At 62.4% G+C, this 56,181-nt stretch carries 52 protein-coding genes and 3 pseudogenes (2 of these 55 running past the window's edge); 31 read left to right on the top strand and 24 right to left on the bottom strand.

Translation table 11 applies throughout. The annotated features are described in order from the left end of the window. Positions 1-330, top strand: the 3' portion of a protein-coding gene (locus tag JET17_RS01075; protein ID WP_012312164.1) for a hypothetical protein. The gene continues 294 nt to the left of window position 1, outside the view; the window shows 330 of its 624 coding nt (coding positions 295-624); the start codon falls outside the window, past its left edge; the stop codon is at positions 328-330. Positions 331-509: 179 nt separating this feature from the next. After that, positions 510-668: pseudogene (locus JET17_RS27630) on the top strand (mechanosensitive ion channel protein MscS); the annotation flags it as partial. A 161-nt stretch (positions 669-829) separates the two neighbouring features. On the opposite strand, the gene JET17_RS01070 reads toward JET17_RS27630, so the two are convergent. Both JET17_RS01070 and JET17_RS01065 read right to left on the bottom strand, forming a co-directional pair. Beyond that, positions 830-2,116 (bottom strand): NAD(P)/FAD-dependent oxidoreductase, encoded by a 1,287-nt coding sequence (locus tag JET17_RS01070; protein WP_012312162.1) that lies wholly within the window; start codon positions 2,114-2,116, stop codon positions 830-832. Between the two features lie 140 nt (positions 2,117-2,256). Then, positions 2,257-3,747, bottom strand: coding sequence for an aldehyde dehydrogenase family protein (locus tag JET17_RS01065; protein ID WP_012312161.1), 1,491 nt, complete (start codon positions 3,745-3,747; stop codon positions 2,257-2,259). A gap of 135 nt (positions 3,748-3,882) precedes the next feature. On the opposite strand from JET17_RS01065, the gene JET17_RS01060 reads away from it, so the two are divergent. Both JET17_RS01060 and JET17_RS01055 read left to right on the top strand, forming a co-directional pair. Further along, positions 3,883-4,773 carry a LysR family transcriptional regulator gene (locus JET17_RS01060; protein WP_012312160.1) on the top strand — a complete coding sequence of 297 codons (891 nt, stop codon included), beginning with the start codon at positions 3,883-3,885 and terminating at the stop codon, positions 4,771-4,773. A 191-nt stretch (positions 4,774-4,964) separates the two neighbouring features. Continuing rightward, the gene (locus tag JET17_RS01055) at positions 4,965-6,359 is read left to right on the top strand and encodes a VOC family protein (RefSeq protein ID WP_012312159.1); all 1,395 of its coding nucleotides are present in this window, start codon (positions 4,965-4,967) and stop codon (positions 6,357-6,359) included. An 87-nt stretch (positions 6,360-6,446) separates the two neighbouring features. Here the strand turns inward: JET17_RS01055 and JET17_RS27625 are convergent, their stop codons facing one another. The 3 genes and pseudogenes from JET17_RS27625 to JET17_RS01045 all read right to left on the bottom strand — a co-directional run bounded on the left by JET17_RS27625 (position 6,447) and on the right by JET17_RS01045 (position 9,490). Beyond that, the gene (locus tag JET17_RS27625; RefSeq protein WP_420094562.1) at positions 6,447-7,169 is read right to left on the bottom strand and encodes a methyl-accepting chemotaxis protein; all 723 of its coding nucleotides are present in this window, start codon (positions 7,167-7,169) and stop codon (positions 6,447-6,449) included. 135 nt (positions 7,170-7,304) lie between these two features. Then, a pseudogene (locus tag JET17_RS27620) lies at positions 7,305-8,345 on the bottom strand (Cache 3/Cache 2 fusion domain-containing protein); the annotation flags it as partial. Between the two features lie 218 nt (positions 8,346-8,563). Then, positions 8,564-9,490: a LysR substrate-binding domain-containing protein gene (locus JET17_RS01045; protein WP_012312157.1), complete on the bottom strand. Its 927-nt coding sequence runs from the start codon at positions 9,488-9,490 to the stop codon at positions 8,564-8,566. 150 nt (positions 9,491-9,640) lie between these two features. Between JET17_RS01045 and JET17_RS01040 the strand changes: the two genes are divergently transcribed. Continuing rightward, positions 9,641-11,029: a NorM family multidrug efflux MATE transporter gene (locus JET17_RS01040; protein ID WP_012312156.1), complete on the top strand. Its 1,389-nt coding sequence runs from the start codon at positions 9,641-9,643 to the stop codon at positions 11,027-11,029. A gap of 76 nt (positions 11,030-11,105) precedes the next feature. Here JET17_RS01040 and JET17_RS01035 read toward each other — a convergent pair whose 3' ends face one another. After that, complete coding sequence (locus JET17_RS01035) at positions 11,106-12,770, bottom strand: putative bifunctional diguanylate cyclase/phosphodiesterase (RefSeq protein WP_012312155.1); 1,665 nt, start codon at positions 12,768-12,770, stop codon at positions 11,106-11,108. Positions 12,771-13,067: 297 nt separating this feature from the next. Here JET17_RS01035 and rep point away from each other — a divergent pair, with 297 nt between their 5' ends. Both rep and JET17_RS01025 read left to right on the top strand, forming a co-directional pair. Continuing rightward, positions 13,068-15,077 carry a DNA helicase Rep gene (gene rep, locus JET17_RS01030; RefSeq protein WP_012312154.1) on the top strand — a complete coding sequence of 670 codons (2,010 nt, stop codon included), beginning with the start codon at positions 13,068-13,070 and terminating at the stop codon, positions 15,075-15,077. Positions 15,078-15,140: 63 nt separating this feature from the next. Continuing rightward, a complete protein-coding gene (locus JET17_RS01025) occupies positions 15,141-15,713 on the top strand; it encodes a xanthine phosphoribosyltransferase (protein ID WP_012312153.1) in 573 nt (190 codons plus the stop codon). A 114-nt stretch (positions 15,714-15,827) separates the two neighbouring features. On the opposite strand, the gene JET17_RS01020 is transcribed toward JET17_RS01025, so the two are convergent. From JET17_RS01020 to dadA, 5 genes are all read right to left on the bottom strand, one after another. Beyond that, on the bottom strand, positions 15,828-17,687 hold the full coding sequence (locus JET17_RS01020; protein WP_012312152.1) for an acetyl-CoA hydrolase/transferase C-terminal domain-containing protein: 1,860 nt from the start codon (positions 17,685-17,687) through the stop codon (positions 15,828-15,830). Positions 17,688-17,805: 118 nt separating this feature from the next. Continuing rightward, positions 17,806-18,228 (bottom strand): c-type cytochrome, encoded by a 423-nt coding sequence (locus JET17_RS01015; protein ID WP_012312151.1) that lies wholly within the window; start codon positions 18,226-18,228, stop codon positions 17,806-17,808. 136 nt (positions 18,229-18,364) lie between these two features. Next, positions 18,365-18,913, bottom strand: a complete 549-nt coding sequence (locus JET17_RS01010; protein ID WP_012312150.1) for a cupin domain-containing protein — start codon at positions 18,911-18,913, stop codon at positions 18,365-18,367. 110 nt (positions 18,914-19,023) lie between these two features. Further along, the gene (alr, locus tag JET17_RS01005; protein ID WP_012312149.1) at positions 19,024-20,097 is read right to left on the bottom strand and encodes an alanine racemase; all 1,074 of its coding nucleotides are present in this window, start codon (positions 20,095-20,097) and stop codon (positions 19,024-19,026) included. A 121-nt stretch (positions 20,098-20,218) separates the two neighbouring features. Beyond that, positions 20,219-21,520, bottom strand: a complete 1,302-nt coding sequence (gene dadA / locus JET17_RS01000) for a D-amino acid dehydrogenase (protein ID WP_012312148.1) — start codon at positions 21,518-21,520, stop codon at positions 20,219-20,221. 153 nt (positions 21,521-21,673) lie between these two features. Between dadA and dadR the strand changes: the two genes are divergently transcribed. Continuing rightward, positions 21,674-22,162 (top strand): transcriptional regulator DadR, encoded by a 489-nt coding sequence (dadR, locus tag JET17_RS00995; RefSeq protein WP_003258963.1) that lies wholly within the window; start codon positions 21,674-21,676, stop codon positions 22,160-22,162. Positions 22,163-22,164: 2 nt separating this feature from the next. On the opposite strand, the gene JET17_RS00990 is transcribed toward dadR, so the two are convergent. Continuing rightward, positions 22,165-22,518, bottom strand: coding sequence for a YkgJ family cysteine cluster protein (locus tag JET17_RS00990; protein WP_012312147.1), 354 nt, complete (start codon positions 22,516-22,518; stop codon positions 22,165-22,167). 132 nt (positions 22,519-22,650) lie between these two features. Here JET17_RS00990 and JET17_RS00985 point away from each other — a divergent pair, with 132 nt between their 5' ends. Then, positions 22,651-23,943 carry an NAD(P)/FAD-dependent oxidoreductase gene (locus JET17_RS00985; RefSeq protein ID WP_012312146.1) on the top strand — a complete coding sequence of 431 codons (1,293 nt, stop codon included), beginning with the start codon at positions 22,651-22,653 and terminating at the stop codon, positions 23,941-23,943. A gap of 41 nt (positions 23,944-23,984) precedes the next feature. On the opposite strand, the gene JET17_RS00980 is transcribed toward JET17_RS00985, so the two are convergent. Next, positions 23,985-24,215 (bottom strand): DUF1127 domain-containing protein, encoded by a 231-nt coding sequence (locus JET17_RS00980; RefSeq protein WP_012312145.1) that lies wholly within the window; start codon positions 24,213-24,215, stop codon positions 23,985-23,987. A 178-nt stretch (positions 24,216-24,393) separates the two neighbouring features. Between JET17_RS00980 and JET17_RS00975 the strand changes: the two genes are divergently transcribed. Continuing rightward, positions 24,394-25,824 (top strand): PLP-dependent aminotransferase family protein, encoded by a 1,431-nt coding sequence (locus tag JET17_RS00975; RefSeq protein WP_012312144.1) that lies wholly within the window; start codon positions 24,394-24,396, stop codon positions 25,822-25,824. A gap of 60 nt (positions 25,825-25,884) precedes the next feature. Further along, on the top strand, positions 25,885-27,441 hold the full coding sequence (locus JET17_RS00970; RefSeq protein ID WP_012312143.1) for a phospholipase D family protein: 1,557 nt from the start codon (positions 25,885-25,887) through the stop codon (positions 27,439-27,441). 9 nt (positions 27,442-27,450) lie between these two features. On the opposite strand, the gene JET17_RS00965 is transcribed toward JET17_RS00970, so the two are convergent. Both JET17_RS00965 and JET17_RS00960 read right to left on the bottom strand, forming a co-directional pair. Further along, the gene (locus tag JET17_RS00965; protein WP_012312142.1) at positions 27,451-28,590 is read right to left on the bottom strand and encodes an MFS transporter; all 1,140 of its coding nucleotides are present in this window, start codon (positions 28,588-28,590) and stop codon (positions 27,451-27,453) included. A 102-nt stretch (positions 28,591-28,692) separates the two neighbouring features. Further along, complete coding sequence (locus tag JET17_RS00960) at positions 28,693-30,186, bottom strand: aldehyde dehydrogenase (RefSeq protein ID WP_012312141.1); 1,494 nt, start codon at positions 30,184-30,186, stop codon at positions 28,693-28,695. A gap of 196 nt (positions 30,187-30,382) precedes the next feature. Here JET17_RS00960 and JET17_RS00955 point away from each other — a divergent pair, with 196 nt between their 5' ends. Together JET17_RS00955 and JET17_RS00950 are read left to right on the top strand one after the other, a co-directional pair. Further along, entirely contained in the window at positions 30,383-30,742 is a 360-nt protein-coding gene (locus JET17_RS00955) for a cupin domain-containing protein (RefSeq protein ID WP_012312140.1), read from the top strand. A gap of 96 nt (positions 30,743-30,838) precedes the next feature. Further along, positions 30,839-31,039 (top strand): hypothetical protein, encoded by a 201-nt coding sequence (locus JET17_RS00950; protein WP_012312139.1) that lies wholly within the window; start codon positions 30,839-30,841, stop codon positions 31,037-31,039. Positions 31,040-31,161: 122 nt separating this feature from the next. Here the strand turns inward: JET17_RS00950 and rpmG are convergent, their stop codons facing one another. Both rpmG and rpmB read right to left on the bottom strand, forming a co-directional pair. After that, positions 31,162-31,317, bottom strand: a complete 156-nt coding sequence (gene rpmG, locus JET17_RS00945; RefSeq protein WP_003253507.1) for a 50S ribosomal protein L33 — start codon at positions 31,315-31,317, stop codon at positions 31,162-31,164. 10 nt (positions 31,318-31,327) lie between these two features. Beyond that, positions 31,328-31,564, bottom strand: a complete 237-nt coding sequence (gene rpmB, locus JET17_RS00940) for a 50S ribosomal protein L28 (protein ID WP_012312138.1) — start codon at positions 31,562-31,564, stop codon at positions 31,328-31,330. 360 nt (positions 31,565-31,924) lie between these two features. On the opposite strand from rpmB, the gene JET17_RS00935 reads away from it, so the two are divergent. Beyond that, the gene (locus JET17_RS00935) at positions 31,925-33,514 is read left to right on the top strand and encodes an ABC transporter substrate-binding protein (RefSeq protein ID WP_012312137.1); all 1,590 of its coding nucleotides are present in this window, start codon (positions 31,925-31,927) and stop codon (positions 33,512-33,514) included. A gap of 70 nt (positions 33,515-33,584) precedes the next feature. On the opposite strand, the gene radC is transcribed toward JET17_RS00935, so the two are convergent. After that, positions 33,585-34,265: a RadC family protein gene (gene radC / locus JET17_RS00930; protein ID WP_012312136.1), complete on the bottom strand. Its 681-nt coding sequence runs from the start codon at positions 34,263-34,265 to the stop codon at positions 33,585-33,587. Between the two features lie 130 nt (positions 34,266-34,395). Here radC and coaBC point away from each other — a divergent pair, with 130 nt between their 5' ends. From coaBC to argB, 4 genes and pseudogenes are all read left to right on the top strand, one after another. Next, positions 34,396-35,607, top strand: coding sequence for a bifunctional phosphopantothenoylcysteine decarboxylase/phosphopantothenate--cysteine ligase CoaBC (gene coaBC / locus JET17_RS00925; RefSeq protein ID WP_012312135.1), 1,212 nt, complete (start codon positions 34,396-34,398; stop codon positions 35,605-35,607). 5 nt (positions 35,608-35,612) lie between these two features. After that, positions 35,613-36,068 carry a dUTP diphosphatase gene (dut, locus tag JET17_RS00920; RefSeq protein WP_012312134.1) on the top strand — a complete coding sequence of 152 codons (456 nt, stop codon included), beginning with the start codon at positions 35,613-35,615 and terminating at the stop codon, positions 36,066-36,068. Positions 36,069-36,203: 135 nt separating this feature from the next. Continuing rightward, a pseudogene (locus tag JET17_RS00915) lies at positions 36,204-37,577 on the top strand (phosphomannomutase/phosphoglucomutase); the annotation flags it as partial. Positions 37,578-37,607: 30 nt separating this feature from the next. Further along, the gene (gene argB / locus JET17_RS00910) at positions 37,608-38,513 is read left to right on the top strand and encodes an acetylglutamate kinase (protein WP_012312132.1); all 906 of its coding nucleotides are present in this window, start codon (positions 37,608-37,610) and stop codon (positions 38,511-38,513) included. A gap of 80 nt (positions 38,514-38,593) precedes the next feature. Here the strand turns inward: argB and pyrE are convergent, their stop codons facing one another. Next, positions 38,594-39,235, bottom strand: a complete 642-nt coding sequence (pyrE, locus tag JET17_RS00905) for an orotate phosphoribosyltransferase (RefSeq protein ID WP_011536401.1) — start codon at positions 39,233-39,235, stop codon at positions 38,594-38,596. A gap of 80 nt (positions 39,236-39,315) precedes the next feature. Between pyrE and JET17_RS00900 the strand changes: the two genes are divergently transcribed. Beyond that, entirely contained in the window at positions 39,316-40,095 is a 780-nt protein-coding gene (locus tag JET17_RS00900; protein ID WP_012312131.1) for an exodeoxyribonuclease III, read from the top strand. Between the two features lie 61 nt (positions 40,096-40,156). Here the strand turns inward: JET17_RS00900 and rph are convergent, their stop codons facing one another. Next, positions 40,157-40,879, bottom strand: a complete 723-nt coding sequence (gene rph / locus JET17_RS00895; protein ID WP_012312130.1) for a ribonuclease PH — start codon at positions 40,877-40,879, stop codon at positions 40,157-40,159. A gap of 227 nt (positions 40,880-41,106) precedes the next feature. Between rph and JET17_RS00890 the strand changes: the two genes are divergently transcribed. Together JET17_RS00890 and gmk are read left to right on the top strand one after the other, a co-directional pair. Next, complete coding sequence (locus JET17_RS00890) at positions 41,107-41,970, top strand: YicC/YloC family endoribonuclease (RefSeq protein ID WP_012312129.1); 864 nt, start codon at positions 41,107-41,109, stop codon at positions 41,968-41,970. Between the two features lie 13 nt (positions 41,971-41,983). After that, the gene (gmk, locus tag JET17_RS00885) at positions 41,984-42,604 is read left to right on the top strand and encodes a guanylate kinase (RefSeq protein WP_012312128.1); all 621 of its coding nucleotides are present in this window, start codon (positions 41,984-41,986) and stop codon (positions 42,602-42,604) included. A gap of 90 nt (positions 42,605-42,694) precedes the next feature. Here gmk and JET17_RS00880 read toward each other — a convergent pair whose 3' ends face one another. The 3 genes from JET17_RS00880 to JET17_RS00870 all read right to left on the bottom strand — a co-directional run bounded on the left by JET17_RS00880 (position 42,695) and on the right by JET17_RS00870 (position 46,445). Further along, the gene (locus tag JET17_RS00880; RefSeq protein WP_012312127.1) at positions 42,695-44,233 is read right to left on the bottom strand and encodes an APC family permease; all 1,539 of its coding nucleotides are present in this window, start codon (positions 44,231-44,233) and stop codon (positions 42,695-42,697) included. Positions 44,234-44,347: 114 nt separating this feature from the next. Further along, positions 44,348-45,097, bottom strand: a complete 750-nt coding sequence (locus JET17_RS00875; protein WP_012312126.1) for a gamma-glutamyl-gamma-aminobutyrate hydrolase family protein — start codon at positions 45,095-45,097, stop codon at positions 44,348-44,350. A gap of 4 nt (positions 45,098-45,101) precedes the next feature. Beyond that, the gene (locus JET17_RS00870; protein WP_420094561.1) at positions 45,102-46,445 is read right to left on the bottom strand and encodes a glutamine synthetase family protein; all 1,344 of its coding nucleotides are present in this window, start codon (positions 46,443-46,445) and stop codon (positions 45,102-45,104) included. A gap of 244 nt (positions 46,446-46,689) precedes the next feature. On the opposite strand from JET17_RS00870, the gene JET17_RS00865 reads away from it, so the two are divergent. From JET17_RS00865 to JET17_RS00845, 5 genes are all read left to right on the top strand, one after another. Then, the gene (locus tag JET17_RS00865; protein ID WP_012312124.1) at positions 46,690-47,562 is read left to right on the top strand and encodes a LysR family transcriptional regulator; all 873 of its coding nucleotides are present in this window, start codon (positions 46,690-46,692) and stop codon (positions 47,560-47,562) included. Between the two features lie 203 nt (positions 47,563-47,765). Beyond that, entirely contained in the window at positions 47,766-48,029 is a 264-nt protein-coding gene (gene rpoZ / locus JET17_RS00860) for a DNA-directed RNA polymerase subunit omega (RefSeq protein WP_012312123.1), read from the top strand. 59 nt (positions 48,030-48,088) lie between these two features. After that, positions 48,089-50,197 carry a bifunctional GTP diphosphokinase/guanosine-3',5'-bis pyrophosphate 3'-pyrophosphohydrolase gene (gene spoT, locus JET17_RS00855; protein ID WP_012312122.1) on the top strand — a complete coding sequence of 703 codons (2,109 nt, stop codon included), beginning with the start codon at positions 48,089-48,091 and terminating at the stop codon, positions 50,195-50,197. Positions 50,198-50,220: 23 nt separating this feature from the next. Continuing rightward, positions 50,221-50,601: a RidA family protein gene (locus JET17_RS00850; protein ID WP_012312121.1), complete on the top strand. Its 381-nt coding sequence runs from the start codon at positions 50,221-50,223 to the stop codon at positions 50,599-50,601. Positions 50,602-50,656: 55 nt separating this feature from the next. Further along, positions 50,657-51,382, top strand: coding sequence for a hypothetical protein (locus JET17_RS00845; protein WP_012312120.1), 726 nt, complete (start codon positions 50,657-50,659; stop codon positions 51,380-51,382). A 74-nt stretch (positions 51,383-51,456) separates the two neighbouring features. Here the strand turns inward: JET17_RS00845 and JET17_RS00840 are convergent, their stop codons facing one another. Continuing rightward, a complete protein-coding gene (locus tag JET17_RS00840; protein WP_012312119.1) occupies positions 51,457-52,314 on the bottom strand; it encodes an SDR family oxidoreductase in 858 nt (285 codons plus the stop codon). Positions 52,315-52,505: 191 nt separating this feature from the next. On the opposite strand from JET17_RS00840, the gene exbB reads away from it, so the two are divergent. The 5 genes from exbB to recG form a co-directional block, all read left to right on the top strand. After that, on the top strand, positions 52,506-53,477 hold the full coding sequence (gene exbB / locus JET17_RS00835; RefSeq protein WP_012312118.1) for a tonB-system energizer ExbB: 972 nt from the start codon (positions 52,506-52,508) through the stop codon (positions 53,475-53,477). A 3-nt stretch (positions 53,478-53,480) separates the two neighbouring features. Further along, positions 53,481-53,909 carry a TonB system transport protein ExbD gene (exbD, locus tag JET17_RS00830; RefSeq protein WP_012312117.1) on the top strand — a complete coding sequence of 143 codons (429 nt, stop codon included), beginning with the start codon at positions 53,481-53,483 and terminating at the stop codon, positions 53,907-53,909. After that, on the top strand, positions 53,906-54,640 hold the full coding sequence (locus JET17_RS00825) for an energy transducer TonB (protein ID WP_012312116.1): 735 nt from the start codon (positions 53,906-53,908) through the stop codon (positions 54,638-54,640). Before exbD ends, JET17_RS00825 begins: the two co-directional genes overlap by 4 nt. Before the next feature lie 94 nt (positions 54,641-54,734). Continuing rightward, a complete protein-coding gene (locus JET17_RS00820) occupies positions 54,735-55,661 on the top strand; it encodes a hydrogen peroxide-inducible genes activator (RefSeq protein ID WP_012312115.1) in 927 nt (308 codons plus the stop codon). A 3-nt stretch (positions 55,662-55,664) separates the two neighbouring features. After that, on the top strand, positions 55,665-56,181 hold the beginning of the coding sequence (recG, locus tag JET17_RS00815) for an ATP-dependent DNA helicase RecG (protein WP_012312114.1). It continues 1,562 nt past the right edge of the window; only the first 517 of its 2,079 coding nucleotides appear in the window; the start codon lies at positions 55,665-55,667; the stop codon falls past the right edge of the window.

Genomic DNA, 56,181 nt, shown 5'->3' with positions numbered 1-56,181 from the left:
ATCACATTGATGTGGTGGCTCCCCAGCCTGGCAATAATGGGATGGGGGCTCTGGATTTCCGAGCTTTACATTGGCAGCCTCCCTCTGTCGGTCGCGTATTTGACGCCAATCATGCTCGTCTTCACTAACTTGCTCTTCTCCACCATTGCCTTGATACAAATTCAACAGGCGGCCAATGCTTGCGGGGGAGAACCTTTGGGCTTGCAAAACTCCACTATCACGTGGGCCAATGTTCTCTGGGTAATCATCAGCTGGGTGCCGATCGCCGCTATCTCCGGCTACGTCGTCGCTTTCGACCCGCTCATGTACTTCATGAAGTACCTATCTTGAAACCCAAGGGCCCTCTCAGTGGCGGTGCTCCGACCTGTGAAGCAGGGTAATGCCTGCCTTCCCCCATTGCCTGCCCGCTCAAGCCGAAGGTAACGGTGAAGCCTCCACGCTGGAGGCGGTGGAATAAGAAGCCAGCGGCTTTGTCGCCGACAGTGGTGGCAAGACCGAGGTGCGCAACCGGGCCGGGGGAAGTGCTGGGAATCGAGGGCATCATCGGCGAGGTGCAGACGGCGTTGACCAAATTGCAACGGTTCCGGCGGCAGAGCCGGGAGTCTTTGTTGCTGCAGAAGCCGACCTTGATCAAGAAAGGTGGCTTCCTCAGCTGGTTGCACAGATAAACTGATTTCCCGCACGGCCTTATTTGTAGGAGCGGCCTTGCGTCGCGAAAGGGCTGCATAGCAGCCCGGGCAATTGCTGCAGCGCCGCTGAATACCTGGGGCCGCTGCGCGCCCCTTTCGCGACGCAAGGCCGCTCCTACAGTCAGTGTCGTGGGACAACCTTACAGCACTACCCGCAAACACTGCCCCGCGTGGTACAGGGAGAACCCGGACTCGTAGAACGCCGTGCGCAACGACGGCGCACTCACCCCGGTCATCGGCGAGAACGGGATCGGCAGGCTGTCCGCCTCACCCTTGAGCAGAAACTCGGCGAACGCCCGACCAATCACGGTGCCCGTGGTATTGCCCCGCCCGTTGTAGCCCGTCACCGCGACCAACCCGGGCGCCGGCTCGAACAGGCGCATCAGGTGGTCGGGGGTGAAGTCGATGCAGCCGGTCCAGTGCATCTCCCACTCGACCTTGCCCAGCTCCGGGTAGTAATGGCTCTGTATACGGTCAGCCCAGCTGCGCACGAACCATGCAGGCTTGTTGTCGACCCGTCCAAGGCTGCCGAGCAGCAGGCGGCCTTGATCGTCGCGGCGGATGCTGCTGAGCACCGTGCGGGTGTCCCACGAACCCTGGCCATGGGGCAGGACCTTGTCGGCTGCAGCGCCGTGCAGCGGTTTGGAGGCCACCTGATAGTAGTAACCGCGGAAAAACTGCTTCTGCAGGTTGCTCCAGTCGCCCTCGGTGTACGCGCCGGTGGAGATCACTACCTTGTCGGCGCGCACCGAACCGCGTGCAGTCTTGACCCGCCAGGCATCGCCGTCGCGCTCCAGGCCTTCGACGGCCGATTGCTGGAACAGTTTGCCTCCCAGGCGCGCAACCGCAGCGGCCAGGCCCTGTGTGTAACCCATGGGGTTGATGGTGCCGGCGCGGCGGTCTAGCAGCGCGGCGGAAATCTTGTCAGTGCCGCAGTATTCCTGGCACTGGGCGCCGGTCAGCAACTCCACATCGGCACCGCGACGGCGCCACTGTTCATGGCGTGCTTCGAGGTCGGCGATACCTGTGGCGTTGTGCGCCATGTGCAGGGTGCCTTTGTGCTGTGCCTGGCAGTCGATGCCAAGGCGCTCGATCATGGCGAACACTTCGCGAGGGGCCTCACCGAGCACTTTGTTCAGGCGGCTGCCCTGCTTCTGGCCTAGAGTCGCCTCGACATCGTCGGGGCGGATCCAGGTGCCTGCGTTGACCAGGCCGACGTTGCGCCCGGAGCCGCCGTGGCCGATCTTCCAGGCCTCCAGCAGAATCACCGACTTGCCCTGTTCGAGCAGGTGGATGGCCGCCGAAAGGCCGGTAATGCCGCCGCCGATGACGCAGACGTCGGCCTTGTGTTCACCGGCCAGAGCCTGGGCGGCGACGGTCGGTTGGCTGACGTGTTCCCACAAGCATTGTTGACGCAGTTCGGACATGGCCGGCTCCAGCGATATTGTTCTTGTTGGGGCTGCTGCGCAGCCCTGTCGCCGGCAAGCCGGCTCACACAAGGATCGCACCGAGCCCTGTGGGAGCCGGCTTACCGGCGAACCGGGGGCAGAGCCCCCGCCTGTGCTCATCAGTCGAACACGATACCCTGCGCCAGCGGCAGCTCGCGCGAGTAGTTCACGGTGTTGGTCTGGCGACGCATGTAGCCTTTCCAGGCATCGGAACCCGACTCACGACCACCGCCGGTTTCCTTCTCGCCACCGAACGCACCGCCGATCTCGGCACCGCTGGTGCCGATGTTGACGTTGGCGATGCCGCAGTCGCTACCCGAGGCGCTCTGGAAGCGCTCGGCCTCACGGATGTCAGTGGTGAAGATGCACGACGACAGGCCTTGTGGCACTTCGTTATTCAAGCGCAGGGCCTCTTCGAAGTCATCGTAGGCCAGCACGTAAAGGATCGGCGCGAAGGTTTCATGGCGAACCACGTCGCTCTGCGCAGGCATCTCGGCGATGGCCGGCGAAACGTAGTAGGCGTTCGGGAACTGGTCGGCCAGCTGACGCTCACCACCGAATACCTGGCCACCCTCGTCGCGGGCCTTGGCCAGCGCGCCCTGCATGGCATCGAACGACAGCTTGTCGATCAGCGGGCCCACCAGGTTGTCTTTGCGTGGGTCACCGATGCGCACTTTGCCGTAAGCCGCTTTGATGCGGGCAACCACTTCGTCCTTGATCGAGCGGTGCACGATAAGGCGGCGCAGGGTGGTGCAGCGCTGGCCGGCGGTGCCAACAGCGGAGAACAAGATGCCACGCACGGCCAGGTCCAGGTCGGCGCTCGGCGCCAGGATCATGGCGTTATTGCCGCCCAGTTCCAGGATGCTGCGGCCGAAACGGGCAGCAACGCGCGGGCCGACTTCACGGCCCATGCGGGTGCTGCCAGTAGCGCTGACCAGCGGCACGCGCGGGTCATCCACCAGGGCTTCGCCGGCTTCGCGGCCACCGATGACCAGTTGCGCCAGGCCAGCCGGGGCATCGCCAAAGGCTTTCAGGGCTTTTTCGAACAGCGCCTGGCATGCCAGCGCGGTCAGCGGGGTCTTCTCGGAAGGCTTCCATACCACCGAGTTACCGGCCACCAGGGCCAGCGCGGTGTTCCAGGCCCATACGGCAACCGGGAAGTTGAAGGCGCTGATCACGCCGACCACGCCCAGCGGGTGCCAGCTTTCACGCATGTGGTGGCCAGGGCGCTCGGACGCGATGGTCAGGCCGTACAGCTGACGTGACAGGCCAACGGCGAAATCGCAGATGTCGATCATTTCCTGGACTTCACCCAGGCCTTCCTGAGTGATCTTGCCAGCTTCGATAGACACCAGTTCGCCCAGGTCGGCCTTGTGTTCACGCAGCACTTCACCGAACAGGCGCACCAGCTCGCCACGGCGCGGGGCCGGCACGCTGCGCCAGGCTTCGAAGGCACTCTGCGCCTGGTCGATGCAGGCGATGGTCTCGGCCTTGCCAAGCAGTTTCACCGAGGCGATCTGGCTACCGTCGATCGGGGTGTGAACAGGGTAGTCGCCCTGGGTGTAAGCCGTGGCGGCAACGCCAAGGCGCTCGAGCAATCCAGCAACCATTGTGCTTCTCCTACATCGGGTGATGGGGTGGAAAAATGATGTGGATCAGTATTAATCCGATCACACCAGTGCAACAAACGACCTTTATTCCGCATATCATTCCGTCAGGTAATGATTTGAGCCGCAGAGACCGCTATGTCCAAACGCCTGGTGCCTTCCATGACCGCCCTGCAGTGCTTCGAAGCTGCAGCCCGCCACCTGAGCTTCACCCGTGCCGCCGAAGAGCTGCACCTGACCCAGAGCGCGGTCAGCAAGCAGGTCGCACAGCTCGAAGAGATGCTGCGCCACCACCTGTTCCTGCGTATCCGCCGGCGCTTGCAATTGACCCCCGCCGGCAGCCTGTACCTGGCCGAGGTCAACAAGATTCTCACGCAGGTGGACATGTCCAGCCGCTATGTCCTGACCTATGGCGAGCAGACCGAGATATTGAAGGTAGCCACTCAACCGAGTTTTGGCGTGCGCTGGTTGATCCCGCACCTCAAGGGCTTCGGCAAGCGCCACACGAACATCCACCTGGACATCCGTAACGAGATGGAGCCGTTTGCCTTGCTGCAGGGCTCGGCGGATGTGGTGTTTTTCTATGGGCAAGGCACCTGGCCGGGGGCGACCTGCGTGGAGCTGTTCCGTGAGGAAGTGGTGCCGGTGTGTGCGCCGGAGCTGCTGGCCGGGCGCACGCTGGGCGATGCTGCAGAACTGGCCGACCTGGTGCTGCTGCAAAGCACGTCGCGGCCGGAGGCCTGGCATGAGTGGTTCTTGGAGCTGGGTTTGCAGAGCGTCAGCGCCTATCACGGGCCGCGCTTCGATACGTTCTATATGGCGTTGAGCGCAGCGCAGGCCGGGTGCGGGGTGGCGCTGGTGCCACGCTATCTGGCGGCGAAGGAATTGAGCGAGGGTAGCCTGGTCATTCCTTGGAATCATGCGATGAACAGTGCCGGGGCGCATTACCTGGCGTATGCCGAGCATGCGGCGGAGGTGCCCAAGGTGCGGGCATTGGTGGAATGGATTCATGAGCAGCTTCAGGCTTGAGATTGCCGGGGCCGCTTTGCGGCCCATTCGCGACACAAGGCCGCTCCTACAAACAGCAGGAGCGGCCTTGTGTCGCGAATGGCCCTGAAGATCGATCAAAAAAGGAATGACACAGCCACTTTTTTTCGCTTGTGGCCATAGTGCATTCCCAGCTTTCATGTAAGCGTCCGAACCCAACCAGGAAGCTAGCGATGCCCGCCCACGATTTCGTCAGCCCCGACAGCATCCGCGCGCAGTTCTCTGCCGCCATGTCGCTCATGTACAAACAGGAAGTGCCGCTGTATGGCACGCTGCTGGAGCTGGTGAGCGAAATCAACCAGCAGGTCATGGCCCAGCAGCCTGAGGTGGCCCAGGCCCTGCGCTGGACCGGCGAGGTCGAGCGCCTGGGCCAGGAGCGCCATGGCGCCATCCGCGTCGGCACAGCACAAGAGCTGGCCACCATCGCCCGGTTGTTCGCGGTCATGGGCATGCAGCCGGTCGGGTATTACGACCTCAGCAGCGCCGGCGTGCCTGTGCACTCCACTGCGTTTCGCGCAGTACACGAACAGGCCCTGCACATCAGCCCGTTCCGCGTATTCACCTCGCTGCTGCGCCTGGAACTGATCGACAATCCCGCACTGCGTGAGTTGGCAGAGACCCTCCTGGCCAAGCGCAAGATCTTCACCGCCCGTGCCCTTGAGCTGATCACCCAGTGCGAGCGCGATGGCGGCCTGAACGCGGCCGACGCCGAGGAATTCGTGCAGCAAGCCCTGCATACATTCCGCTGGCACCAGGATGCCACGGTCACCGCCGAGCAATACCAGCAGTTGCACGACCAGCACCGCCTGATCGCTGACGTGGTGGCATTCAAGGGCCCGCACATCAATCACCTGACCCCGCGCACCCTGGACATCGATGCGATCCAGTTGGGTATGCCGGCCAAGGGTATCCCGCCCAAAGCCGTTGTCGAAGGCCCGCCCACTCGCCGCCACCCGATCCTGCTGCGCCAGACCAGCTTCAAGGCACTGCAGGAAAAGGTTGCGTTCAGTGACCAGCACGGTAGCGAAGGCAGCCACACCGCACGTTTCGGCGAGATCGAGCAACGCGGTGCGGCACTCACGCCCAAAGGCCGGCAGCTGTATGACAAGCTGCTCGACGCTACCCGTGCAGCCTTGGGCGGTGCACCGGCGGAGGCCAATGCCGAGCGCTACATGGCACTGCTAAAAGAGCAGTTTGCCGAGTTCCCGGATGACCTGGCACAGATGCGTGAGCAAGGGCTGGCGTACTTCCGCTATTTCGCTACCGAAAAAGGCCTGGCCGCACGCGAGCAGGCTGACCGCCCGACCACTCTGGAGGGCTTGATCGAGGCGGGCCATGTGCACTTCGAGGCGCTGGTCTACGAGGACTTCTTGCCAGTTAGCGCGGCGGGGATCTTCCAGTCCAACCTGGGTGACGATGCCCAGGCGGAGTATGGCAGCAACGCCAACCGCGAGGCCTTCGAGGCGGCGTTGGGGCTGCCGGTGCAGGATGAGCTGGCGTTGTATGCGCAGAGTGAGAAACGCTCGTTGCAGGCTTGTGCGCAGGCTTTGAACCTGAGGCTGGGGTAAGGGTGAGGATTGTTGGGGGCGCTTTGCGCCCCTTTCGCGACACGAGGCCGCTCCTACGGGGGGGTTGTAGCAGCGGCCCCAGGGGTTTCAACGAAACCGATCGACTTCCTGGCGCAACTGCGCCGCCAGCCCTTCCAGCTCCTTGGCGGTAAAGGCCAGCTCATTGGCCACGTCACGCTGTTCGCTGTTGGCCTGGGCAATGCTCTGCAGGTTGCGGCTGAGCACGGTTGCCGTGCTGCTTTGTTCCTGGGTGGCAGTGCTGATCACGGTAAACTGCTCACCCGCGACGCGGCTTTGCTCGTCAATACGCGCAAGCGACTCGGCCACCTTGTCGTTGCGTGCCAGGCCTTCCTGCATCAACTGATTGCCCTGTTCCAGGGTGCTGATGGCATGGCCGGTCTGCTGCTGGATACTGGCGATCATCCCGGAGATTTCATCGGTCGCTTGACGCGTACGCGCTGCCAGGCCACGTACCTCGTCAGCCACTACGGCAAATCCACGGCCCTGCTCCCCCGCGCGCGCTGCTTCGATGGCCGCGTTGAGCGCCAGCAGGTTGGTCTGTTCGGCAATGGCGGTAATCACCCCGACAATGCCGCCGATTTCCTGCGAGCGTGCACCCAATGTGTCCATCACGGTTGCAGTGCCACCTAATGCCTCGGCGATCTGGCGCAACGAACTGGACGCTTCGTCCATCGCGCTGCGGCCAATCCGGGTTTGCTGGGCGTTGTCACGGGCCATACGCTCGGTGCCCGCCATGTTGTCGGCGATGTTCATCGACGTGGCGCTGAACTCCTCCACCGCGCCGGCCATGCTGGTGATTTCGCCGGACTGCTGGTCCATGCCTTCACAGGCACCGGCCGACAGGCCAGAGAGCGAGCGGGCGCGGCTACTGACCTGCTCAGAGGCCCCACGAATGTGTTCAACCATGGTCGCCAAGGCTTCGCCCATCTTGTTGAAGCTGCGTGCCAGCTGGCCGATCTCGTCATGGCTGGTGACGGCCAGGCGGGCGCTCAGGTCGCCTGCGCCCAGCGCCTCGGCCTGGCGCACCAGGTCATCTAGCGGGCGCAACTTGCGGCGCAGCAGCCACAGCGTGGCGGCCACTGCCAGCAACATCGCCAGCAAACTGCCGATGGCCAGGCGCAAGCCAACATCCCAGGTCACCGCGCGGATTTCTTCCAAGGGCATGCTGGCGACTACCGTCCAGGGGCCTTCGGCAAAGGGCGCAGAAGCGCTGTACAGCGGCTGGTCGGCATTGGCCGGGGGCACCAGCCATTTGCCCTGCTCGTCGCGCAAGGCCAGCGAACCGGTATCGCCAATACGGAAGCGCTTGAGGTTGGCGAACTGCGCGTTCTGCGCGTCGGTATAGTCGAAGCCAACGAACAGCACCGCGATCACCCGGCCGCTGCCATCGGTCACCGGCACATAACGGGTCATGTAATTGCGCTCGAACAGCAGGGCACGGCCAACGTAGGTCTGCCCAGCCATCAGTTTCGCGTAGGCCGGGTGCTGGCGGTCGAGCTGGGTGCCGATGGCCCGGCTGCCATCCTGCTTCTTCAGGTTGGTGCTGATGCGTACAAAGTCGTCGCCGCTGCGCACGAACAGGGTCGCTACACCTGCGGTCATCTGCTGAAATTCATCGACCTGCTGGAAGTCGTTGTTGAGCAGGTGATCACCCAGGTACAGCGCCGGCGTGGCCTGGCCGGCCACCTGGACGGTTTCGCCGGCATGCAGCGACAGCCCCGAAGCGAAGCGACGCTCGAACAGGCCGCTCAGGCGCTGGGTGTTGTCCTTGAGCGAACCGTGGAAGGTTTCAAGCTGATCGGCCAACAGTCGCGCTTCACTGGCCAAGTGTTCCTGGCGCGTGATGAGGTTGGCGTCGTCCAGGGAACGCAGGGCGAACAGAGTACTGCCGGTGATCACCAGCGCCAGCACGATGGCGAGGGCGATACCCAGCTGCGAGGCGATTCGGGCACGCGGTTGAGACATGGGAAGCTCCTGGCAGGCGGCCCGGATCATCCTGATCCCCCCGACCGACCGCTGTTGTCAACGGAGAATCGCGCCCTCTTCCGGGACGCTGGTGCAACTTAATCGGCGTCGCCAGCGAATACTTGAGTGTCGGACCGGGATATTCGCAAACGTTTTCTTCGCCTGCACCGCCACACCTGTAGGAGCCGGCTTGCCGGCGATAAGGCCAGTGCAGGCAATCAAATAGCCGGCAGGATCTGCACAGCCGGCAAATTCACCGCCGCCGCCTCTTCCTGCAGAAACACGCTCAACCGCCGCAACCGCTCACCACCCGGCCGGGTCCGCGGCCACACCAGGTAATAATCCATGCCGCTGGGCACCGCCGTCGGCCATGGCAGGCTCAAACGACCATGAGCGACATCCTCGGCGACCATCAGCAGGTCACCCATGGATATCCCGTAACCACGCGCCGCCGCAATCATCCCCAGTTCCAGCGTGTCGAACACCTGCCCACCCTTGAGTGAAACAGTGTCTGCCAGCCCCATGCGCTCCAGCCATTCGCGCCAGTCACGCTTGTCGGGGGTCGGGTGCAACAGTTCGATCCCGGCCAGCCGGCGTTCGTCCAAAGGGCCTTCATTGAGCAGCTCGGGTGCGCCCACCGGGATCAGTAGCTCGGAAAACAGCCGGCGTACCTCCCAGTCCGGCGGAAAAACGCCGTCACTGAGCAATACCGCGCAGTCGAAGGGTTCCTGGTTGAAGTCCACGTGGTCGACATCCATCCAGGCGCTGGTCAATTGCACTTCGTTGCCCGGCTGCAGGTGCCGGAACTGGCTCAGGCGCGCCAGCAGCCAGCGCATGGTCAGTGTCGACGGCGCCTTCATGCGCAGTATGTCGTCCTCACCGCGCAAGGTGTCGCATGCGCGCTCCAGCGCGGCAAAGCCCTCACGCACGCCGGGCAGCAGCACCCGTGCGGCCTCGGTCAATTGCAGGCTGCGGCCGCTGCGGATGAACAGGCGGCAGGCAAAGTGCTCTTCCAGGGTGCGGATGTGTCGGCTGACCGCACTCTGGGTGATCGACAGTTCCTGGCCGGCACGGGTGAACGAGCTGAGCCGCGCGGCGGCTTCGAATGCGCGCAGCGCATACAGCGCAGGCAGCTGACGGGACATATGGCACCTGCTTACGGGGGCAGAGAAGGAATGCGTAGAATCATATATGCATGAGTTCAACTCATGCCAATCATCGTTTTTATCCTTTTGTGCAAAGTTGACCGAAGCCTCAGAATCGTCCCTCGCTCACAGAGTCAGAAGGACCATCCCATGCACGTTGCGCCCACCACAGAACTCAAGGCTTTGCTGCGCCTGGCCGGGCCGCTGGTTGCCTCGCAGTTGGCGCACATGCTGATGGTGCTGACCGACACCTTGATGATGGCCCGCATCAGCCCTCAGGCGCTGGCCGGCGGTGGGCTGGGGGCGGCGAGCTATTCGTTCGTGTCGATCTTCTGCCTGGGAGTAATCGCAGCAGTTGGCACGCTGGTGGCGATCCGCAAGGGCGCCAATGACATCGAGGGCGCCACTCGGCTGGCGCAAAACGGTTTGTGGCTGGCCTGGGGGCTGGCGCTGGTGGCCGCACTAGCGCTGTGGAACCTGAAACCGGTGTTGCTGCTGTTCGGCCAACAGCCTGAAAACGTTGCTGCGGCCACCGAGTTCCTCACCCTGTTGCCACTGGCGTTACCGGGCTACCTGACTTTCATGGCCTTGCGCGGTTTCACCAGCGCCCTGGGCCGCTCGACCCCGGTGATGGTCATCAGCCTGGTCGGCACGGTGCTCAACTACCTGTTCAACGTCGCGCTGATCGAAGGCATGTTTGGCCTGCCCAAGCTTGGCCTGATGGGCATCGGCCTGGTCACCGCCGTGGTGTCGATGGGCATGGCCATCGCGCTGGCCTTATACATCCGCTGGCACCCGGCTTACGCCGCCTATCCGCTGCGCAAGGGCCTGTCGCGTCCTTCGCTGCCGGCCTTGCGCGAGCTGTGGCGCCTGGGCTTGCCGATCGGGGGCACCTACATGGTGGAGGTCGGCCTGTTCGCCTTTGCCGCCCTGTGCATGGGTGTGCTTGGCAGCACCGAGCTTGCGGCCCACCAGATTGCCCTGCAGATCGTTTCGACCGCGTTCATGGTGCCGACCGGGCTCTCGTATGCGGTGACCATGCGGGTAGGGCTGTATTACGGTGCCGGCAACCTGCTGGCGGCGCGCAGCGCCGGGCGGGTCGGTATCAGCTTTGGCGCGCTGATCATGTTCGCCTTCGCGGCACTGTTCTGGCTGCGCCCGGAGATGCTGGTGAGCCTGTTCATCGATGGCAATGATCCGGCGTTTGCAGCGATCTACCAGTTGGCAGTGAGCTTGCTGATGGTGGCGGCCTGGTTCGAGCTGTTCGATGGCGTGCAGACCATTGCCATGGGCTCGATCCGTGGGTTGAAGGATGCCAAGACCACCTTCCTGATAGGGCTTTGCTGCTACTGGCTGGTCGGAGCGCCGAGTGCGTGGTTGCTGACCTTCAACCTGGGTGGCGGCGCGGTCGGTGTGTGGTGGGGGCTGGCGTTGGGGCTGGCGTGTGCTTCGGTGGCGCTGACCCTGGCCTTTGAATGGCGGATGAAGCGGATGCTGGGGAAAGCAGGGGTGACTGCAAAAGCGGTGATACCTGCATGATTGCCGGGGCTGTCTTGCACTGCTTGCAGGAGCGGCCTTGCGTCGCGAAAGGAGGGCAAAGCCCTCCCCTACAGCCTCAAAGACTCACCACCTGAGGCGGGACGCTTCCCGACAGATATTCCACCAGCTCATCCACCGGCAGTGGCTTGCTGACCAGAAACCCCTGCACCTGGTCACAGCCAAACTCGCGTAGCAGGGCCATCTGCTCAGGGCTCTCAACGCCCTCGGCCACCACCTCGAGGTTGAGGTTGTGCGCCAGGTTGATCATCGCGTGCACCAGCTTGCGGTTTTCCTCGCGCATCTCCATTTCGGCGACAAAGCTGCGATCGACCTTCAGCAAGGTGATCGGCAGGCTGTTCAGGTGCACGAAGGATGAGAAGCCGGTTCCGAAGTCGTCGAGCGAGAAGCGCACGCCCAGGCGCCCCAGGGCATCCATGGTCTGGCGGACCAGCTCATTGCGGCGCATCACCGCCGTCTCGGTCAGCTCGAACTCCAGCCAGCGGGCATCGACGCCATGCTCGATGATCAGCCGGCTCAGGGTGGCCAGCAGCTGGCTGTCCTGGAACTGGCGAAAGCTCAGGTTGACCGCCATGTGCAGTGGTGCCAGGCCGCTCTCGCGCAAGGCCTGCATGTCACGCAGGGCACGGGATATAACCCAGTAGCCCAACGGTACGATCAGCCCGCTCTGCTCGGCCAGCGGCACGAACTCGCTCGGCGGCAACAGGCCGCGCTCGGCATGACGCCAGCGCACCAGCGCCTCAAGGCCGACGATGCTGCCATCGGCCAGGTTCAGTCGCGGCTGGTAGTGCAGCTCCAGTTCATCACGGCGCAGGGCCCTGCGCAGTTCGCCTTCCAGGTCGGCGAGGCTGCGGGCGTTGCGGTTGATCCGCTCATTGAACACATGAAAGGTACAGCCCTGGCTGCTCTTGGCCTGGCGCATGGCGATGTGCGCATGCCACATCAATGGGTCGGCGCCACTTTGCGCGCGGGCGTGGGCCAGGCCCAGGCTGCAGCCAAGCAACAGGCTTTCGCCGTCGATCCAATAAGGCTCGGCGAGGGCTTCGACGATGCGTTCGGCGATGCGCTCGGCGCGGCCGGTGTCGCGACGGGTGTCGATCAGCAGGGCAAATTCATCACTGCCCAGGCGCGCCAGCTGGTCGCCGGCCTCCAGTTGCTGCTTCAGGCGTGACACCACCTGCAGGATCAGCCGGTCGCCACCCTGGTGGCCGAGAGCATCGTTGACGTGACGAAAGTTGTCCAGGTCCAGGTGCCCAAGGGCCACCCCGCGCCCGTCGTTCTCCGCCAGCCGTGCCGTCAGCAGGGCCTGAAAACCCTGGCGGTTGGCGATGCCGGTCAGCGGGTCCTGCTCGGCCAGGCGCTGCAAGGTGGCCACCAGCACGCCACGTTCGCGCACGTGGCGCAACGAACGGCGAAGCGCATCGGCATTGAGCTGGCTGCGCACCAGCCAGTCGCTGACGCCTGTGGGTGGGGCCACCGGCTCATCGTCAAGCAACAGGATAGTTGGCAGCTCGCAGCGCCCCGGCGCGGGTTGCAGGGCCTGGGTCGCCAGGATGACGGCCTGGCGGTCTTGGCTGAAAAGGCTGTCGACTGCAGCCCAGTTGGGCGCAGTCAGCAGTACCGCTGCACCGTTCAGCGGCAGCAGGCATTCGCGCAACAAGGCGGCCCATTCCGGCTCATCAGCCAACAACAGCAAACGCAAAGGTTCGACAGGCGTGGACAAGCGGGCTCCTTAAAGCGGGGACGGTGGCACGAGGGAGGCCGGGTATGCTACTGGATAAATGAAAATGATTTTCACTTTTAGACATATCCTTGCCCACAGCGCGTCCCGACACATTTTGACGTGCATCCTGCTCGAAAGTGGATAAACCAGCAAATACGATTTTTTCCATGAATAGCATGAGCCTGACTAATGCTATGCGCGATACAAAGTCTGACTCAGACGTCAGACGGTCGCGCCACAATGGCCCCATGCCTGTTAGAATGCGCGGCTATTTTCTGGCGACCCCCGGTTTCTAGCATGTCCCGACTCAATCCCAGGCAACAGGAAGCCCGTGACTACGTCGGCGGCCCTCTTTTGGTGCTCGCCGGTGCAGGCTCCGGCAAGACCAGCGTGATTACGCGCAAGATTGCCCACCTGATCCAGAACTGCGGCATCCGTGCCCAGTACATCGTCGCGATGACCTTCACCAACAAGGCCGCGCGCGAGATGAAGGAACGGGTCGCCACCCTGCTGCGCCCGGGGGAAGGCCGGGGCCTGACGGTATGTACCTTCCACAACCTGGGCCTGAACATCATCCGCAAGGAGCACGACAAGCTGGGCTACAAGCCGGGCTTTTCGATCTTCGACGAATCCGACATCAAGGCGCTGCTGTCGGACATCATGCAGAAAGAATATTCCGGCGACGACGGCATCGACGAGATCAAGAACATGATCGGTGCCTGGAAGAACGACCTGATCCTGCCCGCCGAAGCCCTGGAAAAAGCGCGCAACCCGCGCGAGCAGACCGCCGCCATTGTCTATACCCACTACCAGCGCACGCTCAAGGCGTTCAACGCGGTGGACTTCGACGACCTGATCCTGCAGCCGGTCAAGCTGTTCCAGGAGCACCCCGAAGTGCTGGAGCGCTGGCAGAACCGCGTGCGCTACCTGCTGGTGGACGAATACCAGGACACCAACGCCAGCCAGTACCTGCTGGTGAAAATGCTGATCGGCATGCGCAACCAGTTCACAGTAGTGGGTGACGATGACCAGTCGATCTACGCCTGGCGTGGTGCGCGCCCCGAGAACCTGATGCTGCTCAAGGAAGATTACCCTTCCCTGAAAATCGTCATGCTCGAACAGAACTACCGCTCCACCAGCCGCATCCTGCGCTGCGCCAACGTGCTGATCGCCAACAATCCGCATGCGTTCGAGAAGCAGCTGTGGAGCGAGATGGGCGTGGGCGACGAAATCCGTGTGATCCGCTGCAAGAACGAGGAAGCCGAGGCCGAGCGTGTGGCCATGGAAATCCTCACCTTGCACCTGCGCACCAACCGCCCTTACAGCGACTTCGCCATCCTCTACCGCGGCAACTACCAGGCCAAGCTGATCGAGCTGAAACTGCAGCATCACCAGGTACCGTATCGCCTGTCGGGCGGCAACAGCTTCTTCGGCCGTCAGGAGGTCAAGGACCTGATGGCCTACCTGCGCTTGCTGGTGAACCCGGACGACGATAACGCCTACCTGCGGGTGATCAACGTACCGCGCCGCGAGATCGGCTCGACCACCCTGGAAAAGCTCGGCAACTACGCCACCGAACGGGGCGTCTCGATGTATGCCGCCAGCGAGGAGCTGGGCCTGGGCGAGCATCTGGACGCGCGTTATACCGAGCGTCTGCAGCGTTTCAAGCACTGGCTCGACGGCGTGCGCCACAAAGTCGCCCTGGAAGACCCGATTGCCGCGCTGCACGAGATGATCCGCGACATCGACTACGAAAACTGGATCCGCCAGCAGACGGCCAGCGACAAGGCTGCGGAATTTCGCATCAGCAACGTCTGGTTCCTGGTCGAAGCGCTGAAGAACACCCTCGAGAAGGACGAAGAGGGTGACATGACCATCGAGGACGCCATCGGCAAGCTGGTGCTGCGCGACATGCTCGAGCGCCAGCAGGAAGAGGAAGAAAACGCCGAGGGGGTGCAAATGATGACCCTGCACGCGTCCAAAGGCCTGGAATTCCCTTACGTGTTCATCATGGGCATGGAGGAGGAAATCCTCCCCCACCGCTCGAGCATCGAAGCCGACACCATCGAAGAGGAACGCCGCCTGGCCTACGTGGGCATTACCCGCGCCCGCCAGACCCTGGCCTTCACCTTCGCTGCCAAACGCAAGCAGTACGGCGAAATCATCGACTGCACGCCCAGCCGGTTCCTCGACGAACTGCCGCCGGACGACCTGGCCTGGGAAGGCCTGGACGATGCGCCAGTGGAAGTCAAAGCCGCGCGTGGCAACAACGCACTGGCCGATATCCGGGCAATGCTCAAACGCTGATCAACCATTACTCTTTAACTCTGCCGCTCTTTGCGGCCACCTTTGCTACATCGGAGATACACAGTGGAAGCACTGCAGCAGAAGATTCGCGACGAAGGCATCGTGCTTTCCGATCAGGTTCTCAAAGTCGATGCGTTTCTCAATCACCAGATCGACCCTGCGCTGATGCAGCTGATCGGTGACGAGTTCGCCCGCCTTTACGCCGATGCCGGTGTGACCAAGATCGTCACCATCGAAGCCTCGGGTATTGCGCCGGCGGTGATGACTGGCCTGAAGCTGGGCGTTCCGGTGATCTTCGCGCGCAAGCATCAGTCCCTGACCCTGACCGAGAACCTGCTGACTGCCTCGGTGTATTCCTTCACCAAGCAGACCGAGAACACCGTGGCGATCTCGCCGCGCCACCTCAACAGCAGCGATCGCGTACTGGTGATCGATGACTTCCTGGCCAACGGCAAAGCCTCGCAGGCACTGATCTCGATCATCAAGCAGGCCGGTGCCACCGTGGCCGGCCTGGGTATCGTCATCGAGAAGTCGTTCCAGGGTGGCCGTGCAGAGCTGGACGGCCAGGGTTATCGCGTAGAATCGCTGGCCCGGGTGAAGTCGCTGGAAGGTGGTGTGGTCAGCTTCATCGAGTGACGGCCATTGGGGCCGCTATGCGGCCCTTCGCGACGCAAGGCCGCTCCTACAGGACCGCCGAGCTTCTGTAGGAGCGGCCTTGTGTCGCGATGGGCTGCAAAGCAGCGCCGGCAATCACCGCGTCGCCGCCAATCCTGCCAATAGCAACCGCTGATACAGCTCTTCTTTGAGCCCTCGTGGCTCATCCAGTTGCATGCGCGCCAACTGCGCCGCATACCCCTCCGGCCCCGGTGCATCCAGCGCTGCCTTGCCCAGCTCCAGCACCTCGCTCAACCTGAACTTGCTTTTGAGCCAGCTCAAAGCCCGCAACAAGTCCCGTTCCTCGGCCGTGAAATCAGTCCCCAACGGATACTCCGGGAACAGCCGCGAATGCCGCGCCCTGATTTGCTCAAGTCGCTCAGGCGTGTTGTCGGTAAACCGCGCATCCAGCTGAAAGTCTTTTGCGAGCTTGCCGGCCTGCTTGGCCTGCTCGATCAGATCGCCCTGGAACCTCGAATCACTGATCGCCAGCAGCCGTGCGATCACTTCGCTGTCAGTCTGCCCACGCAAATCGGCGATGCCGTACTCGGTCACGACGATGTCGCGCAAGTGCCGGGGGATGGTGCAATGGCCGTAGGCCCAGAGCAGGTTTGAGCTGACCTCGCCGCCGGCCTCGCGCCAACTGCGCAGCAACAGGATGGATCGCCCGCCCTCCAGCGCGTGCCCCTGTGCGACGAAGTTGTATTGCCCGCCCACGCCGCTGAGCACGCGGCCATCCTCCAGCTGGTCGGCTACCCCCGCGCCGAGCAGCGTCATGGTGAACACTGTGTTTATGAAGCGGGCATCACGCCGCTGGCGGCGCTTCAGTTCTTCCTGGCCATACAGCTCGTTGATGAAGCTGATGCGCGTCATGGCAAACTGAGCGCGCTGCTCCAGCGGCATCTCCCGCAAGCGCTGATAGAACGCCTGCGGGCCGAGGAAGAAGCCGCCGTGAACCAGTACGCCTTGCTCGTCAGCAGGGCGCCGCACCACCCCGGCTTCGGCGAGAGCCAGCAGGCCGTTGACGAACATCTCACTGCAACCGTAGAGGCCTTGGCCGAAAGCATCGAGCCCCCCTTCCCGCTCGATCAGGGTTTGCCACGGCCCTACATCCAGCTCGCCCATCAGTGCTCGGTAACCAGAATTGTCGCCTTGGCGCGCCAGCAACGCAGCGGCCACGGCATCACCCATGGCGCCGATGCCGATCTGCAGGGTGCCGCCATCGCGCACCAGGGTACTGGCGTGCAGGCCGATGCAATGGTCCTGGGTGGTAACCGGCATGTTCGGGGTGGAGAACAGCCGACTTTGTTCCACCTGATCGATCAGCAGGTCGAACGCCTCCATGCCCAACTCCGAATCGCCGGGCATGTAGGGCAGCTCGGCATGCACCTGTCCGAGCATGAGGATGGTTTCACCGGCCTCACGGCGCTTGGCGATCATCGGCAGCAGGTCGAGGGTGATGTCGGGGTTGCAGGCCAGGCTCAAGTGCACTGGCCTTTCCGGTGTGGCGGCTACCAGTTGCGCGATCAGGTTGAGACCCTTGGCGTTGATGTCGCGGGCTGCATGGCTGTAGTTGCTGCTGACGTACTCCTGCTGCGCGCAATCACTGTGCAACAGGCCGCCGGGCTGCATGAAAAACTGCTCGACGCGGATGTTCGGCGGCAGTTGGTCATTGCGCAGGTCGGCGAGATAGGTGAGCTCCTGGTAGTCGGCGAACACACGTTCGATGAAGGGCTCGAGGAAGCGCCGTTGCAGGCCGTCGCCCAAAGGTGGGCGGCCAAGCGACAAGGCCGTGTAGATCGTCAAGCGGCGCTCTGGCAGGTCACGCACCCGGGCGTACAACGCATTGACGAAGGCATTGGGTTTGCCAAGACCCAGCGGCAGGCCCATGTGGATATGCGCGGGTAGGCGTGACAAGACCTGCTCGACTGCCTGGTCGATGGAGCATAGGTGCATCTTGGCCTCCTGAATCTTCCGTGGGTTCAGGGGTTGGACATGAACCGGCGCGGGTTCGTTGCCTGCGCAAAGACAAAGCCCGCCATGGAAGGCGGGCTATTGGCAATTCAACCCAGGCTCAAAGCCCGGACATTTTCTGGATGGCCGCTTTGAGGTCATCATCCGAGCAATCGGCGCAGGTGCCCTTGGGGGGCATGGCGTTGATCCCGGTGATGGCCTTGGCCAGGATGCCGTCAAGGCCGCCCTGGTGATCGGCGCGCTCTTTCCACGCAGCGGTGTCGCCAATTTTCGGCGCGCCGAGCAGGCCGCTGCCATGGCAGGCGTTGCAATGCTTGGCGATGATTTCATCCGGTGTCTTGGCACCGCCACCGCCAGCCGAAGCGGCCACCTCCATGCCCTTGCATTCCTGGCCCTGGACGCACACTTGGCCAACCGGCTCCAGGCGTTTGGCAATGTCATCGTTGGTCGCAGCGGTTGCGCTCATTGCCCAAAGGGCGAATACGGCTGCTGGTACGGCCAGCATCTTCTTGATTTGGTTCACGCGAACACCCTCATGGTGGCTAATCACGCCCGCGGCCACGGTAATGCGAGCGTTGAAAAGTATAGCGGGAACCCGGAAGCCGTGAAACGACCCTACTCGGGAAAGGGGTATTGCCGAATCAATGCACTGCGCTGGATCAAAAGTTCGACGGCGTTGCAGCGCTGATCAGCCGGGCCGGCTCATCGAAAGGGTTGCGGAAACGGTGCGGGCGGGTGCTCTCGAAATAGTAGCTGTCACCTTCTTCGAGGACGAAGGTCTCGGTGCCAACCACCAGTTCCAGGCGGCCTTCAAGGAGGATGCCGGTCTCTTCGCCATCGTGGGTGAGCATCTCCGCTCCGGTGTCGGCACCCGGCGGATAGACCTCGGTAAGGAAGGCAATGGCACGGTTGGGATGCGACTTGCCCACCAGCTTCATCGTCACTGCACCGTCGGAAATGTCGATCAGTTCATGGGCCTTGTACACAATCTGGGCGTGGCTTTCCGCTTCCAGTTCCACGGAGAAAAACTCGACCATGGACATTGGAATGCCGCTTAGCACCTTGCGCAGCGAGCTGATAGAGGGGCTCACACTGTTCTTCTCGATCATCGAGATGGTGCTGTTGGTCACGCCCGCACGCTTGGCGAGTTCACGCTGGGACAGGCCCTTGAGCTTGCGGATGGCTTGCAGTCGTTCGCCGACGTCCAAAGCTGGAGCCTCCTGAAACGGTGAGATGGCGGGGTGAATGTGAACGATATCATGGCAATGCCGTTCAGTATTTACAACACACCGCCCCTCAGGCTGTCCGCTTCAACGTGTCATTCGCCGAAATAGTCCAGCGGCACGCGTTTGAGGTTACAGAAGATCTGGTAGGGGATGGTCCCTGCGTGCATGGCGACTTCACTGGCCAACACGTGCTTGCCCCATAGCTCGACCGGGCTGCCGATGGTCGCTTCGGGCACGTCGGTCAGGTCGATGCACAGCATGTCCATGGAAACGCGGCCAATCAGCTGGCTGCGCTTGCCGGCGACCATCACCGGCGTGCCGGTGGGGGCTTGCCGGGGGTAGCCGTCGGCGTAGCCCATGGCAACCACGCCCACTCGGGTGGGGCGTGGGCTGATGAACTTGGCGCCATAGCCCACCGGCTCGCCAGCAGGCAACTCACGCACGCTGATCACCCGCGATTGCAGGGTCATCACCGGCTGCAGGCGCTCGGCCTGGGCTTGCGCTACCTCGAACGGTGTTGCGCCATACAGCATGATGCCAGGGCGCACCCAATCGCTCGGGGCATGAGGCCAGGCAAGCACGCCGGGCGAGTTACGCAGGCTGCATTCGGCAGCCAAGCCCTGGCGGGCAGCCTCGAATACGGCAATCTGTTGCTCAGTGGCATCGGCATCCAGCTCGTCGGCACGGGCGAAATGGCTCATCAGCACGATGCGCGCAACCTTGCCGCTGGCCAGCAGGCGCTGGTAAGCCTCGTGATAGTCCTTGGGGTGCAGGCCGACACGGTGCATGCCGCTGTCGAGCTTGAGCCAGAGGGTCAATGGCTTGTGCACGGGCGTCTTTTCGATGGCCTCCAGCTGCCACAACGAATGCACTACGCACCACAGGTCGTGCTCGGCGATCAGCGAAAGCTCGCTGGCTTCGAAGAAGCCTTCAAGCAGCAGCATCGGAGCCTTGATACCCGCCGCTCGCAACTCCAGCGCCTCTTCGATACACGCAACGGCAAAGCCATCGGCTTCGGCTTCCAGCGCAAGAGCGCAACGCACGGCACCGTGGCCGTAGGCGTCGGCCTTGATCACGGCGAGGGCCTTGGCGCCGGTCAGTTCCCGGGCAAGGCGGTAGTTGTGACGCAGGGCTTGGAGGTCGATCAGGGCACGGGCGGGACGCATGGCGGCAGCCTTATGGTGGTTCAGGTTGAAAACAGTGTTGGATTCATCGCCGGCAAGCCGGTTCCCACAGGGTCAGTGTAGGAGCCGGCGTGCCAGCGATGAGGCCGGTATAGCAGGCCGATTACTGATGCACGGGCGCTGTATGGCCTTGCTTGGCGACTTCCCGGGTTTTGCCATACCGTGAAATATCCAGCCCTTCAGCGCTGATTTGCGGCTTTTTGCGCGCAATCAGGTCAGCCAGCAGGCGCCCGGAACCACAGGCCATGGTCCAACCCAGAGTTCCGTGGCCGGTGTTGAGGAACAGGTTACGGAATGCGGTGGCACCCACAATCGGGGTTCCATCCGGGGTCGCCGGACGCAGACCGGTCCAGAAACTGGCCTGGCTCAGGTCACCGCCGCGAGGATAAAGGTCGTTGACGATCATCTCCAGTGTTTCGCGCCGGCGTGGGTTAAGCGACAGGTCAAAACCGGCTATCTCAGCCATTCCACCGACACGGATACGGTTGTCGAAGCGGGTGATGGCGACCTTGTAGGTCTCATCGAGAATGGTCGAGGTCGGCGCCATGTCGGCGTTGGTGATCGGCACGGTCAGCGAATAACCCTTGAGCGGGTACACCGGCGCCTTGATACCCAGCGGTTTGAGCATCTGCGGCGAGTAGCTGCCCAGCGCCAGCACGTAGCGGTCGGCGGTTTCCAGCTTGCCGTCGACCCATACGCCGTTGATTCGGTCACCGGCGAAGTCCAGGCGCTGGATGTCCTGGCCAAAGCGGAATTCGACACCCAGCTTGAGGGCCATTTCAGCAAGCTTGGTGGTGAACAGCTGGCAATCGCCGGTCTGGTCGTTGGGCAGGCGCAGGGCGCCGGCAAGAATGTCCTTGACCCCAGCCAAGGCAGGTTCGACGCGAGCAATGCCATCGCGGTCCAGCAGTTCATAGGGCACGCCCGACTGCTCGAGCACTGCGATGTCCTTGGCAGCAGCATCAAGCTGAGCCTGGGTACGGAACAGCTGAGTAGTGCCCAGAGTACGGCTTTCGTAGGCGATACCGGTTTCGGCGCGCAGTTCGTCGAGGCAATCGCGGCTGTACTCAGACAGGCGCACCATGCGCTCCTTGTTCACTGCATACCGGCTGGCGGTGCAGTTGCGCAGCATCTGTGCCATCCACAGGTACTGGTCGACGTCGCCGGTCAGCTTGATGGCCAATGGCGCGTGGCGCTCCAGCAGCCACTTGATGGCTTTGAGCGGCACGCCTGGAGCAGCCCACGGCGAGGCGTAGCCGGGCGAGATCTGGCCTGCGTTGGCGAAGCTGGTTTCCATCGCCACCGCCGGTTGGCGATCGACCACAGTCACTTCAAAACCTTGCCGGGCCAGGTAATAGGCACTGGCGGTTCCGATTACACCGCTACCAAGTACCAGAACTCGCATCGTTGATCCCTCGCACGCGGCGCACCGCATTTTTGTTGATATGGCATGGATGCGCGCAGTATAAAAATTACAGCCCAGTGCAATTCACTATATAAAAGCCTATATTTGGCGAGAATTCTCGGCAAAATCGCCTTTCACGGAGGGGCATCCCCTATGAGAACCCAGCACCAGAGCAAGCGTGAACTGGACAAGATCGACCGCAACATCCTGCGGATCCTGCAGAATGACGGGCGCATTTCCTTCACCGAACTGGGCGAGAAAGTTGGGCTTTCCACCACCCCTTGCACCGAGCGCGTGCGCCGCCTGGAGCGTGAGGGCATCATCATGGGCTACAACGCCCGGCTCAACCCTCAGCACCTGAAGGGCAGCCTGCTGGTGTTCGTGGAAATCAGCCTGGACTACAAGTCGGGCGACACGTTCGAGGAGTTCCGCCGCGCGGTGCTCAAGCTGCCACACGTGCTGGAATGCCACTTGGTGTCGGGCGATTTCGATTACCTGGTGAAAGCACGCATTTCAGAGATGGCCTCGTACCGCAAGCTGCTGGGCGACATCCTGCTCAAGCTGCCGCACGTGCGCGAGTCCAAGAGCTACATCGTGATGGAGGAGGTGAAGGAAAGCCTCTGCCTGCCGATCCCGGACTGACGCTACACGAGCACCTGCCGGGTGGTGGCGATGAACCGGTGGACGAGCTGCTCGGCTTGCGGCTCGATCATCTGTTCCGGGCCACGGCCGCGTGGGCAGGCCATGCGCGGGGTGGTGCCGAACAGGCGGCAGATCATCGGCCTTTCTTCGTATACGGTGCAGCCATTGGGCCCCAGGTGCACACAGTCCAGGCGCTGCAGCGCCGCATCCTGCTCAGCCTGCGACTTGCGCGGCAGGCGGGCCATCTCTTCGGCTGACGTGGTAACCGGGCCACAACAGTCGTGGCAACCAGGCTCGCATTCGAAGGAAGGGATGAGTTCACGCAGGAACTGGATCTTGTGGCGGTTGCAGGACATGGCGAGGAACACATTGAAGATTGAGACTGAATTATAGGCCTCATCGCCGGCTTGCCGGGAATGAGGCCGGTTGCCCGCCCCCGAAAACCCGGCTTATCCTCCCACTTCTGTCTCGATACCCAGGACCCGCCAATGATTCACAGCGCGCAGCACGCCGCCTCCTACTACGCCGCCAGCAGCGCGCCACACCCCGATCACCCGTTCCTGCAAGGCGAGCACAGCGCCGACGTGTGCATCGTTGGCGGCGGCTATTCGGGCCTGAACACCGCCATCGAGCTGGCCGAACGCGGCCTGTCGGTGATCCTGCTGGAAGCGCGCAAGCTCGGCTGGGGGGCCAGCGGGCGCAATGGCGGCCAGCTTATCCGGGGCGTCGGCCACGGCCTGGAGCAGTTCCGTGCGGTGATCGGTGAGGAAGGCGTCCGCAGCATGAAGCTGATGGGCCTGGAAGCCGTGGACATCGTCCGTGAACGGGTCGAGCGCCACGCCATCGCCTGCGACCTGACCTGGGGTTACTGCGACCTGGCCAACAAGCCCGGCGAGCTGCAAGGCTTCGCCGAAGATGCCGAAGAACTGCGCAGCCTTGGCTACCGTCACGAACTGCGCCTGGTGCACAAAGACGATATCCACAGCGTGGTCGGCTCCGACTGTTATGTCGGCGGCCTGATCGATATGGGCTCAGGGCACCTGCACCCACTCAACCTGGCGCTCGGCGAAGCGGCCGTGGCCAGCCGTCTCGGTGTGCAACTATACGAGCAATCGGAAGTCAGCCGCATCGAGTACGGCCCCGAAGTGAAGGTGCACACCGGCCAAGGCCGGGTGCGCGCCAAAACCCTGGTGCTGTGCTGCAACGCCTATCACAACGGCCTCAACCGCGAATTGGGCGGCAAAGTGCTGCCAGCAGGTAGCTACATCATCGCCACCGAACCGCTGGGTGAGGAACGCGCGCGCCAACTGCTGCCGCAGAACATGGCGGTGTGCGACCAGCGCGTGGCGCTGGACTACTACCGCCTGTCCGCCGACCACCGTCTGCTGTTCGGCGGTGCCTGCCATTACTCCGGCCGCGACCCACAGGACATTGCCGCCTATATGCGGCCGAAGATGCTCAAGGTGTTCCCGCAACTGGCCGATGTGCGCATCGATTACCAGTGGGGTGGGATGATCGGCATCGGCGCCAACCGCCTGCCACAGATCGGCCGCCTGGCCAGCCAGCCGAATGTTTACTACGCCCAGGCCTACTCTGGCCATGGGCTCAACGCCACCCACCTGGCAGCGCGCCTGCTGGGTGAAGCCATCAGCGGCCAGCAAAGCGGGCGCTTCGATCTGTTCGCCAAGGTGCCACACATCACCTTCCCTGGCGGCAAACACCTGCGCTCGCCGCTGCTGGCGTTGGGGATGTTGTGGCACAGGCTCAAAGAATTGACCTGAAACCTGAATGGTCCTGCATGGACCGCGCAGTGTCATGTAGATCAGTCTTTCCAGAAGGGTTTACGCCCCTCGATCAAGGCCTGCTCCCAGCTAAGCCCGACATCGCGCAACTGCTCATCAGTCAACTGCAGCAACGCCCTGCGGGTGTGCCAGCGATGCAGCATCAGGCCCCAACGCCCCATCCCTTGCGGGGCGTTGAACACCCTGGCCTGCTGCCCGGCTTCCATTTCCCTGGCCAACAGTTGCAAGCGCACATCGCTCATGCCACCCATCGCTGCGTTCTCCCATTCAGTGGTTACTGTGGAGAAAGCATGCGCGCTGCCAGTAGCGGCAATACAGATTCAATACAGGGTTATTATTCCCATACAGAATTGGAGATTATCCGGCTGAATGCTGTATTTTCTACGCAACTGTACTGGTCGTGCTTGCAATCTTGCACAGGAGTATGCCGTGACGCTCTACCTGAACCTCGCCGAGCTGCTCGGCACCCGTATCGAGCAGGGCCTGTACCGCCCCGGCCAGCGCCTGCCATCGGTGCGCGCCCTGAGCGTGGAGCATGGGGTCAGCCTGAGTACGGTGCAGCAGGCTTACCGCCTGCTGGAAGACAATGGCATGGTTTCGCCACGCCCCAAGTCCGGCTACTTCGTCAACGACCATCGCCGCCTCGCCGCACTGCCCGCCGTCAGCCGCCCTGCCCAGCGACCAGTGGACATTTCGCAGTGGGAACAGGTACTGGAGCTGGTACGCAGCACGCCTCGTCAAGACGTCATACAGCTTGGCCGCGGCATGCCCGACATCGACAGCCCGAGCCTGAAGCCCTTGCTGCGCAGCCTCGCCCAGCTTAGCCGGCGCCAGGACATGCCAGGGCTGTATTACGACAACATCCATGGCAACCTCGCTTTGCGTGAGCAGGTTGCCCGCCTGATGCTGGACTCTGGCTGCCGCCTTGGCCCGGCAGACCTGGTGGTGACAACCGGCTGCCACGAGGCGTTGTCGTGCAGCATCCGCGCGGTGTGCCAACCGGGCGACATTGTCGCGGTCGATTCGCCGAGTTTTCACGGTGCCATGCAAACCCTCAAAGGCCTGGGCATGAAGGCGCTGGAGATCCCCACCGACCCGATCACCGGCATCAGCCTGGAAGCCCTGGAACTGGCGCTTGAGCAGTGGCCGATCAAGCTCATCCAGATCACGCCAAGCTGTAATAACCCGCTTGGCTACATCATGCCCGAAGCACGCAAGAAGGCCCTGCTGAATCTGGCCCAGCGCTATGACGTGGCCATCCTCGAAGACGATGTGTATGGCGACCTGGCCTACACCTACCCCCGTCCGCGCACCCTCAAATCGTTCGACGATGACGGTCGCGTGCTGCTGTGCAGTTCGTTTTCCAAGACGCTCGCTCCGGGCCTGCGCATCGGCTGGGTGGCGCCAGGGCGCTATCTGGAGCGGGTGCTGCACATGAAGTACATCAGCACCGGCAGCACGGCCACCCAGCCGCAGCTGGCGATTGCCGATTTCATCGCCAGCGGCCACTACCACCCCCATGTGCGGCGCATGCGCAGCCAGTACCAGCGCGGCCGCGACCTGATGAGCGACTGGGTAAACCGTTACTTCCCGCCTGGCACGCGCGTCAGCCGGCCTCAGGGCGGCTTCATGCTGTGGGTGGAGCTGCCGGAACATTTCGACACGCTGCGGCTGAACCGCGCTTTACTGGAACAGGGCGTACAGGTTGCCGTGGGCAGCATCTTTTCGGCCTCAGGCAAGTTCCGCCACTGCCTGCGGATGAATTTCGCCGCGCGGCCAACCCCGCCAATCGAGGACGCGGTGCGCAAAGTGGGAGAAACCGCCCTTCGTCTACTGGATCAAAGTAACGCCGACGGGTAACTTTGCGCCGCCCTATACGGTCCAACCTCTCAAGCCTTTGCCGCACAGGACGATCCACTCTTGAGACTCCAGCGAGCTCTGCCCCTGCTGCTGGTGCTGGTGCTGCTAGGCCTTGCAGGCTGCGCCAGCGTCGGTACACCCCGCGAGATCAGCCAGGCACTGCCGGCCAAAGATTCAGCCTTCGGCCGCTCGGTAATGCGTCAGGCCGCACCCTATGAAGGACGGTCCGGTTTCCGTCTGCTGCCCAACAGCAACGAGGCCTTCCGTGCCCGCGCCGAACTGATCCGTAACGCCCAGGCCAGCATCGACTTGCAGTACTACATCGTTCACGACGGCCTGAGCACCCGGGCCCTGGTCCATGAACTGCTGCGCGCAGCCGATCGAGGCGTACGCGTGCGCATCCTGCTCGACGACACCACCAGCGATGGCCTGGACACCATCATGGGCACACTCGACGCCCATCCGAACATCCAGATCCGCGTATTCAACCCGCTGCATCTGGGCCGCAGCACAGGGGTAACGCGGGCGGTTGGGCGCCTGTTCAACTTGTCGCGCCAGCATCGGCGCATGCACAACAAGCTGTTCCTGGTGGACAACAGCATGGCCATCGTCGGCGGGCGCAACCTGGGCGATGAGTACTTCGATGCTGAGCCCAACCTGAATTTCACTGACATCGACATGCTCGGCGTGGGCCCGGTGGCCGAGCAGCTCGGGCACAGCTTCGACCAGTACTGGAACAGTGCCCTGAGCCGGCCCGTTACTGACTTCCTCTGGCAACTGCCGGATGCCGCCGACCTGCGCGCCAGCCGCCACCGCCTGGAGGTATCCCTGGCCGAGGCGCGGGTGCAGCGCAAGGCGCTGTATGACCGCCTGATGGCCTATCAGTCAGAGCCACGTCTGGATGTTTGGCGTAATGAGCTGATCTGGGCCCACAGCCAGGCCTTGTGGGATGCTCCGAGCAAGGTGCTGGCAGACGACGAGCCAGACCCGCACCTGCTGATGAGCCAGCAGTTGGCCCCTGACCTGGCAAACGTGCACCACGAGTTGATCCTGGTTTCGGCCTATTTCGTCCCTGGCGAGCCGGGGCTGCTGTACCTGACCGGCCGTGCGGACGCCGGAATGTCGGTAAAGCTGTTGACCAACTCGCTGGAGGCCACCGATGTACCGGCCGTGCATGGTGGGTATGCGCCCTACCGCCGGGCGCTGCTCGAACACGGCGTGCAGCTGTTCGAGTTACGCCGCCAGCCGGGCGACCCCAGTGCCGGGCGTCTGAGTTTCCATGGCGGTTCGGATTCCAGCCTGCACAGCAAGGCGATCGTGTTCGACCGGCGCAAGACTTTCATCGGCTCGTTCAATTTCGACCCGCGTTCGGTGTTGTGGAATACCGAGGTCGGGGTGCTGGTGGACAGCCCGGAGCTGGCCGAATACACCCGCGAGCTGGCCGTTCAGGGTATGGCGCCTGCGCTGAGTTATCAGGTCAGGCTAGAGAATGACAAGCTAGCCTGGGTGACCGAGGACAACGGCCAACTGCACACCTTGACGGCAGAGCCCGGTGGGCTCTGGCGGCGGTTCAATGCGTGGATCAGCAAAGCCGTCGGGCTGGAGAAAATGCTGTAGTGCAGGGCCTCAGGCGGCGGCAGGCTCGAAGGCACCGCGCCGCCGGGTCAACACCACCAACCCGGCCGCCCCAACTGCCATCAGCAGCGGCAACGCATGACCACTGAGCCACTGGCTACCCGCACCGGCCAGCAACGGCCCAAGCAGGCAGCCGATACCCCACAGCTGCGCCACATGGGCATTGGCCCGCACAAGCGCATCATCCCGATAACGCTCGCCGATCAGTATCAGCGACAAAGTGAACAGGCCACCGGCACTGGCCCCGAACAGCACCCACAATGGCCAGATCATCGGCGTGTGCAGAAGCAACGGAATCGCCAGGCTGGAACACAGCAAGGTCACGGCACAAGCGGTGAACAGTGCGCGCCGCGACATGTGGTCGGCCAAGGCGCCGATCGGCAACTGCAACACCGCGTCGCCAACCACCACAGTACTGACCATGAACAGCGCCAGCTCGGTGGAGAAGCCCTGCTGCAGGCAATACACCGGCAACAGGGTGAGGATCATCGCCTCGAAGGAAGCGAACAGCGCGATGGCCCAGGCGATCACCGGCAGCCGGCGACAGAAGGCGAACAGGTCGCTGAAGGTAACGCTGCAGGCCTCGGTACTCGGCGCGCCGCCACGACCCAACAGCAGCAAGGGCGATAGCAGCAGCAGGCCGGTCGCAGCCCAGAAGCCAAAGTCATCGTCGGAGCCGAGAAAACCCAGCACCAGCGGCCCGGCCAGCTGGCTCAACGCATAGCTGCTGCCATACAGCGCCACCAGGCGCCCACGCCACTGCTCGACCACCAACTGGTTGATCCAGCTCTCGCCAAGGATGAACACCACGGTCAGCGACATGCCGATCAGCAAGCGCAGCGCCAGCCACAGCGGGTAGCTCGGCAACACCGCCAGCAGGCCAATCGACAACGCCCCGCCCCACAGGCACAAGCGCATGGCCGCAGGCACGCCGACCCAACCGGCCAGACGGCTGGCCAAGCTTGCACCGAGCAGCACACCCAGCGCCGGCATCGCAGCCATCACGCCGATGGCGAAGCTGCCGTAGCCCCAGGCCTCCAGGCGCAGGGACACCAGCGGCATGCTCACGCCGAGCGCGAGCCCGACGCTCAGCACCGATGCCAGCACGGCAAAGTAGCTTCCCCAGCGCATAGCAGCCTCCCAGGCAGAATTCTTGAATGGCAGAAACGACACAGCCGGGACGGTAAGAACCGGCCCGGCTGTTGTTGGGGCTGCAGTGCAGCCCCTCTGGATTTACAGCTTGATCCAGGTCGCTTTCAGCTCGGTGTACTTCTCCAGCGCATGCAGCGACTTGTCACGGCCGTTGCCCGACTGCTTGAAACCACCGAACGGCGCGGTCATGTCGCCGCCATCGTACTGGTTGACCCAGACGCTGCCGGCACGCACGGCACGGGCAGTCTTGTGGGCCTTGGAAATATCCGAGGTCCAGATGCCAGCGGCCAGGCCATATGGTGTGTCGTTGGCAATGGCGATGGCTTCTTCGGCGGTATCGAAGGCGATGACCGACAGCACCGGGCCGAAGATTTCTTCCTGGGCGATCTTCATGGCGTTGGTCACGCCGTCGAAGATGGTCGGCTCGACATAGGTGCCGCCCGTTTCTTCCAGGGTGCGCTTGCCACCGGCCAGCAACTTGGCGCCGTCCTTGTGGCCGGCGTCGATGTACGACAGCACGGTATTCATCTGCTGGGTGTCGACCAGCGCACCGACGGTAGTCTGCGGATCCAACGGATTACCTGGCTTCCAGCCCTTGAGCGCTTCAACCACCATAGGCAGGAACTTGTCCTTGATCGAGCGCTCGACCAGCAGGCGCGAACCTGCAGTGCAAACTTCGCCCTGGTTGAAGGCGATGGCGCTGGCAGCGGCTTCGGCGGCGGCTTGCAGGTCCGGAGCGTCGGCAAAGACGATGTTCGGGCTCTTGCCACCGGCTTCCAGCCAGATACGCTTCATGTTCGACTCGCCCGCATAAACCATCAACTGCTTGGCGATCTTGGTCGAGCCGGTGAACACCAGGGTGTCTACGTCCATGTGCAGGGCCAGGGCCTTGCCGACGGTATGGCCATAGCCTGGCAGCACGTTCAGCACACCGGCCGGGATGCCGGCTTCGATGGCCAGCTGGGCGATGCGGATGGCGGTCAGCGGTGACTTCTCGGATGGCTTGAGTACCAGCGAGTTACCGGTGGCCAGGGCTGGTGCGATCTTCCAGCAGGCCATCAGCAGCGGGAAGTTCCACGGTACGATTGCACCGACCACGCCCACTGCTTCGCGGGTGACCAGGCCCAGCTGATCATTAGGGGTGGGCGCGACTTCGTCGTAGACCTTATCAATGGCTTCGGCGGTCCAGTGGATGGCATTCGCTGCGCCCGGCACATCGATGCTGGAGGAGTCGCCGATCGGCTTGCCCATGTCCAGGGTTTCCAGCAGCGCCAGCTCTTCGACGTTCTTGCGCAGCAAGTCGGCGAAGCGGATCAGCTTGGCCTTGCGCTTGGCGGGGGCCAGCTGCGACCAGACGCCGGAATTGAACGTTGCGCGAGCGTTTTCCACCGCGCGGTTGGCATCGGCCAGGTCGCAGCTGGCAACCTTTGCCAGGAAGCGTCCGTCGACCGGGCTCAGGCAGTCGAAGGTTTCACCGGATGCGGCGTCGGTGTATTCGCCGTTGATGAAGGCACGTCCTTCGATCTTCAGTTGCTGGGCACGTTGCTCCCAGTCTGCACGAGTCAGGGTGGTCATACGAAACTCCTCCTCTTGTTTAGGGGCAACGCCGCACTGAGGACTCACAGGCGTTGTCAGAATTCTGGCCGGGCGACAAGCGCACACTGGCAACCGATACCCTAAACCAGCCAGTGCAAACTATCAATATATTTGACACATAAGGCCTAAAAGCCTACTGATGTGCATTTTATTAAACAAAAATAGGAGCTGTACCATGAACATCGCCAGCATCATCGACTTCGCTCAGGTCCTCACCGAGGCTGAACGCTACCGCCCGGCCGCAGAAAAAATCCTCAAGGGCGAGCCGGACCAGGCTGTCTACAACCATTATTCCAGCCCGTGCGGACAGTTCGCCGCAGGTGTCTGGGAAGGTGAGGTCGGGCAGTGGACAGTGAACTACACCGAGCATGAATACTGCGAGATCGTGCAGGGCGTTTCGGTACTGCGCGACTCGGATGGCGGCGCCAAGACCCTGCGTGCCGGTGATCGGTTTGTCATCCCGGCTGGCTTCAAGGGCACCTGGGAAGTGCTGGAGCCGTGCCGCAAGATTTATGTAATGTTCGAGCAGAAATGATTGCGACGCCAGCGTGGTGATTAAGTACCACAGCCCGGCAAGCCAAAAGCGTAATCCTTGATGGGTCCAATCCGGGACAACTCAAGGAACATCATCATGACTACCGATATCCTAAGCCCTGCTCGTCACGTGATTGGCTCGCAGTATGTAGAAAGCGTCAAGCCCTACATCCTCGAGCTCACCGGCCTGATGACCGCCGCCGGCCCACGCGACATCACCACCATGGATATACGCTCCGACAGGGTGCTGATCAACGTCGATACCGCCGGCACCATCGAAGGCCTGCGCATCAGCTGATATCCACTGCTGATCGCTAAAAGAAAGGGGGCTCCTGACGGAGCCCCCTTTCTTGTTGGCATTCATGTCAAAAAAAAACCCGCGTCCTTTCGGATGCGGGTTTTTTTCAGGTCGCCGATCAATTACTTGATCTTGGCTTCCTTGTACACCACGTGCTTGCGAACAACGGGATCGTATTTCTTGATCTCGATTTTGTCCGGGGTGGTGCGCTTGTTCTTGTCGGTGGTGTAGAAGTGGCCAGTGCCAGCACTCGAAACCAGACGGATCAATTCACGCATGACGTTCTCCTTAGAACTTTTCGCCGCGAGCACGCAGCTCGGCCAGCACTACGTCGATACCACGCTTGTCAATGACGCGCATGCCTTTGGCAGATACGCGCAGACGCACGAAACGGTTCTCGGATTCAACCCAGAAACGGTGGTGCTGCAGGTTCGGCAGGAAACGACGACGGGTTTTGTTGTTTGCGTGGGAAATGTTGTTCCCGGTTACTGGACCCTTACCAGTAACTTGACAGACTCTCGACATGACTCAGCCCTCTAAAACCACATGCCCAACCCGGCATGGGTTGGCCGCTTAATCTCTCAGTCTTTGGCGCCAGGCGCCGTGATTCTGGAGGTCTTACCGACCGGATCCGCTGATGCGACAGGCCGAGCCCCTAGAAAAGAGCGCTGCTTTATACCAGAAAGACTGCATTGCAACAACTGCTGATGAGCATCTGCCGGAGACAAATCGTGCGCGAGCAGCATAGCGGCTAGCCCGGCGAACTGTCGACCACTCGTCGCCAGCCGGTAGAAAAAGAGGGTGGTCATTTCCTGATGCGCGCACTAGGGTAGAACGTTTCCAGACTGCACTGGCAGATGGGCCACTGACAGCCAAGGAGTCACGATGCGTGCCGCCGCCCTTTCCTTAATGCTCACCTCCCTGTTTGCTGCCGGCATCGCCCAGGCCGCACCACTGAGCGTCTGCAGCGAAGCCAGCCCCGAGGGCTTCGACGTGGTCCAGTACAACTCGCTGACCACCACCAACGCCTCGGCCGACGTACTGATGAACCGCCTGGTCGAGTTCGACGCAGGCCAAGGCAAGGTCATCCCCAGCCTGGCGCAGAGCTGGACAGTGTCGGCTGACGGCCTGGTGTACGACTTCAAGCTGCGTGAAGGGGTCAAATTCCACTCCACGCCTTATTTCAAGCCAACCCGCGCGCTCGATGCCGACGATGTGCTGTTCAGCTTCCAGCGTATGCTCTACCCCGCCCACGCCTGGCACAAGACCGCACCGGGTGGCTACCCGCACGCCCAATCACTGCAACTGGGCAGCCTGATCAAGTCGATCGAGGCGCCGGAGCCGAACAGCGTACGCTTCACCCTGACCCACGCCGACGCCACTTTCCTGGCCACCTTGAGCATGGGCTTTGCTTCGATCTACTCCGCCGAGTACGCCGACAAACTGCTCAAGGCAGGCACCCCGCAGAAGCTCAATAGCCAGCCGATCGGCACCGGCCCGTTCGTCTTCCAGCGCTACCAGAAGGACGCCGTGGTGCGCTACCGCGCCAACCCTGACTACTTCGATGGCAAGCCTGCAGTCGATCCGCTGATCTTCGCCATCACCACCGATGCCAACGTACGCCTGCAGAAGCTCAAGCGTGGTGAATGCCAGGTGGCCCTGTCGCCCAAGCCCCTGGACGTTACCGAAGCGGGCAAGGACGGTAACCTCAAGGTCGCCACGACGCCGGCCTTCATGACGGCCTTCGTTGCCATCAACAGCGAGCACCCGCCGCTGGACAAACCCGAGGTACGCCAAGCGATCAACCTGGCCTTCGACAAGCAGGCCTACCTCAAGGCCGTTTTCGAAGGCACCGCCACTGCCGCCAACGGCCCTTACCCGCCCAACACCTGGAGCTATGCCAAGGACCTGCCCGGCTACCCGCTGGATCTCAAGCGAGCCAAAGCGCTGCTGAGCAAGGCCGGTTACCCAGAGGGGTTGAGCACCACGATCTGGACCCGCCCGTCGGGCAGCCTGCTCAACCCCAACCCAAGCCTGGGCGCGCAGATGCTGCAGGCAGACCTGGCCAAGATCGGCATCAAGGCCGAAATCCGCGTCATCGAATGGGGTGAGCTGATCCGTCGAGCCAAGGCTGGCGAGCATGACCTGCTGTTCATGGGCTGGGCCGGCGACAACGGCGACCCGGACAACTTCCTAAGCCCGCAGTTTTCTTGTGCGGCGGTCAAGTCGGGGACCAACTTCGCGCGGTTCTGCGACAGCCGGCTGGACCAGTTGATCAGTGCAGGGCGTACCACCAACGACCAGAGCGTGCGCAGCCGGTTGTACCAGCAGGCGCAGACGCTGATTCAGCAGCAGGCGCTGTGGGTGCCGCTGGCGCACCCGATGGCGGCAGCGCTGTTGCGCGAGGGAGTCGAGGGTTACCAGGTAAGCCCGTTCGGGCGGTTGGATTTCAGCAAGGTTTCGGTGAAGCGCTGAACCCTGGCTTTGCAGGCTCGACCAATCGCCGGCTTGCCGGCGACTGGTCGAGCCTGCAAACAGCCAGCCACTAAGCGACAATCCACCCCTGCTCCACCATCGACAGCGGCTCCCCATCACCCACGATAATGTGATCGAGCACCCGCACATCGATCAGCGCCAACCCCCGCTTCAATGCAAGCGTCATATGCACATCGTCCTGGCTCGGCTCACTATTACCCGAAGGATGGTTGTGGCAGAGAATCAATGCCGCAGCGTTATGCATCAACGAACGGCGCACCACTTCCCGCGGATAGATGCTGGCCCTGTCGATCGTCCCTCTGAACAGGATCTCGAAAGCCAACGGCCGGTGTTTGCTATCCAGAAACAGACAGCCAAATACTTCGCTAGGCTCATGACGCAGCATGGCTTTCAGGTATCTGCGCACCGCAGAGGGGCTCTCCAGGGCGCAGTCGCGCTCGATCGAGGTGGCAAGGTTGCGCCGCCCGATCTCCAGCAGTGCCTGCAATTGACCATACCGCACCGGCCCAAGCCCGAGCTCACCCACAAATGCGTCCCTGTCAGCTTCAAGCAACTGGCGCAAGCCGCCGAACTTGACGAGCAGCCCTCGCGCCAGCTCCACGACGTTGCGCCCGCGCACGCCAGAGCCGAGAAACACAGCCAGCAATTCGGCATCAGAAAGGCTGCCCACCCCTCGCTGCATCAACTTTTCCCTGGGCCGCTCCTCGGCTGGCCACTCGCTTATCTTCATTGCATCTCCTTTGCGCCCTGCTGCGACACGTTTAGGCCCTGTGTTAATCTATTTCGCCTCGTACATGCGACGTTCTGCCGCAGGCAATCCTGTTCGTCGCTGCCCGCTCTCTCTGGAAAAAGGCAAGCCTATGCAGCGGCTGTATCGCAAGCGCATCGTTCTCGGCGTCGGGGGCGGCATTGCCGCCTACAAGAGCGCCGAGCTGATTCGCCGACTCCTGGAGCACGGCGCGCAAGTGCGCGTCGTCATGACCCGTGGTGGTGCTGAATTCATCACCCCGCTGACCCTGCAGGCGCTTTCCGGCCACCCGGTACACATGGATCTGCTCGACCCTGCAGCCGAAGCGGCCATGGGCCACATCGAACTGGCCAAATGGGCCGACCTGGTACTGATCGCCCCCGCCACAGCCGACCTCATGGCGCGCATGGCCCAAGGCATGGCCGACGACTTGCTGACCACCCTGGTACTGGCCACCGACGCCACCGTGGCCGTGGCTCCGGCCATGAACCAGGCCATGTGGCGCGACCCGGCGACCCAGGCCAATCTCGACCTGCTCAAGACCCGTGGCATCCAGGTGTTCGGGCCGGCTTCCGGCAGCCAGGCCTGCGGCGACGTGGGCCTCGGCCGCATGCTCGAAGCTACCGACCTGGCCTGGTGCGCCGCCGAGAGCTTCAAGCGCCAGGCGCTCACCGGTAAACATGTGCTGATCACCGCCGGCCCCACCCAGGAAAACATCGACCCGGTGCGTTACATCACCAATCATAGCTCCGGAAAGATGGGCTTCGCGCTGGCCGAGGCGGCCGCAGAAGCCGGTGCCCGGGTGACCCTCGTCACGGGGCCTGTGCACCTGCAGACTCCCGATCGGGTCAACCGTATCGACGTGGTCAGCGCGCGGGACATGCTCGCAGCCTGCGAGGCGGCCATGCCGTGCGACCTTTTCATCGCCTCGGCAGCGGTCGCGGACTACCGCCCGGAGGTCGTTGCCACACAGAAGCTCAAGAAAGATCCTACGACCGGCGACGGCATGCTGCTGCAGATGGTGCGCAATCCCGATATCCTTGCCACCATCGCTGGCCGCACCGACCGCCCGTTCAGCGTCGGCTTCGCCGCCGAGACCGAACATTTGCTCGATTACGCCACGCGCAAGCTCAAGGACAAGAACCTCGATCTGATCGTCGCCAATGATGTGGCCAACCCCAGCATCGGCTTCAACAGCGAGGAAAATGCCCTGACCGTGATCGACCGCCAGCAGCATCAAACCCTCTTCGCGCAGACCAGCAAAGGCAAGATTGCCCGGCAACTGGTCGCCTTCATCGCCGAACGGCTCAACCAGGTTCAATAAGTTACATGCACGCTCTTCAAGCCAAGATCCTCGACCCACGCCTGGGCAGTGAATTTCCGCTGCCGCAATACGCCACCCCTGGCTCCGCCGGCCTGGACCTGCGCGCCCTGCTCAAAGAGGACACCGTCCTGGAGCCGGGCCAGACCCTGCTGATTCCTACCGGCCTGTCGATCTACATCGGCGACCCGGGTCTGGCCGCGATGATCCTGCCACGCTCGGGCCTGGGCCATAAGCACGGCATCGTGCTGGGTAACCTGGTCGGCCTGATCGACTCGGATTACCAGGGCGAGCTGATGGTGTCGTGCTGGAACCGTGGTAACACGCCATTCACCATCGCCGTTGGCGAGCGCATCGCCCAGCTGGTGCTGGTACCGGTGGTGCAAGCGCATTTTGAAGTCGTCGAGGCCTTCGATGAAAGCCAGCGCGGCACCGGCGGTTTCGGCCATTCCGGCAGCCACTGAGCAGACCGGCGACCGTTCAGGCCATGGATGGCGAACTCTCTGATGAAACCACCGTCCAAGCGTTCAGTTTGCGCCTGCCCAGAAAGCCTTTGACTAATGGAGCTTCCAGAGATGAACGACATGGCCCACCTGGTCCCCGCACTGCCCGACAGCATTTTCCGCGCCTATGACATCCGCGGGGTGGTCGGCAAGACCCTGCACGCCGAAACCGCTTACTGGATCGGCCGCGCCATTGGCGCGCAGACGCTCGCCCAAGGCGAGCCGCAGATTTCTGTTGGCCGCGACGGCCGCCTGTCCGGCCCGATGCTGGTCGAGCAGCTGATCAAAGGCCTGGCCGATGCCGGTTGCCAGGTCAGCGATGTTGGCCTGGTGCCGACCCCAGCACTGTATTTTGCCGCCAACGTCCTGGCCGGCAAGTCCGGCGTGATGCTCACCGGCAGCCACAACCCTTCAGATTACAACGGCTTCAAGATCGTCATCGCTGGCGATACCTTGGCCAACGAACAGATCCAAGCCCTGCTGACTCGCCTGAAAACCAACGACCTGACCCGTGGCGAAGGCAGTGTGGAGAAAGTCGGGATCCTCGAGCGCTACTTCCAGCAGATCGTCGCTGACGTGAAGCTGGCGAAAAAGCTCAAGGTGGTGGTGGACTGCGGCAACGGCGCTGCCGGCGTTATCGCGCCGCAGCTGATCGAAGCCTTGGGCTGCGAAGTCATCCCGCTGTTCTGCGAGGTGGATGGCAACTTCCCCAACCACCACCCGGACCCGGGCAAGCCTGAAAACCTGGAAGACCTGATCGCCAAGGTCAAGGAAACCGGTGCCGATATCGGCCTGGCCTTCGACGGCGACGGTGACCGCGTTGGGGTAGTTACCAACACCGGCAGCATCGTTTACCCCGACCGCCTGCTGATGCTGTTCGCTCAGGACGTGTTGGCGCGTAACCCGGGGGCCGAGATCATCTTCGACGTAAAATGCACCCGCCGCCTGACACCGCTGATCGAGCAACACGGCGGCCGCGCCCTGATGTGGAAGACTGGTCACTCTTTGATCAAGAAGAAGATGAAGCAGACTGGCTCTTTGCTGGCCGGCGAAATGAGCGGGCACATCTTCATCAAGGAGCGCTGGTACGGTTTCGACGACGGTATCTACAGCGCGGCACGCCTGCTGGAGATCCTCAGCAAGGCCGACCAGGACGCCGAAAGCCTGTTTGCCGCATTCCCGAACGATATTTCCACGCCTGAAATCAATATTGATGTGACCGACGAGGGTAAATTCAGCATCATTGATGCACTGCAACGCGACGCCGACTGGGGCCAAGCCTGCCTGACCACCATCGACGGTGTGCGGGTCGACTATGCCCAGGGCTGGGGCCTGGTTCGCGCCTCCAACACCACTCCGGTGCTGGTGCTGCGCTTCGAGGCCGAAAGCGACGCCGAGTTGCAACGTATCAAGGATGTTTTCCGCGCCCAGTTGCTGCGGGTTGCCCCTGAGCTGCAACTGCCGTTCTGACCGACTATCTGTTCCTTACAGGAGCCCTGCATGACCCTCGATCGCGATGCCGCTTCCCATGTAGCCGAGGTTTTGTCCGAAGCACTGCCTTACATTCGCCGTTTTGTCGGCAAGACCCTGGTGATCAAGTACGGCGGCAACGCGATGGAGAGCGAAGAGCTCAAGACCGGGTTTGCCCGTGACATCGTGCTGATGAAGGCCGTGGGCATCAACCCGGTGGTCGTGCACGGCGGTGGCCCTCAGATCGGCGACCTGCTCAAGCGCCTGTCGATCGAAAGCCACTTCATCGACGGCATGCGCGTCACCGACGCGGCCACCATGGACGTCGTTGAAATGGTACTTGGCGGCCAGGTCAACAAGGACATCGTCAACCTGATCAACCGCCACGGCGGCAGCGCCATCGGCCTGACCGGCAAGGACGCAGAGCTGATCCGCGCCAAGAAGCTCACCGTGAGCCGCCAGACGCCGGAGATGACCCAACCGGAAATCATCGACATCGGCCACGTCGGCGAAGTGGTCAGCGTCAACACCGACCTGTTGAACATGCTGGTCAAAGGCGACTTCATTCCGGTGATCGCGCCAATCGGCGTGGGCGCCAACGGTGAGTCGTACAACATCAACGCCGACCTGGTGGCCGGCAAGGTGGCCGAAGCACTGAAAGCCGAGAAGCTGATGCTGCTGACCAACATCGCTGGCCTGATGGACAAGCAAGGCCAGGTCCTGACCGGCCTGACTACCGAGCAGGTGAACGAACTGATCGCCGACGGCACCATCTACGGCGGCATGCTGCCGAAGATCAAGTGCGCGCTGGAAGCCGTCCAGGGTGGCGTGAACAGCTCGCACATCATCGATGGCCGCGTGCCGAATGCGGTGCTGCTGGAGATCTTCACCGACAGCGGCGTGGGCACCTTGATCACCAACCGCAAGCCACGCTGATCGCCGGCGATAGGGCCGTAAAAGGCAGCAGATAAAAAAGGCGACCCGCAAAGGTCGCCTTTTTCATTACCGACCCGCAATCAGATACCGTACTGCGCCCGATAGGCTTCGACCGCCGGCAGATGCTGCTTGAGCTGCGGATCATCGGCCAGGAACTCCAGCACCTGGGTCAGCGAAACGATGCTGACTACTGGGATACCGAAGTCACGCTCCACTTCCTGGATCGCCGACAGTTCGCCATTGCCGCGCTCTTCGCGGTTGAGCGCGATCAGCACGCCAGCGGCCTTGGCCTGCTGGGCATTGATGATCTGCATGACCTCGCGGATGGCAGTGCCAGCGGTGATCACGTCATCGATGATCAGGACGTCACCGGCCAGTGGCGCGCCGACCAGGCTGCCGCCTTCGCCGTGATCCTTGGCTTCCTTGCGGTTGAAGCACCACGGCACGTCCAGCTGATGTTGCTCGGCCAGGGCCACGGCGGTGGCCGCTGCCAGGGGGATACCCTTGTAGGCCGGGCCGAACAGTACGTCGAACGGGATCTTGCTGTCGACGATGGCCGCCGCATAGCAACGCCCCAACTGAGCCAGGGCAGAACCTGTGTTGAACAGGCCGGCATTGAAGAAATACGGGCTTGTACGCCCCGATTTCAGGGTGAATTCACCGAAGCGCAGAACGCCGCGATCGATGGCAAAACGGATGAAGTCGCGCTGATACGGCTGCATGGAAAGTCCCGGACACCACGGATTTAGCTAAATGGGTTGAGCTCGGGTATCATACACGCACGAGATTTTTGGGGCCATTTATGCGGATCATCAGTGTGAACGTAAATGGCATTCAGGCTGCAGCCGAGCGTGGATTGCTCAGCTGGTTGCAAGCCCAGAATGCCGACGTCATCTGCCTTCAGGATACCCGCGCCTCGGCCTTTGAACTCGACGACCCAGCTTTCCAGCTCGATGGCTATTTCCTTTATGCCTGCGACGCGGAGGTACCCGCCCAAGGTGGCGTGGCACTGTACTCGCGCATGCAGCCCAAGGCAGTCATCACCGGCCTGGGCTTCGAGACAGCCGACCGCTACGGGCGTTATCTGCAAGCAGATTTCGACAAAGTCAGTATTGCCAGCCTGCTCTTGCCTTCGGGCATGAACGGCGACGACGACTTGAACCAGAAGTTCAAGTTGATGGACGACTTCGCCAAGTACCTGGACAAGCAGCGGCGCAAGCGTCGTGAGTACATCTATTGCGGCTCGTTCTACGTGGCGCAGCAGAAGCTCGACATCAAGAACTGGCGTGACAGCCAGCAGTCGCCAGGCTTCCTGCCGCCTGAGCGTGCCTGGATGGATGCGATCACTGGCGACATGGGCTACGTGGATGCCCTGCGCGAAGTCAGCCGTGAAGGTGACCAGTACAGCTGGTGGCCGGACAACGAGCAGGCCGAGATGCTCAACCTGGGCTACCGGTTCGACTACCAGATCCTCACCCCGGGCCTGCGCCGCTTCGTGCGCAATGCCCGCCTGCCGCGTCAGCCGCGCTTCTCGCAGCATGCGCCGCTGATCGTCGACTATGACTGGACGTTGACCATCTGAGCACTGTTCAGGTACGAAAAAGCCGACATCGATGTCGGCTTTTTCGTACCTGCAGGATCAATCAGTCGGCCAGAGCGACCTGCTGCAGTTCGAAGATCTCGTTCATGCCCTTTTGCGCCAGCGCCAGCATGGCGTTGAAGTCTTCGGGCTGGAACGGTGCACCCTCTGCAGTGCCCTGCACTTCGATGAAACCACCGGCACTGGTCATGACCACGTTCAGGTCGGTCTCTGCAGCGGAGTCTTCCAGATAGTCCAGGTCGAGTACGGCTTCGCCCTGGTACATACCCACCGACACGGCGGCGATCATGTGCTTGAGCGGATTGCCGGCCTTCAGGCCACCACGTTTCTTGATCACTGCCAAGGCATCGACCAAGGCGACCATGGCGCCGGTGATCGACGCGGTGCGGGTGCCGCCATCGGCCTGGATCACATCGCAGTCGACGTACAAAGTGATGTCACCCAGCTTGCTCATGTCCAGCGCGGCGCGCAGCGAGCGGCCGATCAGGCGCTGGATTTCCAGGGTGCGACCACCCTGCTTGCCACGGCTGGCTTCACGCTGGTTACGCTCACCGGTGGAGCGCGGCAGCATGCCGTACTCGGCGGTCAGCCAGCCTTGGCCCTGGCCTTTGAGGAAGCGCGGCACACCGTTTTCAACGCTGACCGTGCAGATGACCTTGGTGTCACCGAACTCGACCAGTACCGACCCTTCGGCGTGCTTGGTGTAGTTGCGGGTGATGCGGATCGAGCGGAGCTGATCGGCGGCGCGACCACTTGGACGTTTCATCTGGGATACCTGTACTGGGACTTTGAATCTGCCCGGCATTATAAAGCCCGTAGCCCAGTGAGGACATGCTTATCGTCGCGCCGCGCACAGCCTGTCGCCTTTTCCCACCGGCCGATGAGGGGTCTGTAACATGGGCGGATTGGGCGCCAAGGGCGCACTGCGCTACAATCCTGCGCCTTGCAGCCGAAAGGCTTTCCCGTTCACATCATCTACGCGAGGTACTCCCCATGGTGCACAGCATGACCGCTTTTGCTCGTGTCGAGCGCGCAGGCAGCCAAGGCACCCTGGTCTGGGAACTGCGCTCGGTCAACCACCGCTACCTTGAACCTCACCTGCGCCTGCCCGACGCTCTGCGCGACCTGGAAGGGGCTGTGCGTGAGGGGCTGCGCCAAGGGCTGTCACGCGGCAAGGTAGAATGCACCTTGCGCCTGCACGAAGACAGCAACGGCAAACCACTGAAGGTCGACCGCGAGCGTGCGGCGCAACTGGTTGCGGCCGCCGAAGAAGTGGCCGGCCTGATCAAACAGCCGGCACCGCTCAACCCGCTGGAAGTGTTGTCCTGGCCGGGTGTGCTGGTGGCCGACGCCAGCGATCCTCAGGCGCTCAATGCCGAAGCCGTGGCACTGTTCGATGAGGCCCTGGCCGAACTGAAGGCCGGGCGCCTGCGCGAAGGCCAGGAGCTGGCACGCCTGATCAACGAGCGGCTGGACAGCATGGCTACCGAGGTCACCACCCTGCGTGCCCTTGTACCGCAGATGCTGGCAGCACAAAGGCAAAAGATCATCGACCGCTTCGGCGACCTCAAGGCTGAGCTAGACCCGCAACGGCTTGAGCAGGAGATGGTGTTGCTGGCACAAAAGAGCGACGTTGCAGAGGAGCTGGACCGCCTCAGCACACACGTTACTGAAGTACGCCGGGTGCTCAAGTCCGGGGGGGCCGCCGGCCGGCGCCTGGACTTCCTCATGCAGGAGCTCAACCGCGAGGCCAATACCCTGGGCTCCAAGGCCTTCGACCCGCGTAGCACGCAAGCGGCGGTCAACTTGAAGGTACTGATCGAACAGATGCGTGAACAAGTACAGAACATCGAGTAAGGCCACCCCTACCATGAACCACAGCAGCGGCACCCTATATATCGTCTCGGCCCCGTCAGGTGCCGGCAAGACCAGCCTGGTCAACGCCCTGATCAAGGACGACCAACGCGTCAGCGTTTCTGTCTCGCACACCACGCGCGGCAAGCGCCCGGGCGAGGAGCACGGCGTCAACTACCACTTCGTCAGCCATGAGGAATTCAAGGCGCTGATCGACAAGAACGACTTCCTTGAACACGCCGAAGTGTTCGGCAACTTCTACGGCACCTCGCGTAGCACGCTGCAGCAAGTGCTGGACCGGGGCGATGACCTGATTCTGGAAATCGACTGGCAAGGCGCCCGTCAGGTGCGTGAGCTGATGCCCGGAGCCCGTTCGATCTTCATCCTGCCGCCGAACCTGGAGGCGCTGCGCCAGCGCCTGGACGGGCGCGGGCAGGACAGCGATGAGATCATTGCCGGCCGCATGAAAGAGGCCGTCAGCGAGATGCAGCATTACGACGAGTACGAGTACGTCATCATCAACGATGACTTCGATGTGGCGCTGGAGGAGTTGAAGGCCGTGTTCCGCTCGAACCGTTTGCTGCTGAGCAAGCAGCAGGAGCGGCACGGGGCATTGCTCAAGCAGTTGATCGGCTGAAGATAGAGGCAGTTGGGGCGGCTTTGCGGCCCTTTCGCGACACAAGGCCGCACCTACGGGGGGTGTTGGGGCGCAAAGCGCCCCCCAGCATTATTCCTGCAGCTGCAGGGTCGCCTGCTGTCGCAGGGTAGCGCCCAGGAAGTAAGCCGGCGCGCGCATCCGCGACAGCATCATCAGCACTATCCCCAGTGCCGAAATGATCGCCGCAATCACGAACACCAACCCCACGCCAGCCACATGCGAGCCACTGCCGAAATCCGGCGACGCGCTGTCGATGGCAGTGCGCACGAAGATCACTGACAGGATCACACCACCCAACAAGGGGCACAGGCCGCGCATGCAGAAGTGGCGCAGGCTGTCGAAAAGGCTGTGGCGGAAATACCACACGCAGGCAAACGCGGTCAGCGAATAGTAGAAGCAGATCATCATGCCCAGGGCGGTGATGGTGTCCGCCAACACGTTTTCGCTTAGGGTACGCATGGTCACGTAGAACAGGCCTGCGGCAACGCCGGCACAGATGGTTGCGTAACGTGGCGTCTGCGAACGCGGGCAAACCTTGGCGAAGCGCTCTGGTACCGCACCGTAGTAACCCATGGCGAGCAGCGTGCGCGCCGGCGAGACGAAGGTCGACTGCAGCGAAGCGGCGGTGCTGGCCAGCACTGCGATGGACATCAGGATCGCCAGCGGCCCCATGACTGGCCCGGCCAGGTGGGCAAAGACGTTCTCCTGGATACGCGGGTTGTTCAGCCCCAGCCCTTGCTCGCTGATCCCGGCGAATTGCAGGGTGGCGATGGCGGTGAGCAGGTACAGACCAAGAATCAGCAGCACGGTCCAGGTCGCCGCTTTGCCCGGCACCTCGTCGCTGCCGATCGATTCTTCACTGACGGTCAGGCACACGTCCCACCCCCAAAAGATGAAGATCGACAAGGACAGACCAGCGGCAAAGGCCGAAAACGACTCCACGCCGAAGGGGTTGAACCAGGCCAGATCGAACTCCAGCGGCGCTGGTGCTGTGGTCTCACTGAAAGCGGCGAAGGCAAAGCCGATCAGCACCAACAGTTGCAAGGCCACTAAACCATATTGCACGGTCATGGTGGTAGCCATGCCGCGACAACAGATCCACACCGCCATGGCGATGAACACGCAACAGGTGGTGATGTTGATCAGCAGGTTATCCGCTAAGGCAGCCAACGCCTGGTTACCGGTGATCTGAGCCAGGAACAGATAGAAAAAATCAACGGCCACCCCGGCCAGGTTGGACAACACGATGGTGGTGGCAACGACCAGCCCCCAGCCACCGATCCAGCCGATCATCGGGCCGAAGGCACGGGCCGACCAGGTAAAGGAAGTACCGCTGTCGGGCTCCGCCGCGTTCAGCTCACGGTAGCCAAGGGCGACCAGCAGCATGGGCAGGAAGCCGACGATGAAGACGGCCGGAAGGTGCTCGCCGACCTCCCGCACGGTGGGGCCAAGTGCCCCAGTCAGGGTATAGACCGGGGCGATTGTGGAAATGCCCAGCACCACGCTGGCCAACAGGCCAAGACGGCCTTTTGCCAAGCCTTTGCTGCGCTGAGTGCTGCCTGAATCGGCAACATCGGGTGGGCGGCCAGCTTCTGTGTAATTGCTCATGAGTATTTGCCGTAACTATTGGAATTGTTGTCACAGGCCCTGCGAACAAGGCGCTTTCACTCATTGAAAGCTTGCGTATCGGTATCAGTCATCCAAGACCTTCGGGTAACGACCCTACCGTGCAGCATGGGCAATGCAGGCCTCGCGGAACGCCTGGAACAGGCGCCTGGAGACCGGGTTTTCGGCAAAACGCCATTCCGGGTGCCACTGCACGCCAAGCACAAAGCCAGGCGCGTCAGGCATCGACACCGCTTCGATCAGGCCATCCGGGGCCTGTGCCTCGACGCGCAGGCCCGGGGCCAGGCGGTCGATGCCCTGACTGTGCAGCGAGTTGACCTCGAACTGCGCGGCCAGGCCCAGGCGCTCGAATACCCCGCCAGGCGTAATGCCGACAGGATGACGAGGGCCGTATTGCACCTCCAGGGGTGCGTCCTCAGGTTCACGGTGGTCCAGGTAGCCCGGCAGCTCGTGCACGCGCTGGTGCAAGCTGCCGCCGAGGGCCACGTTCAATTCCTGGAAACCACGACAGATACAGAACACCGGCACGCCGGCGGCAATGGCCGCCTGCAACAGCGGCAAGGTCAGGCGGTCTCGTGCAAGATCGTGCCGGGTACCTTCCGCGCTGGGGGCGCCATTGTAATGATGCGGCTCGACATTTGAAGGCGAACCGGTAAAAAGAATGCCATCGAGCCGTGCCAGCAACGCCTGCGTGTCGCTGCCTCCGTCGCGGGCCGGCAGGATCAGCGGGAGCCCGGCAAAGCCGGCCGCCTCGACATACTTGTCGCCCACCGTGTGCGACGAGTTCTTCCCTACCTGCTGACGGCAGGCGCTGACACCGATCAAGGGGACCGCAAATGCGCTCATGGGCTTACACCGTGTGCAGGTACCAGTTGTACTCGAGGTCGGAGATCGATACTTCGAACTCGGCCAGCTCACTTTCCTTGCAGGCCACGAAGATATCGATGTAGTCCGGGCTTATGTATTGGTTGAGGACTTCGCTGTCATCCAGCGCGCGCAGGGCATCACGCAGGTTGTTCGGCAGGCTTTGCTCCAGCTGCTCGTACGAATTGCCCTCGATCGGCGCACCAGGCTCAACCTTGCTGGTCAAGCCGTGGTGGATACCAGCGAGGATCGCCGCGAGCATCAGGTAGGGGTTGGCATCGGCACCGGCCACGCGGTGTTCGATGCGCACGTTTTCGCTGCTGTCAGTCGGTACGCGGACAGCCACGGTACGGTTGTCCAGGCCCCAGCTCGGCGCGTTCGGCACGTAGAACTGCGCGCCGAACCGGCGGTAGGAGTTGACGTTCGGGCACAGGAAGGCCATCGACGCCGGCATGGTCTCAAGCACGCCACCAATGGCATGGCGCAGAGCGTCGCTGTGCAATGGGTCTTCATGGGCAAAGATGTTCTTGCCGGTTTTCTTGTCGAGCAGCGAAATGTGCACGTGCAGACCGTTGCCCGCCTGGCCCGGGTAAGGCTTGGCCATGAACGTGGTGTCCATTTCATGGTCGTAGGCGACGTTCTTGACCAGGCGCTTGAGCAGGATCGCGTAGTCGCATGCCTTCAGTGGATCGGCAACGTGGTGCAGGTTGACTTCGAACTGCGCCGGCGCGCTTTCCTTGACGATGGCATCGGCCGGCAGGCCCTGCTCCTTGGCTGCTTCCAGCATGTCCTGCAGGCAGTCGACATATTCGTCGAGATCGTCGATGAGGTAGACCTGTGTCGACTGCGGACGCTTACCCGAAGTGGGTGAGCGCGGCGGCTGCGGACGACCGTTGAGGTTGTCCTGGTCGATCAGGTAGAACTCCAGCTCGAACGCGGCACAGATGTCCAGGCCCAGGTCATCGAACTTGCTCACCACCTGGCGCAGCACTTCGCGCGGGTCGGCGAAGAACGGCTCGCCCTCGAGCTCGTGCATGGTCATCAGCAACTGGGCAGTCGGGCGCTTCTGCCAGGGTTCGTTGCAGAGCGTGCCGGGGATCGGGTAGCAGATCCGGTCGGCATCGCCGATGTCCAGCCCAAGCCCTGTGCTTTCAACGGTCGAGCCATTGATATCCAGGGCGAACAACGATGCCGGCAGGTTGATCCCCTTTTCGTACACCTTGTGCAGGCTGGACCGCTCGATGCGCTTGCCGCGTACCACGCCATTCATGTCGGAGATCAGCAGATCGACGTACTGAGTGTCCGGATGGGCCTGGAGGAAGTCTTTCATCTCGCTGGAAGAACTGGCGCACGGGGTGACCGACGTCATGGTGTACATCCTTTGATGTGCTGCGGCGATGTGGGGATACGGCTGGCGCCTCACGGGCGACGATGGTTGCAGCTGTTGTTTTTTTAACTTTCCCATCGTGGGGATTGGTTACCCGACCGGGCGCATTGATTCCCGGGGGCAGTTCCACTATAAAATGGCCTCAACGCAACAGACATTGGCATTTCGGCAAGTAGAGCGTGCACCAATGCAATATCAGATCACCCACGCCGACCTCTCCCTGGTGCTGGCCCTGGAGCGCGGGCGCTCACTGGCCAAGGCCGCCGAACTGCTCAAGGTCGATGTTTCGACCGTGTTCCGTTCGATTCGCCGGCTTGAGTCGGCACTGGGCACCGCACTGTTCGTCAAGAGCCGCAAAGGCTACCTGCCGACCGACACCGCCCAGGCCCTGGCCGAGCAGGCCGAACGTGCCGAGCAGGCTCTGGATGCTGCGCGCATCGCCATGACCAGTGGCGAGCAAGTGGTGAGCGGTACCGTTCGTCTGACGTGCACAGAGGCGGTGATGCACAGCCTGCTACTGCCGGCACTGGCCGAGTTCATGCCCAATTACCCGGCACTGTCGCTGGAGATGGGCACGTCCAACACCTTCGCCAACCTCAGCAGGCGCGATGCCGACATCGCCCTGCGCCTGACCAATACCCCGCCCGAGCATCTGGTCGGCCGTTGCCTGGGTTCGACGTCCTATGTGATCTGCGGCCAGCCGCAATGGCGCGAGCGCCTGAGCGAGTCCCACAACAGCGTGCCATGGATAGCACCGGACGACTCCATGCAGGACCACCCCACGGTGGTCTGGCGTAATCAGCAGTACCCCGGGCTGAGCCCGCGCTACCAGTGCAGCAGCATGTCGACCATTGCGCAGCTGGTAAGCACGGGGCTGGGTGTTGCGGCGCTGCCCGACTACATGGTCCATGCGCTACCTGGCGTCGAGGCGCTGAGCGGACCGCTGGCCGCTTGCGACACCCAACTGTGGCTGCTGACCCGGCCCGATTGCCGGGCCTTGCGCTCGGTGCAGACATTGTTCGAAGAGCTGACCCCAAGGTTGCGCGGCGCGATGTTGTGAGATACAAGATGAAGGCGTCTGTCGCGGCCCTTTCGCAGCGGTTCGGCACCCCGGCAAGCCCGCGTCCACAGGGTGAGGGATGCAGGCCTGATGGGGTATACGGCAAAACAGCGCTTCCCTATTGGCTGGTGATTTTTTAAACTATCGAGTCCGCCTGCCCATATTGGGCTGCACGCCCATCGCATTTGCTACTGAGGAAGACCATGGCCCGCGTAACTGTTGAAGACTGCCTGGAACACGTGGATAACCGTTTTGAGCTGGTCATGCTCTCGACCAAGCGCGCCCGTCAGCTGGCTACCGGCGGCAAAGAGCCACGCGTAGCGTGGGAAAACGACAAGCCAACCGTCGTTGCCCTGCGTGAAATCGCAGAAGGCATCGTCACCAACGAATTCATTGCCGCTGAAGAGATCGTCACCGAGGATCCGGTCTTCGCCGCGTTCGAGGACGAGTCCAACGAGGCTGTCTGATCCATGCCTGGTCGACGTCGCGCGGCACAAGGCCCTCTTCCTCGGCAAGAGGTGAAACCATGCCGGGCATAGAAGCCTTAGCCGAACGGCTGTCGACCTACCTGGGCCCCGAACAGGTCAACCTGGTTCGCCGGGCCTATTTCTACGCCGAACAGGCACACGATGGGCAACGCCGCCGCAGCGGCGAGCCCTATGTGACCCATCCGTTGGCCGTGGCCAGCATCCTCGCCGACATGCACATGGACCATCAGAGCCTGATGGCGGCCATGCTGCACGATGTGATCGAAGACACCGGCATCGCCAAGGAAGCCCTCAGCCAGCAGTTTGGCGAAACGGTTGCCGAGCTGGTCGATGGGGTCAGCAAACTGACCCAGATGAACTTCGAGACCAAGGCCGAAGCGCAGGCTGAAAACTTCCAGAAGATGGCCATGGCCATGGCCCGCGATATCCGCGTGATCCTGGTCAAGCTGGCTGACCGCCTGCACAACATGCGCACCCTGGAAGTGCTGTCTGGCGAAAAACGCCGACGCATCGCCAAGGAAACCCTGGAAATCTACGCGCCCATCGCCAACCGGCTGGGCATGCACACTGTGCGCGTAGAGTTTGAAGACCTCGGCTTCAAGGCCATGCACCCGATGCGCTCGTCGCTGATCCACCGGGCGGTCAAGAGCGCACGCGGCAACCGCAAAGAGATCGTCGCCAAGATCGAACACTCGCTGGCCAACTGCCTGGCTGCCGATGGTATTCAAGGCGAGGTCAGCGGCCGGCAGAAACACCTCTATGGCATCTACAAGAAGATGCGCGGCAAGCGCCGCGCCTTCACCGAGATCATGGACGTGTACGCCTTCCGCATCATCGTCGACAAGGTCGACACCTGCTACCGCGTGCTCGGCGCCGTGCACAACCTGTACAAGCCGCTGCCCGGGCGCTTCAAGGACTACATTGCGATCCCCAAGGCCAACGGCTATCAGTCGTTGCACACCACGCTGTTCGGCATGCACGGCGTGCCCATCGAAATCCAGATCCGCACCCGCGAAATGGAAGAGATGGCCAACAATGGCATCGCCGCACACTGGCTGTACAAGTCCAACGACGACGAGCAGCCCAAAGGCAACCATGCGCGCGCTCGCCAGTGGGTCAAGGGCATCCTCGAACTGCAGCAGCGTGCCGGCAACTCGCTGGAATTCATCGAGAGCGTGAAGATCGACCTGTTCCCTGACGAGGTCTATGTCTTCACGCCCAAAGGCAGGATCATGGAGCTGCCCAAAGGCTCCACCGCCGTCGATTTCGCCTATGCGGTGCATACCGATGTGGGCAATAGCTGCATCGCCTGCCGCATCAACCGGCGCCTGGCGCCCCTGTCCGAGCCGCTGCAGAGCGGTTCGACGGTCGAGATCGTCAGCGCCCCGGGCGCGCGGCCCAACCCGGCCTGGCTCAACTTCGTGGTCACCGGCAAGGCCCGTACGCACATCCGCCACGCACTCAAGCAGCAGCGACGTTCCGAGTCGATCAACCTTGGCGAGCGCCTGCTGAACAAGGTGCTGACCGGTTTCGACAGCAGCCTGGAGCAAATTCCTCAGGAGCGTATCAACGCAATTCTCGCCGAGTACCGCCTGGAGCTGATCGAGGACCTGCTCGAAGACATTGGCCTGGGCAACCGCATGGCCTATGTGGTGGCCCGCCGCCTGCTGTCAGCCGAAGGCGAACCGCTGCCAGCACCGGAAGGCCCACTGGCGATCCGCGGCACCGAAGGCCTGGTATTGAGCTACGCCAAGTGCTGCACGCCCATTCCGGGCGACCCGATTGTCGGCCATCTGTCGGCAGGCAAGGGCATGGTCGTGCACCTGGAGAACTGCCGCAACATCAGTGAAATCCGCCATAACCCGGAGAAGTGCGTACAGCTTTCCTGGGCCAAGGACATCACCGGCGAATTCAATGTCGAGTTGCGTGTCGAGCTGGAACACCAGCGCGGCCTGATTGCCCTGCTGGCCAGCAGCGTCAATGCCGCAGACGGCAACATCGAGAAGATCAGCATGGACGAACGCGACGGCCGCATCAGCGTTGTCCAACTGGTGGTCAGCGTGCACGACCGCGTGCACCTGGCTCGTGTGATCAAGAAGCTGCGTACGCTGACCGGCGTGGTCCGCATCACCCGCATGCGTGCGTAGTCCGCCAACCGCAAGGAGTCATCATGAGCAAGACCGTCATCAACAGCGACAAGGCCCCTGCCGCCATCGGTACCTACTCGCAAGCGATCAAGGCCGGCAACACCGTTTACATGTCGGGCCAGATCCCGCTGGACCCGAACACCATGGAACTGGTTGAGGGCTTCGAAGCCCAGACCGTACAGGTCTTCGAGAACCTCAAGGCCGTTGCCGAAGCCGCGGGCGGTTCGTTCAAGGACATCGTCAAGCTGAACATCTTCCTCACCGACCTGAGCCACTTCGCCAAGGTCAACGAAGTCATGGGCCGCTACTTCGAGCAGCCGTATCCAGCCCGTGCAGCCATTGGCGTTGCCGCGCTGCCAAAAGGCGCCCAGGTAGAAATGGACGCCATCCTGGTCATCGATTGATGCCGCAGGTGACGGGCGCCTTGCCCGTCACCTTTCAGTTCAAGGTTAACCTACCATGCGTCAAGCACTGCCCCTCGCGCTGGCAGCCCTGCTTCTGAGCGGCTGCGCCAGCCACAAACCCGAAGACTTCAATGGTACCTGGATCAACCAGGACGCCATCAACGCCGCCGTCAAAGGTGGCAGCCTGCGTCAGGCCCTCAATGAACACGGCCCCATCTTCGAGTGGAAACTCGATGTAGCCAGCCAGCAGGCCAGCTACAGCAATGGTTTCGAGGCCGCCGACGGTCAATTGAGCGCCACCGACAAGCAATGGCAAGCCAACTTCCCGGGCGGCCAGACCGAACAGCTGGCGCTGGACGGCGCCGAACTGAAAGCCACGGACACATCCGGTGCCGAACGCAGTTTCGTCCGCGCCACACAGCCCGGTAATGCGCCCTTGGGTAGCAGCTTCGAGAAAGCACTGTACCAGGCATATCTGGGCGGGGACTGGAAGATTGTCGAAGGCCAGGGCAAAGGTGGCGTCGTCCGTTTCGCCGATAACGGCGGCGTAACCGGCCTGCCCGGCCCGGACCGCTACGCGCTGTGCCTGGCCGGCGATTGCGCCAGCATGGGCGGCAGCAACGACAGCCTTTGGCTTGAGCGCAACCAACGTGGCGCGCCATTCATCTTCAAGCGCGATGGCGACAAGCTGGAGATCTTCCAGGCGCTCAACCGTGCCCAGCCCGATGAAATCCCTCAACTGGCAGCCGGTACTCGCCAGTGGGTGCTGGAGAAGGACTGACTCAAGCCCCGTAAGGCTTCACTGGCCCTATCGCCGGCTTGTCGGCGATAGGGCCAGCAGCAACACAGCAGGCTTCAGCCTTCACCTTTCAGGATCGCCGCGTACCCTTCCTTGTAACTCGGATACTCCGGTACCCAACCCAATGCCCGCACCCGGGCATTGCTGCAGCGCTTGCTGCCGGTGCGGCGCACCCGCTGCTCATCGGACCATTCGGTCACGCCCATGTACGCTCGCAACCAGCCAACCACATCGGCCAGCGGCGCAGGGTCGTCGTCAACGCCTATATAGCAATCGTCCAACGCCACACCATCGGCATCGGCCTGCAGCAGGAACGCCAGCAGGCTTGCGGCATCCTCGGCATGAATACGGTTGCCATACAGCGGCGGCTCGGTCGCCACCCGATAGCCCTGACGCACCTGGCTGAGGAGCCACTCACGCCCTGGGCCATAGATCCCTGTCAGGCGCACGATGCTTGCCGGCATGCCGCTGGCCAGGGCCAGCCGCTCAGCCTCCAGCATCACACGCCCCGAATAGCCTTGCGGCTCGGTAGGTGCGGTCTCATCGATCCACTCCCCATCCTTTTGTGCAAAAACACTGCTGCTGGACACGAACAGCAGGCGGCGCGGGCGCTGTCCGCGCTCGGCCAGCCAACCCAGCACGTGACGCAAGCCTTCAACGTAAGCGCTTTGATAACCCGCCTCATCGTGCTGGCTGGCGGCTACGCAATACACCAGATAATCCGGGGAATGCTGCGGCCAAGCCTGGGGCATGCCCGAATCGGACAGGTCGGCAGCGATCGGTACAACACGCTGTGGCAGGTGTTCGACCGAACGGCGCAGGCCGCTTACCTGCCAGCCACGGGCGAGCAATTGGCGAGCCAGCCGGCCGCCGACATCACCACAACCTACGATCAATACGGAACGGTCTGACATCACTTAACTCCCTAGACCAAAGGATCAGGCTAGCCGGATTACACGATAGGCGGCTAGACCATGGGCGAAAAAAGCAACGAGATTACTTTTGTTAACAAGAATTACTTGCAATAATGGCACCCCTATCTGTTCTCGGCCTATCTCGAGGCCTTGGAGAACGCACACTTTTTTCTTCATCAGGTCCGGCCAGCATGACACGTACTCACACTTCCGCTTCGCCAACCCCGTCACGCGCCTGGCGCGCCATTGCCGCGCTGATGTTCAGCCTGGTGCTGGCCCCAGTAGCCATGGCCGATGAGCCCAATACCAACGTCAGTACCCCTGCAGCTGCAAGCGCGCCGGCCACCCCTGCCGCCGAAGGCCAGGCACCTGCTGGCGACGCTCAGGTCGCAACGCCGGTCGATGCGCCGGCGGCAGCGGCCCCAAGCACCGAAGCCGTGGTCGAGAACACTTCGCTGGGCATGGCCCATGACCTGTCCCCATGGGGCATGTACAAGAACGCCGACGTTGTTGTGAAAGCGGTCATGATCGGTCTGGCCATTGCCTCGATCATCACCTGGACCATCTGGATCGCCAAGGGCTTCGAGCTGATGGGCGCCAAGCGTCGCCTGCGCGGCGAAATCGCACAGCTGAAGAAGTCTGCCAGCCTCAAGGAGGCCAGCGAAGTCTCCAACAAGGAAGGCACCCTGGCCCACACGCTGGTCCACGATGCTTTGGAAGAAATGCGCCTGTCGGCAAACGCCCGTGAAAAAGAGGGCATCAAGGAACGCGTGAGCTTCCGCCTGGAGCGTCTGGTGCATGCCAGCGGACGCAACATGAGCAGCGGCACCGGCGTGCTCGCCACCATCGGGTCCACCGCGCCGTTCGTCGGCCTGTTCGGTACCGTGTGGGGCATCATGAACAGCTTCATCGGCATCGCCAAAACACAGACCACCAACCTGGCCGTCGTTGCCCCCGGTATCGCCGAAGCCCTGCTGGCCACCGCCCTGGGCCTGGTCGCAGCGATCCCGGCCGTAGTTATCTACAACGTCTTCGCCCGCTCCATCGCCGGCTACAAAGCTCAGGTTTCCGATGCTTCGGCGCAGGTTCTGCTGCTGGTCAGCCGTGACCTGGACCACCAGGGTGGCGAGCGCGTCGCCCCGCACATGGTGAAAGTGGGGTAAGCCATGGGCCTGCATCTCAACGAAGGTGGCGACGACCTCGCCGAAAACCACGAAATCAACGTCACGCCGTTCATCGACGTGATGCTGGTACTGCTGATCATCTTCATGGTGGCCGCGCCCCTGGCCACGGTCGACATCAAGGTCGACCTGCCGGCTTCGACTGCCAAGCCGGCACCGAGGCCGGAAAAACCGGTGTTCGTCAGCGTCAAGGCCGACCAGAAGCTGTATGTCGGTGACGATCAGGTGCCTGCACCCAGCCAGCTTGGCCCGATGCTCGACGCCAAGACCAAGGGCGACAAGGAAACCACCATCTTCTTCCAGGCCGACAAAGGCGTGGATTACGGTGACCTGATGGAAGTGATGAACAACATGCGCGCGGCCGGCTACCTCAAAGTCGGTCTGGTAGGTCTCGAGACGGCAGCCAAGAAATGACGAAGACGCGGCACAATCTGGCGCGTTACAGCGGCAGCCTGGCACTTGTGCTGGGTGTCCATGCCGTCGCTGTGCTGCTCACGCTCAACTGGTCGGTGCCCCAGGCCGTCGAGCTGCCCCCGGCAGCCATGATGGTTGAACTGGCACCGCTGCCCGAGCCCGCACCGCCACCACCACCGAAGGCCGCTCCACAGCCGCCGGCACCGGTCGAAGAGCCGCCGTTGCCCAAGGTGGCTGAAGCGCCCAAACCAAAGATCGCCATCGCCAAGCCGCCCAAGCCCAAACCCAAGCCTCAACCGCCGAAGCCTGAGAAAAAGCCTGAGCCGCCGAAGGATGAGCCACCGGCCAAAGAACAGGTCGTGGACACCCCACCAACCAACACGCCACCGCAGAAGTCGGCGGCACCGGCACCAAGTATTGCAGCGAACAGCAAAGCGTTGCCTACGTGGCAGAGTGATCTGCTGCGCCACCTGGCGAAGTACAAGCGCTACCCGGAGGACGCACGTCGCCGGGGCCTTCAGGGCATCAACCGCCTGCGCTTCGTGGTCGATGCTGAAGGCAAAGTGGTCTCGTACTCCATGGCAGGAGGTTCGGGCAGCGCAGCACTGGACCGGGCAACCCTGGAAATGATCCGCCGGGCCGGCAAAGTGCCCAAGCCGCCTGCGGAATTGCTGAACAATGGCACGATTGAAGTCGTAGCACCGTTCGTCTACTCGCTGGACCGTCGCTGAGACTTTTGTTTCTGTCACAAATCGGCAAGTCTGATAACGTGCGTCTATCGATTGCAGCCGCTATGCTGGCCTCGCAACTTCATGGACGCACGTTATGACCCTCACAGAACTACGCTACATCGTCACTCTTGCCCAGGAACAGCACTTCGGCCACGCCGCCGAGCGTTGCCATGTCAGCCAGCCCACTCTGTCCGTCGGTGTCAAAAAACTTGAGGACGAGCTTGGCGTGCTGATCTTCGAGCGCAGCAAGAGCGCGGTGCGACTGACGCCAGTCGGTGAAAGCATCGTCGCCCAAGCACAGAAGGTACTGGAGCAGGCGCAGGGCATCCGCGAACTGGCCCAGGCCGGCAAGAACCAGCTCACCGCCCCGCTCAAGGTCGGTGCGATCTATACCGTCGGCCCTTACCTCTTCCCGCACCTGATCCCGCAGCTGCACCGCGTGGCACCGCAGATGCCCCTGTACATCGAAGAGAACTTCACCCACGTGCTGCGCGAAAAACTGCGCAATGGTGAACTCGACGCAGTGATCATCGCCCTGCCGTTCAACGAAGCCGACGTGCTGACGCTGCCACTGTACGATGAGCCATTCTGTGCCCTGATGCCCGCCGACCACCCTTGGACGGCGAAAAAAACCATCGACACCGCCATGCTCAACGACAAGAGCCTGCTGCTGCTCGGCGAGGGCCACTGCTTCCGCGACCAGGTTCTGGAGGCCTGCCCGACGCTGAACAAGGGGGGCGAAGGCGCCAAGCACACCACGGTGGAGTCCAGCTCGCTGGAAACCATCCGCCACATGGTCGCTTCGGGCCTGGGCGTGTCGATCCTGCCGCTTTCGGCGGTGCACAGCCACCACTACGCACCAGGGGTCATCGAGGTGCGGCCGCTCACCGCACCGGCACCGTTCCGCACTGTAGCCATCGCCTGGCGCGCAAGCTTCCCGCGGCCCAAGGCCATCGAGATCCTTGCCGACTCGATTCGCCTCTGCTCGGTAGCCAAGCCCGCTGTGGAACAACCGGCCTGAGTCATGACTGAGCTGTCGAAGGTCTCTGTCACCGCGCTCAAGGGCGTAGGCGAAGCCATGGCGCAGAAGCTCGCCAAGGTGGGCCTGGAAAACCTGCAGGACGTGTTGTTCCACCTGCCGCTGCGTTACCAGGACCGCACCCGGGTGGTGCCTATCGGTGCCCTGCGCCCCGGCCAGGACGCCGTGATCGAAGGGGTGGTCAGTGGCGCCGATGTGACCATGGGCAAACGCCGCAGCCTTGTCGTGCGCCTGGGTGATGGCAGCGGCGTGCTCAGCCTGCGCTTCTATCACTTCAGCAATGCGCAAAAGGAAGGCCTCAAGCGCGGTACCCACCTGCGCTGCTATGGCGAGGCCCGCCCCGGCGCCTCGGGCCTGGAGATCTACCATCCGGAGTACCGTGCACTCAATGGCGACGAGCCGCCACCGCCGGTAGAGCAGACCCTGACGCCGATCTACCCGTCTACCGAAGGCCTCACCCAGCAGCGCCTGCGCCTGCTCTGCCAGCAAAGCCTGGATATGC

This window comes from Pseudomonas putida (genome assembly GCF_016406145.1).
GTDB lineage: Bacteria > Pseudomonadota > Gammaproteobacteria > Pseudomonadales > Pseudomonadaceae > Aquipseudomonas > Aquipseudomonas putida_E.
This window is presented reverse-complemented; position numbering and strand designations above follow the sequence as displayed.

Bases quoted from the DNA above. Each gene is read 5' to 3' on its own strand.
- JET17_RS01070 (WP_012312162.1), bottom strand. From the start codon at position 2,116: ATGTCCGAACTGCGTCAACAATGCTTGTGGGAACACGTCAGCCAACCG.
- JET17_RS01065 (WP_012312161.1), bottom strand. From the start codon at position 3,747: ATGGTTGCTGGATTGCTCGAGCGCCTTGGCGTTGCCGCCACGGCTTAC.
- JET17_RS01060 (WP_012312160.1), top strand. From the start codon at position 3,883: ATGTCCAAACGCCTGGTGCCTTCCATGACCGCCCTGCAGTGCTTCGAA.
- JET17_RS01055 (WP_012312159.1), top strand. From the start codon at position 4,965: ATGCCCGCCCACGATTTCGTCAGCCCCGACAGCATCCGCGCGCAGTTC.
- JET17_RS27625 (WP_420094562.1), bottom strand. From the start codon at position 7,169: ATGGCCGGCGCGGTGGAGGAGTTCAGCGCCACGTCGATGAACATCGCC.
- JET17_RS01045 (WP_012312157.1), bottom strand. From the start codon at position 9,490: ATGTCCCGTCAGCTGCCTGCGCTGTATGCGCTGCGCGCATTCGAAGCC.
- JET17_RS01040 (WP_012312156.1), top strand. From the start codon at position 9,641: ATGCACGTTGCGCCCACCACAGAACTCAAGGCTTTGCTGCGCCTGGCC.
- rep (WP_012312154.1), top strand. From the start codon at position 13,068: ATGTCCCGACTCAATCCCAGGCAACAGGAAGCCCGTGACTACGTCGGC.
- JET17_RS01020 (WP_012312152.1), bottom strand. From the start codon at position 17,687: ATGCACCTATGCTCCATCGACCAGGCAGTCGAGCAGGTCTTGTCACGC.
- alr (WP_012312149.1), bottom strand. From the start codon at position 20,097: ATGCGTCCCGCCCGTGCCCTGATCGACCTCCAAGCCCTGCGTCACAAC.
- dadA (WP_012312148.1), bottom strand. From the start codon at position 21,520: ATGCGAGTTCTGGTACTTGGTAGCGGTGTAATCGGAACCGCCAGTGCC.
- dadR (WP_003258963.1), top strand. From the start codon at position 21,674: ATGAGAACCCAGCACCAGAGCAAGCGTGAACTGGACAAGATCGACCGC.
- JET17_RS00990 (WP_012312147.1), bottom strand. From the start codon at position 22,518: ATGTCCTGCAACCGCCACAAGATCCAGTTCCTGCGTGAACTCATCCCT.
- JET17_RS00985 (WP_012312146.1), top strand. From the start codon at position 22,651: ATGATTCACAGCGCGCAGCACGCCGCCTCCTACTACGCCGCCAGCAGC.
- JET17_RS00980 (WP_012312145.1), bottom strand. From the start codon at position 24,215: ATGGGTGGCATGAGCGATGTGCGCTTGCAACTGTTGGCCAGGGAAATG.
- JET17_RS00965 (WP_012312142.1), bottom strand. From the start codon at position 28,590: ATGCGCTGGGGAAGCTACTTTGCCGTGCTGGCATCGGTGCTGAGCGTC.
- JET17_RS00960 (WP_012312141.1), bottom strand. From the start codon at position 30,186: ATGACCACCCTGACTCGTGCAGACTGGGAGCAACGTGCCCAGCAACTG.
- JET17_RS00955 (WP_012312140.1), top strand. From the start codon at position 30,383: ATGAACATCGCCAGCATCATCGACTTCGCTCAGGTCCTCACCGAGGCT.
- JET17_RS00950 (WP_012312139.1), top strand. From the start codon at position 30,839: ATGACTACCGATATCCTAAGCCCTGCTCGTCACGTGATTGGCTCGCAG.
- rpmG (WP_003253507.1), bottom strand. From the start codon at position 31,317: ATGCGTGAATTGATCCGTCTGGTTTCGAGTGCTGGCACTGGCCACTTC.
- rpmB (WP_012312138.1), bottom strand. From the start codon at position 31,564: ATGTCGAGAGTCTGTCAAGTTACTGGTAAGGGTCCAGTAACCGGGAAC.
- JET17_RS00935 (WP_012312137.1), top strand. From the start codon at position 31,925: ATGCGTGCCGCCGCCCTTTCCTTAATGCTCACCTCCCTGTTTGCTGCC.
- radC (WP_012312136.1), bottom strand. From the start codon at position 34,265: ATGAAGATAAGCGAGTGGCCAGCCGAGGAGCGGCCCAGGGAAAAGTTG.
- coaBC (WP_012312135.1), top strand. From the start codon at position 34,396: ATGCAGCGGCTGTATCGCAAGCGCATCGTTCTCGGCGTCGGGGGCGGC.
- dut (WP_012312134.1), top strand. From the start codon at position 35,613: ATGCACGCTCTTCAAGCCAAGATCCTCGACCCACGCCTGGGCAGTGAA.
- argB (WP_012312132.1), top strand. From the start codon at position 37,608: ATGACCCTCGATCGCGATGCCGCTTCCCATGTAGCCGAGGTTTTGTCC.
- pyrE (WP_011536401.1), bottom strand. From the start codon at position 39,235: ATGCAGCCGTATCAGCGCGACTTCATCCGTTTTGCCATCGATCGCGGC.
- JET17_RS00900 (WP_012312131.1), top strand. From the start codon at position 39,316: ATGCGGATCATCAGTGTGAACGTAAATGGCATTCAGGCTGCAGCCGAG.
- rph (WP_012312130.1), bottom strand. From the start codon at position 40,879: ATGAAACGTCCAAGTGGTCGCGCCGCCGATCAGCTCCGCTCGATCCGC.
- JET17_RS00890 (WP_012312129.1), top strand. From the start codon at position 41,107: ATGGTGCACAGCATGACCGCTTTTGCTCGTGTCGAGCGCGCAGGCAGC.
- gmk (WP_012312128.1), top strand. From the start codon at position 41,984: ATGAACCACAGCAGCGGCACCCTATATATCGTCTCGGCCCCGTCAGGT.
- JET17_RS00880 (WP_012312127.1), bottom strand. From the start codon at position 44,233: ATGAGCAATTACACAGAAGCTGGCCGCCCACCCGATGTTGCCGATTCA.
- JET17_RS00875 (WP_012312126.1), bottom strand. From the start codon at position 45,097: ATGAGCGCATTTGCGGTCCCCTTGATCGGTGTCAGCGCCTGCCGTCAG.
- JET17_RS00870 (WP_420094561.1), bottom strand. From the start codon at position 46,445: ATGAAAGACTTCCTCCAGGCCCATCCGGACACTCAGTACGTCGATCTG.
- JET17_RS00865 (WP_012312124.1), top strand. From the start codon at position 46,690: ATGCAATATCAGATCACCCACGCCGACCTCTCCCTGGTGCTGGCCCTG.
- rpoZ (WP_012312123.1), top strand. From the start codon at position 47,766: ATGGCCCGCGTAACTGTTGAAGACTGCCTGGAACACGTGGATAACCGT.
- spoT (WP_012312122.1), top strand. From the start codon at position 48,089: ATGCCGGGCATAGAAGCCTTAGCCGAACGGCTGTCGACCTACCTGGGC.
- JET17_RS00850 (WP_012312121.1), top strand. From the start codon at position 50,221: ATGAGCAAGACCGTCATCAACAGCGACAAGGCCCCTGCCGCCATCGGT.
- JET17_RS00845 (WP_012312120.1), top strand. From the start codon at position 50,657: ATGCGTCAAGCACTGCCCCTCGCGCTGGCAGCCCTGCTTCTGAGCGGC.
- JET17_RS00840 (WP_012312119.1), bottom strand. From the start codon at position 52,314: ATGTCAGACCGTTCCGTATTGATCGTAGGTTGTGGTGATGTCGGCGGC.
- exbB (WP_012312118.1), top strand. From the start codon at position 52,506: ATGACACGTACTCACACTTCCGCTTCGCCAACCCCGTCACGCGCCTGG.
- exbD (WP_012312117.1), top strand. From the start codon at position 53,481: ATGGGCCTGCATCTCAACGAAGGTGGCGACGACCTCGCCGAAAACCAC.
- JET17_RS00825 (WP_012312116.1), top strand. From the start codon at position 53,906: ATGACGAAGACGCGGCACAATCTGGCGCGTTACAGCGGCAGCCTGGCA.
- JET17_RS00820 (WP_012312115.1), top strand. From the start codon at position 54,735: ATGACCCTCACAGAACTACGCTACATCGTCACTCTTGCCCAGGAACAG.